51 protein-coding genes, 1 tRNA gene, 2 pseudogenes and 1 riboswitch (2 of these 55 cut by a window edge) are annotated in these 55,045 nt (G+C 64.7%); of the genes and pseudogenes, 27 read left to right on the top strand and 27 right to left on the bottom strand.

Translation table 11 applies throughout. From position 1 onward, the window contains the following. The 3 genes and pseudogenes from F604_RS0102050 to F604_RS0102040 form a co-directional block, all read right to left on the bottom strand. A protein-coding gene (locus F604_RS0102050) for a TRAP transporter substrate-binding protein (protein ID WP_019550216.1) crosses the window boundary here: on the bottom strand, positions 1-798 show its 5' portion. It extends 279 nt beyond the left edge of the window; the window shows 798 of its 1,077 coding nt (coding positions 1-798); it begins with the start codon at positions 796-798; the stop codon falls past the left edge of the window. 69 nt (positions 799-867) lie between these two features. Then, positions 868-1,038: a response regulator gene (locus F604_RS0102045; RefSeq protein WP_015717193.1), complete on the bottom strand. Its 171-nt coding sequence runs from the start codon at positions 1,036-1,038 to the stop codon at positions 868-870. A gap of 20 nt (positions 1,039-1,058) precedes the next feature. Continuing rightward, positions 1,059-1,865: pseudogene (locus tag F604_RS0102040) on the bottom strand (PAS domain-containing sensor histidine kinase); the annotation flags it as partial. Positions 1,866-1,978: 113 nt separating this feature from the next. On the opposite strand from F604_RS0102040, the gene F604_RS0102035 reads away from it, so the two are divergent. From F604_RS0102035 to F604_RS0102025, 3 genes are read left to right on the top strand one after another with little or no spacing between them, the layout of a single operon-like run. After that, positions 1,979-3,124, top strand: a complete 1,146-nt coding sequence (locus F604_RS0102035; RefSeq protein ID WP_026328918.1) for an acyl-CoA dehydrogenase family protein — start codon at positions 1,979-1,981, stop codon at positions 3,122-3,124. Positions 3,125-3,134: 10 nt separating this feature from the next. Then, complete coding sequence (locus F604_RS0102030) at positions 3,135-3,878, top strand: electron transfer flavoprotein subunit beta/FixA family protein (protein ID WP_019550214.1); 744 nt, start codon at positions 3,135-3,137, stop codon at positions 3,876-3,878. A gap of 9 nt (positions 3,879-3,887) precedes the next feature. Further along, positions 3,888-4,829: an electron transfer flavoprotein subunit alpha/FixB family protein gene (locus F604_RS0102025; RefSeq protein ID WP_019550213.1), complete on the top strand. Its 942-nt coding sequence runs from the start codon at positions 3,888-3,890 to the stop codon at positions 4,827-4,829. A gap of 62 nt (positions 4,830-4,891) precedes the next feature. Here the strand turns inward: F604_RS0102025 and F604_RS0102020 are convergent, their stop codons facing one another. Then, positions 4,892-5,314 carry a hypothetical protein gene (locus tag F604_RS0102020; protein WP_019550212.1) on the bottom strand — a complete coding sequence of 141 codons (423 nt, stop codon included), beginning with the start codon at positions 5,312-5,314 and terminating at the stop codon, positions 4,892-4,894. Positions 5,315-5,387: 73 nt separating this feature from the next. Here F604_RS0102020 and F604_RS0102015 point away from each other — a divergent pair, with 73 nt between their 5' ends. Further along, on the top strand, positions 5,388-6,953 hold the full coding sequence (locus tag F604_RS0102015; protein WP_015717199.1) for an acyl-CoA carboxylase subunit beta: 1,566 nt from the start codon (positions 5,388-5,390) through the stop codon (positions 6,951-6,953). A gap of 96 nt (positions 6,954-7,049) precedes the next feature. Next, complete coding sequence (locus tag F604_RS0102010; protein ID WP_015717200.1) at positions 7,050-7,721, top strand: type-5 uracil-DNA glycosylase; 672 nt, start codon at positions 7,050-7,052, stop codon at positions 7,719-7,721. Here the strand turns inward: F604_RS0102010 and polX are convergent. Continuing rightward, the gene (gene polX, locus F604_RS0102005) at positions 7,699-9,426 is read right to left on the bottom strand and encodes a DNA polymerase/3'-5' exonuclease PolX (protein ID WP_019550211.1); all 1,728 of its coding nucleotides are present in this window, start codon (positions 9,424-9,426) and stop codon (positions 7,699-7,701) included. The genes F604_RS0102010 and polX overlap by 23 nt on opposite strands. Before the next feature lie 32 nt (positions 9,427-9,458). Between polX and F604_RS0102000 the strand changes: the two genes are divergently transcribed. Beyond that, entirely contained in the window at positions 9,459-9,707 is a 249-nt protein-coding gene (locus F604_RS0102000; protein WP_019550210.1) for a hypothetical protein, read from the top strand. On the opposite strand, the gene F604_RS0101995 is transcribed toward F604_RS0102000, so the two are convergent. After that, positions 9,673-10,599, bottom strand: coding sequence for a pyruvate:ferredoxin (flavodoxin) oxidoreductase (locus F604_RS0101995; RefSeq protein ID WP_019550209.1), 927 nt, complete (start codon positions 10,597-10,599; stop codon positions 9,673-9,675). The genes F604_RS0102000 and F604_RS0101995 overlap by 35 nt on opposite strands. Before the next feature lie 82 nt (positions 10,600-10,681). On the opposite strand from F604_RS0101995, the gene F604_RS13005 reads away from it, so the two are divergent. After that, positions 10,682-10,819: a hypothetical protein gene (locus F604_RS13005; RefSeq protein ID WP_019550208.1), complete on the top strand. Its 138-nt coding sequence runs from the start codon at positions 10,682-10,684 to the stop codon at positions 10,817-10,819. 32 nt (positions 10,820-10,851) lie between these two features. After that, positions 10,852-12,078: an aminopeptidase gene (locus F604_RS0101985; protein ID WP_026328917.1), complete on the top strand. Its 1,227-nt coding sequence runs from the start codon at positions 10,852-10,854 to the stop codon at positions 12,076-12,078. 117 nt (positions 12,079-12,195) lie between these two features. Here F604_RS0101985 and F604_RS0101980 read toward each other — a convergent pair whose 3' ends face one another. Genes F604_RS0101980 through hslO form a run of 4 tightly spaced genes read right to left on the bottom strand, consistent with a single transcriptional unit; the run spans position 12,196 to position 16,506 of the window. Continuing rightward, positions 12,196-13,437, bottom strand: coding sequence for an O-acetylhomoserine aminocarboxypropyltransferase/cysteine synthase family protein (locus F604_RS0101980; RefSeq protein WP_019550206.1), 1,242 nt, complete (start codon positions 13,435-13,437; stop codon positions 12,196-12,198). Between the two features lie 43 nt (positions 13,438-13,480). Continuing rightward, positions 13,481-15,010: a cation:proton antiporter family protein gene (locus tag F604_RS0101975; RefSeq protein ID WP_019550205.1), complete on the bottom strand. Its 1,530-nt coding sequence runs from the start codon at positions 15,008-15,010 to the stop codon at positions 13,481-13,483. A gap of 59 nt (positions 15,011-15,069) precedes the next feature. Then, positions 15,070-15,471 (bottom strand): universal stress protein, encoded by a 402-nt coding sequence (locus tag F604_RS0101970; RefSeq protein WP_019550204.1) that lies wholly within the window; start codon positions 15,469-15,471, stop codon positions 15,070-15,072. Positions 15,472-15,483: 12 nt separating this feature from the next. Next, positions 15,484-16,506: an Hsp33 family molecular chaperone HslO gene (hslO, locus tag F604_RS0101965; RefSeq protein ID WP_019550203.1), complete on the bottom strand. Its 1,023-nt coding sequence runs from the start codon at positions 16,504-16,506 to the stop codon at positions 15,484-15,486. 36 nt (positions 16,507-16,542) lie between these two features. Between hslO and cysS the strand changes: the two genes are divergently transcribed. Further along, the gene (gene cysS, locus F604_RS0101960) at positions 16,543-17,988 is read left to right on the top strand and encodes a cysteine--tRNA ligase (RefSeq protein ID WP_019550202.1); all 1,446 of its coding nucleotides are present in this window, start codon (positions 16,543-16,545) and stop codon (positions 17,986-17,988) included. Between the two features lie 87 nt (positions 17,989-18,075). On the opposite strand, the gene F604_RS0101955 is transcribed toward cysS, so the two are convergent. The 5 genes and pseudogenes from F604_RS0101955 to F604_RS0101935 all read right to left on the bottom strand — a co-directional run bounded on the left by F604_RS0101955 (position 18,076) and on the right by F604_RS0101935 (position 27,365). Continuing rightward, positions 18,076-19,809, bottom strand: a complete 1,734-nt coding sequence (locus tag F604_RS0101955) for an acyl-CoA dehydrogenase family protein (protein WP_019550201.1) — start codon at positions 19,807-19,809, stop codon at positions 18,076-18,078. A 9-nt stretch (positions 19,810-19,818) separates the two neighbouring features. After that, positions 19,819-21,012, bottom strand: a complete 1,194-nt coding sequence (locus F604_RS0101950) for a thiolase family protein (RefSeq protein ID WP_019550200.1) — start codon at positions 21,010-21,012, stop codon at positions 19,819-19,821. Between the two features lie 12 nt (positions 21,013-21,024). Next, positions 21,025-23,316 (bottom strand): 3-hydroxyacyl-CoA dehydrogenase/enoyl-CoA hydratase family protein, encoded by a 2,292-nt coding sequence (locus F604_RS0101945; protein ID WP_019550199.1) that lies wholly within the window; start codon positions 23,314-23,316, stop codon positions 21,025-21,027. A 213-nt stretch (positions 23,317-23,529) separates the two neighbouring features. Continuing rightward, a pseudogene (gene mfd / locus F604_RS11770) lies at positions 23,530-26,465 on the bottom strand (transcription-repair coupling factor). 54 nt (positions 26,466-26,519) lie between these two features. Further along, positions 26,520-27,365: a DegV family protein gene (locus F604_RS0101935; RefSeq protein WP_019550197.1), complete on the bottom strand. Its 846-nt coding sequence runs from the start codon at positions 27,363-27,365 to the stop codon at positions 26,520-26,522. A 52-nt stretch (positions 27,366-27,417) separates the two neighbouring features. Here F604_RS0101935 and F604_RS0101930 point away from each other — a divergent pair, with 52 nt between their 5' ends. Genes F604_RS0101930 through F604_RS0101915 form a run of 4 tightly spaced genes read left to right on the top strand, consistent with a single transcriptional unit; the run spans position 27,418 to position 31,327 of the window. Beyond that, positions 27,418-27,999 (top strand): pyroglutamyl-peptidase I, encoded by a 582-nt coding sequence (locus tag F604_RS0101930; RefSeq protein WP_015717218.1) that lies wholly within the window; start codon positions 27,418-27,420, stop codon positions 27,997-27,999. Continuing rightward, on the top strand, positions 27,996-29,033 hold the full coding sequence (locus F604_RS0101925; protein ID WP_019550196.1) for a glycosyltransferase family 4 protein: 1,038 nt from the start codon (positions 27,996-27,998) through the stop codon (positions 29,031-29,033). Before F604_RS0101930 ends, F604_RS0101925 begins: the two co-directional genes overlap by 4 nt. Further along, positions 29,027-30,103 (top strand): glycosyltransferase family 4 protein, encoded by a 1,077-nt coding sequence (locus F604_RS0101920; protein ID WP_020700618.1) that lies wholly within the window; start codon positions 29,027-29,029, stop codon positions 30,101-30,103. Before F604_RS0101925 ends, F604_RS0101920 begins: the two co-directional genes overlap by 7 nt. A 12-nt stretch (positions 30,104-30,115) precedes the next feature. Further along, positions 30,116-31,327, top strand: coding sequence for a glycosyltransferase family 4 protein (locus F604_RS0101915; protein ID WP_019550194.1), 1,212 nt, complete (start codon positions 30,116-30,118; stop codon positions 31,325-31,327). Here the strand turns inward: F604_RS0101915 and F604_RS0101910 are convergent. Continuing rightward, positions 31,266-31,949, bottom strand: coding sequence for a glycosyltransferase family 2 protein (locus F604_RS0101910; protein WP_019550193.1), 684 nt, complete (start codon positions 31,947-31,949; stop codon positions 31,266-31,268). The two genes, F604_RS0101915 and F604_RS0101910, sit on opposite strands and share 62 nt — an antisense overlap. Positions 31,950-31,963: 14 nt before the next feature. Here F604_RS0101910 and F604_RS0101905 point away from each other — a divergent pair, with 14 nt between their 5' ends. Both F604_RS0101905 and F604_RS0101900 read left to right on the top strand, forming a co-directional pair. Then, positions 31,964-33,130, top strand: a complete 1,167-nt coding sequence (locus tag F604_RS0101905; protein ID WP_019550192.1) for an MFS transporter — start codon at positions 31,964-31,966, stop codon at positions 33,128-33,130. After that, positions 33,121-34,302 carry a polysaccharide deacetylase family protein gene (locus F604_RS0101900; RefSeq protein WP_019550191.1) on the top strand — a complete coding sequence of 394 codons (1,182 nt, stop codon included), beginning with the start codon at positions 33,121-33,123 and terminating at the stop codon, positions 34,300-34,302. Before F604_RS0101905 ends, F604_RS0101900 begins: the two co-directional genes overlap by 10 nt. Here the strand turns inward: F604_RS0101900 and mnmC2 are convergent. Beyond that, positions 34,211-34,864, bottom strand: a complete 654-nt coding sequence (mnmC2, locus tag F604_RS0101895; RefSeq protein WP_019550190.1) for a tRNA (5-methylaminomethyl-2-thiouridine)(34)-methyltransferase MnmC2 — start codon at positions 34,862-34,864, stop codon at positions 34,211-34,213. The genes F604_RS0101900 and mnmC2 overlap by 92 nt on opposite strands. An 18-nt stretch (positions 34,865-34,882) precedes the next feature. Between mnmC2 and F604_RS0101890 the strand changes: the two genes are divergently transcribed. From F604_RS0101890 to F604_RS0101860, 7 genes are read left to right on the top strand one after another with little or no spacing between them, the layout of a single operon-like run. After that, positions 34,883-35,626, top strand: coding sequence for a DUF554 domain-containing protein (locus tag F604_RS0101890; protein WP_026328915.1), 744 nt, complete (start codon positions 34,883-34,885; stop codon positions 35,624-35,626). 26 nt (positions 35,627-35,652) lie between these two features. Beyond that, complete coding sequence (gene gatC, locus F604_RS0101885) at positions 35,653-35,922, top strand: Asp-tRNA(Asn)/Glu-tRNA(Gln) amidotransferase subunit GatC (protein ID WP_211209614.1); 270 nt, start codon at positions 35,653-35,655, stop codon at positions 35,920-35,922. A 2-nt stretch (positions 35,923-35,924) separates the two neighbouring features. Further along, positions 35,925-37,193: a serine--tRNA ligase gene (serS, locus tag F604_RS0101880; RefSeq protein ID WP_019550187.1), complete on the top strand. Its 1,269-nt coding sequence runs from the start codon at positions 35,925-35,927 to the stop codon at positions 37,191-37,193. After that, complete coding sequence (menC, locus tag F604_RS0101875) at positions 37,184-38,293, top strand: o-succinylbenzoate synthase (RefSeq protein WP_019550186.1); 1,110 nt, start codon at positions 37,184-37,186, stop codon at positions 38,291-38,293. The genes serS and menC overlap by 10 nt, the downstream gene beginning before the upstream one ends. Next, the gene (locus F604_RS0101870; RefSeq protein ID WP_026328914.1) at positions 38,266-39,048 is read left to right on the top strand and encodes a GNAT family N-acetyltransferase; all 783 of its coding nucleotides are present in this window, start codon (positions 38,266-38,268) and stop codon (positions 39,046-39,048) included. Before menC ends, F604_RS0101870 begins: the two co-directional genes overlap by 28 nt. Further along, on the top strand, positions 39,029-40,138 hold the full coding sequence (locus F604_RS0101865) for an amidohydrolase family protein (protein WP_019550184.1): 1,110 nt from the start codon (positions 39,029-39,031) through the stop codon (positions 40,136-40,138). The genes F604_RS0101870 and F604_RS0101865 overlap by 20 nt, the downstream gene beginning before the upstream one ends. Beyond that, positions 40,138-41,514 (top strand): chloride channel protein, encoded by a 1,377-nt coding sequence (locus tag F604_RS0101860; protein ID WP_019550183.1) that lies wholly within the window; start codon positions 40,138-40,140, stop codon positions 41,512-41,514. Before F604_RS0101865 ends, F604_RS0101860 begins: the two co-directional genes overlap by 1 nt. On the opposite strand, the gene F604_RS0101855 is transcribed toward F604_RS0101860, so the two are convergent. Beyond that, on the bottom strand, positions 41,402-42,055 hold the full coding sequence (locus F604_RS0101855; protein WP_019550182.1) for a PIG-L deacetylase family protein: 654 nt from the start codon (positions 42,053-42,055) through the stop codon (positions 41,402-41,404). The two genes, F604_RS0101860 and F604_RS0101855, sit on opposite strands and share 113 nt — an antisense overlap. Before the next feature lie 68 nt (positions 42,056-42,123). Between F604_RS0101855 and aroH the strand changes: the two genes are divergently transcribed. Then, complete coding sequence (aroH, locus tag F604_RS0101850) at positions 42,124-42,492, top strand: chorismate mutase (protein WP_019550181.1); 369 nt, start codon at positions 42,124-42,126, stop codon at positions 42,490-42,492. Between the two features lie 49 nt (positions 42,493-42,541). Beyond that, the gene (locus F604_RS0101845) at positions 42,542-42,976 is read left to right on the top strand and encodes a hypothetical protein (RefSeq protein ID WP_019550180.1); all 435 of its coding nucleotides are present in this window, start codon (positions 42,542-42,544) and stop codon (positions 42,974-42,976) included. Between the two features lie 2 nt (positions 42,977-42,978). Here the strand turns inward: F604_RS0101845 and F604_RS0101840 are convergent, their stop codons facing one another. The 6 genes from F604_RS0101840 to F604_RS0101815 all read right to left on the bottom strand — a co-directional run bounded on the left by F604_RS0101840 (position 42,979) and on the right by F604_RS0101815 (position 48,355). Then, entirely contained in the window at positions 42,979-44,130 is a 1,152-nt protein-coding gene (locus F604_RS0101840; protein ID WP_019550179.1) for a WD40 repeat domain-containing protein, read from the bottom strand. Further along, positions 44,127-45,716 carry an aldehyde dehydrogenase family protein gene (locus F604_RS0101835; RefSeq protein WP_019550178.1) on the bottom strand — a complete coding sequence of 530 codons (1,590 nt, stop codon included), beginning with the start codon at positions 45,714-45,716 and terminating at the stop codon, positions 44,127-44,129. The genes F604_RS0101840 and F604_RS0101835 overlap by 4 nt, the downstream gene beginning before the upstream one ends. A gap of 19 nt (positions 45,717-45,735) precedes the next feature. Next, positions 45,736-46,221, bottom strand: coding sequence for a pantetheine-phosphate adenylyltransferase (gene coaD / locus F604_RS0101830; protein WP_019550177.1), 486 nt, complete (start codon positions 46,219-46,221; stop codon positions 45,736-45,738). Further along, complete coding sequence (locus F604_RS0101825; protein WP_019550176.1) at positions 46,222-46,737, bottom strand: RsmD family RNA methyltransferase; 516 nt, start codon at positions 46,735-46,737, stop codon at positions 46,222-46,224. A 10-nt stretch (positions 46,738-46,747) separates the two neighbouring features. After that, positions 46,748-48,238 (bottom strand): PhoU domain-containing protein, encoded by a 1,491-nt coding sequence (locus tag F604_RS0101820; protein ID WP_019550175.1) that lies wholly within the window; start codon positions 48,236-48,238, stop codon positions 46,748-46,750. A gap of 40 nt (positions 48,239-48,278) precedes the next feature. Further along, positions 48,279-48,355: transfer RNA gene (locus tag F604_RS0101815), tRNA-Pro, on the bottom strand. Between the two features lie 116 nt (positions 48,356-48,471). Then, a riboswitch (SAM riboswitch) is annotated at positions 48,472-48,608 on the top strand. 130 nt (positions 48,609-48,738) lie between these two features. Between F604_RS0101815 and F604_RS0101810 the strand changes: the two genes are divergently transcribed. Both F604_RS0101810 and metX read left to right on the top strand, forming a co-directional pair. Beyond that, positions 48,739-50,004: an O-acetylhomoserine aminocarboxypropyltransferase/cysteine synthase family protein gene (locus F604_RS0101810; protein ID WP_019550174.1), complete on the top strand. Its 1,266-nt coding sequence runs from the start codon at positions 48,739-48,741 to the stop codon at positions 50,002-50,004. Then, positions 50,001-51,143: a homoserine O-acetyltransferase MetX gene (metX, locus tag F604_RS0101805; RefSeq protein WP_019550173.1), complete on the top strand. Its 1,143-nt coding sequence runs from the start codon at positions 50,001-50,003 to the stop codon at positions 51,141-51,143. The genes F604_RS0101810 and metX overlap by 4 nt, the downstream gene beginning before the upstream one ends. A 9-nt stretch (positions 51,144-51,152) precedes the next feature. On the opposite strand, the gene mnmE is transcribed toward metX, so the two are convergent. Next, positions 51,153-52,451, bottom strand: a complete 1,299-nt coding sequence (mnmE, locus tag F604_RS0101800; protein WP_019550172.1) for a tRNA uridine-5-carboxymethylaminomethyl(34) synthesis GTPase MnmE — start codon at positions 52,449-52,451, stop codon at positions 51,153-51,155. Positions 52,452-52,454: 3 nt separating this feature from the next. Then, a complete protein-coding gene (gene hemL, locus F604_RS0101795; RefSeq protein ID WP_026328913.1) occupies positions 52,455-53,729 on the bottom strand; it encodes a glutamate-1-semialdehyde 2,1-aminomutase in 1,275 nt (424 codons plus the stop codon). A 96-nt stretch (positions 53,730-53,825) separates the two neighbouring features. Between hemL and F604_RS11765 the strand changes: the two genes are divergently transcribed. Next, positions 53,826-54,281, top strand: a complete 456-nt coding sequence (locus F604_RS11765; protein ID WP_051080479.1) for a thiol-disulfide oxidoreductase DCC family protein — start codon at positions 53,826-53,828, stop codon at positions 54,279-54,281. Positions 54,282-54,344: 63 nt separating this feature from the next. Here F604_RS11765 and F604_RS0101785 read toward each other — a convergent pair whose 3' ends face one another. Then, a protein-coding gene (locus F604_RS0101785) for an alpha-ketoacid dehydrogenase subunit beta (RefSeq protein WP_019550170.1) crosses the window boundary here: on the bottom strand, positions 54,345-55,045 show its 3' portion. The gene runs 295 nt beyond the window's last position; only the last 701 of its 996 coding nucleotides appear in the window; its start codon lies beyond the right edge, outside the window; it ends in the stop codon at positions 54,345-54,347.

The raw sequence follows: 55,045 nt of genomic DNA, 5'->3' as shown, positions 1-55,045 counted from the left end.
CGCCACCTGGAAAGCCTCCTGGAACTCCTTGGGAAGCCTCTGCCACTCTCTTTGGGAAACCAGGAAGGAAAGCTGGGCGCTGGGTTCCCAGAAGGAGGGGTAGTAGTAGAAGCGGGCCACCTTATAAAAGCCCAGCTTCTCGTCGTCGTAGGGGCCGGAGAACTCGGTGGCGTCGATGGTGCCCCGCTCCAGGGCCGGGTAGATATCCCCGGCGGCCAGGGTCTGGGGCACCACCCCAAGCCGCCCCATCACCAGGCCTCCGAGGCCGGGGATCCGCATCCTGAGCCCTTTTAGGTCAGCCAGGGTCCGGATCTCGCGGCGGAACCAGCCGCCCATTTGGGCCCCGGTGTTTCCCCCAGGGAACTGCATCACCCCGAAGTCGGCATAGACCGCGCGCAGGAGGTCCAAACCACCCCCATACCGCATCCAGGCGTTGTGCTGCCGGTAGGTCATGCCAAAGGGCACGCCGCCGTCAAAGGCCAGGGTGGGGTTCTTCCCCACATAGAAGGGGCCATAGGTGTGGCCCGCCTCCACCGCGCCCTGCTGGACTGCATCCAGCACCTGCCCCCCCGGTACGATCTCCCCCGCCTGGTAAACCCGGATCTGGAAGCGGTTGCCGGTGAGTTCCGCCACCCGCTTGGCCAAATCCTCGGCACCGCCATAGAGGGTATCCAGGCTCCGGGGATAGCTGGACACCAGCCGCCAGCGCACCTGCGGAGCGGCCTGGGCAAAGGCCCTGTAGGAAAGGCTTGCCGCCAAACCCACCCCTACCCCTTTGAGAAACTGCCTCCGCCTCATATCTTCCTCCTTTTCGCGTATAAGTATACACCAGCCCGCCCCAGGCTATTCAGGCCGTCCGAAGGCCCATTACCCTTCTTCCCGGGCCAACAGCCGGTCCACCTGGGCCAACAGGGTCTGGGTTTCAAAGGGCTTGCCCAGGAAGGCTTGGGCCCCCGCCTCGAGGGCCTCCCGCCGGCTTTTCTCGGAAACGCTGGCGGAAAGGGCCAGAATGGGCGTGGAAAGGCCCAAGGCCCGCATCCTCTGGATCACCTCGAGGCGGGGGAAGAAGCCAGGGGCAGGCGGATGTGGCTGATGCCCTCCGTCCAGTACACGTCTTTTCCCCGCACCGTGAGGTAGCCCTCCAGGTAATCCTTGCCCTCCTCCCCCTTCACCAGGGCCACGGTCACCCGGAAGAAACCGAAGCGCTCCGAAAGAGCCTGGGCCAGGGTTTCCAGCACGGCAGCGGGCTCCAGGGCCTTGACCACCTCCCGGGCCAAGGCGCTCACGTGGGATAGGGCCTCCGCGTGACGGGAAAGCTCCGCCAAAGCCCGGTTTCGCTCCGACAGGAGCTCTCCGTTTTTCAAAGCCAGGGCCGTGAGCTGGGCCAGAAGGGGCAGAAGAGGCCTCAGGGTCTGGGGAACTCCCTCCAGGCTCAACACCCCCTTGGGCGAAAAGTAAGCGCAGCTAGGACAGACCAGGAAGCGGGTCTCCCGAGTGGCCCGGGGGCGGACCGTGCAGCGGGCCTCGGGATCGGCCCAGCAGTACGAGGCCTCCTCCCCCACCACCGGCAAAAGCCATTCCTCTCCCCGCCGCACGGGACCTTCGGCGAAAAAGGCCTCCTGCACATGCCCTTTTGCGTATAGGGGGAGGGCGATGGCGGAAACCGTGTAGTGGCGGCCCCGGCCCGAGGCCACCTCCCCCACCAGCTCCCGGGTTTCCCGGTGGTAGAGGAAGAGGGCTGCCCGCTCCACTCCTTCGTCCGTGGCCACCTCGAGGAGGTTCCGGAGTATTTGCACAGGCTCCAGGTCTTTCAATAAGGCTCGCTGAAAACGTCCAAGGATCTCCAATTGGCCCGAGGTTCTCATCTGCCTTCAATGGTAGCATTGAGGCGGGGTTGCAAGGGGGTGGGCAAAATCTTAGACTGGGTCAAAGAGTGGGCCCTAGGCCCCACCCCTGGCAGGCCGCCAAGGAGGAGGTTATGCCCATAGACTTCAGCCTCACCGAGGAACAACGGCAGCTCCAGGCCCTGGCCCGGCGCTTCGCCAAGGAGGTCATCCTCCCCGTGGCCCAGGAATACGACGAGAAGGAAGAGGTGCCTTGGCCGGTCATAGAAAAGCTCCACGAGGTGGGCCTCCTGAACGCCATCATCCCCGAGGAGTACGGGGGGATGGGCCTCAAGATGCTGGACGAGGTCATCGTGGGGGAAGAACTGGCCTACGCCTGCATGGGCATCTATACCATCCCCATGGCCAGCGATTTGGGGATCACTCCCGTGCTTCTAGCCGGCAATGAGGAACAAAAGCGCCGCTTCCTCAAGCCCCTTACCGAGAAACCCGCCCTGGCCGCCTTCGCCCTCAGCGAGCCGGGAAACGGCTCGGATGCCGCCGCCCTCAAGACCCGGGCGGTGCGCCAGGGGGATTACTACATCCTTAACGGCACCAAGATGTGGATCTCCAACGGGGGCGAGGCCGAGTGGGTGGTGGTCTTCGCCACCTTGAACCCCGAGCTACGCCACAAGGGGGTGGTGGCCCTGGTGGTGGAAAAGGGCACCCCGGGCTTCAGCGCCGTGAAGATCCACGGGAAGATGGGGCAAAGGGCCTCGGGAACCTACGAGCTGGTGTTTGAGGAGGTCAAGGTACCCGTGCAAAACCGCCTGGGGGAGGAAGGAGAAGGGTTCAAGATCGCCATGAACACCCTCAACAAAACCCGCATCCCCGTGGCGGCGGGAAGCGTGGGGGTGGCGCGAAGGGCCCTGGACGAGGCCAAAAAGTACGCCAAGGAACGGGAAGCCTTCGGCCAGCCCATCGCGAGCTTCCAGGCCATCCAGTTCAAGCTGGCGGACATGATGATCGGCATAGAAACCGCCCGCATGTACACCTACTACGCCGCCTGGCTCGCCGATCAGGGCCTGCCCCATGCCCACGCCAGCGCCATCGCCAAGGCCTATGCCTCGGAAATCGCCTTTGAAGCCGCCAACCAGGCCATCCAGATCCACGGGGGCTACGGGTACGTGCGGGAGTTCCCGGTGGAGAAGCTCTTGAGGGACGTGAAGCTCAACCAGATCTACGAGGGCACCAACGAGATCCAAAGGCTCATCATCGCCAGGCATCTCCTGGCGGAATAGGAGGTAAGGGATGAAGTTCGTGGCGGTCATCAGGCAGGTACCGGACGGGGAAAGCAGGCTGAGGATCCAGGGGGATCGGGTGGATCTTTCCGGGGCCACCCTGATCCTGGACCAGATGGACGAGTACGGGGTGGAGGAAGCCCTTCGCCTAAAGGAGAAGCACGGGGGCGAGGCCATCGTGGTGGGCTTCGGCCCCGAGCGCACCGAGGAAGCCATCCGCACCGCCTTGGCCATGGGGATGGACCGGGGCATCCACGTGGTTTACGAGGGGTATGCCGATCCCGTGACCGTGGCCGAGGCCCTGGCCCCCATCCTGAAGGAGGAATCCCCTACCCTCATCCTCACGGGCGGGCAACAGGCGGACTGGGATAGCCAGGCCCTGGGCGGGGCTCTGGCGGAAGCCCTGGGCGTGCCGGTGGTGGCCTGGACCACGGCCCTCGAGCTGGAAGGGGAAACCGCCAGGGCCAAGCACGACCTGGACGAGGGCGCGGAGTGGGTACGGGTGCGGCTTCCTGCGGTCTTCACCACGCAACAAGGCCTGAACGAACCCCGCTACCCCACCCTGCCCGGCATCATGAAGGCCAAGAAGAAGGAGATCCGCAAGGTGCAGGTGAGCCTGAGCCCCAAGGTGGAACTCCTTTCCGAGGAAATCCAGGAAAAGGCCCGCCTGGGCAAGGTCCTGGACGGCAAGGACCCCGCCCAGGCCGCCGAGGAACTGGTGCGGCTTCTGCACGAGGAAGCCAAGGTGATCTAGGAGGCGGAGATGATCCTGGTGGTTCTGGACCACGACGGCAACAGGCTGAGGAAGGGGAGCCTCGAGGCCCTCACCCGGGCCCGGGCCCTGGCCGAGGCCCTGGGCACCCAGGTGGCTGGGGTCCTTTTGAGCGAGGGGCAGGCACCCGTGGAGGAGGCCCGAGGCCACGTGGCCACCCTGTTCGTGGCCGAGCTCGGCCCCTACACCCCCGAGAAGTGGGCCGCCGGGGTGCTGGCGGCCGCCAAGGACGGGGTCAAGGCCATCGTCGCCCCCTCCTCCCGGCAGAGCCGGACCTACCTGGGGCGGGTGGCCTACGCCCTGAAGGCCGGCCTCCTGGAGGACACCCTGGAGTCCTGGGCCGAGGGGGGGATGGTCTATGCCACCCGCTATGCCTACCTGAACCGGGTGACTCAGAAGGTGCGGGCCGCGCTTCCCGTGGTCCTCACGGTGAAGCCCAACACCACTCCCCTGGCGGAACCCCTGGAACAGGCGGGCCAGGTGGTGGCGCTTCCCATCCCTCCGGTTCCCACCGTGGAGGTGCTGGAGAGGGTGCAGGAGGAGAAAAAGGGCGTCTCCCTCACCGAGGCAAATGTGGTGGTCACGGGAGGCCGGGGCATGGGTGGCCCCGAGGCCTTCAAGCAGGTGGAGGAGCTTGCCGCCCTTCTGGGCGGGGCTGTGGGAGCCACCCGGGCGGTGGTGGATGCCGGCTGGCGTCCCTATAGCGAACAGGTGGGCCAGACGGGGAAGACCGTGCAACCTTCCCTGTACATTGCCCTGGGAGTTTCCGGGGCGGTCCAGCACCTGGCGGGGATGAACAAGAGCAAGTACATCGTGGCGGTAAACAAGGACCCCGAGGCCCCCATCTTCAAGCACGCCGACTACGGCATCGTGGGGGATGTGCACCAGGTGCTTCCCGCCTTGATCCAGGCGGTCAAGAAGCTTAAGGACTAGCTACGGCGGGTAGCAAAGGGCGGGCAGGGAAATCCCTGCCCGCCCGGAGCTTTAGTCCATCCCTACTCCTTCTTGGGCGGAGCTCCTTCGTTCTCCATACGGGAGGCCTCGTGGTTCTCCTGCCCCGATGATCCCTGCCCCTCGGCCCCTTCCTTGCCCCGGTTGCCGCGAAGAAGCTGCAACAGGAAGAAAAGGAGCACCGCCGCCACCACCACGCCCACCGCATAGGGCCAGGCGGGGGCGCTTGGGGCCTTTGGCACCTCGGGGAGGGAAAGAGGTGGGGACGGTACCTTAAAGACTTCCTCCTCCACCTTCCCCACGCGCTCTCCCAGGGCCTTAAGAACCTGCTCCTGAGCCTGAAGGCGGGTTTCCAAGGCGGTGACCTGGCCCTCGAGGGCCCGGAGGCGGGCATAGCCCTGGTAGCCAGCCCATACCACAAGAAGTGCCACCACCAGCAACAGGACCAGGCTTAACCAGCGCTTCATTCCACTCACCTCCTCTGCCGGGCCCCCTTACCGTGAAAGCAAACCCGGCTTCTTAGTATATCATGCGGCCAGTATGGCCGATAACGCCAAGCTTATCCTGGATGAGCTACTGGCTGAGTTGGAGGAAAGGCGGAAAAGAATCCTTCTCGGCGGGGGAGAGGAACGCATCCGCAAGCAGCACCAGCAGGGGAAACTCACCGCCCGGGAGCGAATAGACTACCTTTTGGACCCAGGAAGCTTCGTGGAACTCATGCCCTTCGCCGAGCACCTGGAAACCGGCCTCATGGAGGGGGTTGAGGCTCCGGCGGACGGGGTGGTGACCGGCTACGGCACCATCGGGGGCCGGCTGGTCTTCGTCTTCAGCCAGGACTTCACCGTCCTGGGCGGCTCCTTAGGCAAGATGCATGGGCGCAAGATCGCAAGCCTCATGGACCTGGCGGCCAAGGTGGGGGCTCCCATCATCGGCCTTAACGACTCCGCCGGGGCCCGCATCCAGGAGGGGGTGGATAGCCTCTCCGGGTACGGGGAGGTCTTCTACCGCAACGCCATCTACTCCGGGGTGGTGCCCCAGATCTCCGCCATCCTGGGGCCCTGCGCCGGAGGAGCGGTCTACAGCCCCGCCATGACCGACTTCATCCTCATGAGCCGGGGGACCAGCTACATGTTCATCACCGGCCCCGAGGTGATCAAGAGCGTGACCCGGGAGGAGGTGAGCTTTGAGGAGCTGGGCGGGGCGGACGTGCACATGGAGAAAAGCGGGGTGGCCCACCTCGAGGGCCAAAACGACCAGGAGGTCCTGGACCTCATCAAGAAGCTTCTCACGTACCTGCCCCAAAACAGCCGGGAAAAGCCCCCGGTGGTGGAACCCAAGGACGATCCCCTCCGCCCCACCCCGGAGATCCTGGACATCGTCCATCCCGATGCCAAAAGGCCTTACAACATGCACCAGGTGATCAGGACCCTCCTGGACGACGGGGAATTTTTGGAAATCCAGCCCGGCTTCGCCAGGAACATCATCGTGGGCTTGGGCCGGCTGGGCGGTTACCCCGTGGGGGTGGTGGCCAACAACCCCCGCTTCATGGCCGGGGCCTTGGACATCAATGCTTCCGACAAGGCCGCCCGTTTCATCCGCACCATGGATGCCTTCAACATCCCCATCCTCACCCTGGTGGATGTCACCGGGTTCCTGCCCGGGGTGGCCCAGGAGCATGGGGGCATCATCCGCCACGGGGCCAAGATGCTTTTCGCCTACGCCGAGGCCACGGTGCCCAAGATCACCCTCATCGCCCGCAAGGCCTACGGCGGGGCCTACCTGGCCATGAACTCCAAGGACATGGGGGCGGACGTGGTCCTGGCCTGGCCCACGGCGGCGGTGGCGGTGATGGGGGCCGAGGGGGCCGCCAACATCATCTACCGGCGGGAAATCCAGTCCTCCCCCAACCCCGAGGAAACCCGCCGCCGCAAGATCGAGGAGTACCGCCGGGCCTTTGACAACCCCTGGGTGGCCGCCGGCCGAGGTTACATTGACGATGTCATAGACCCCACCCACACCCGCCGCATCCTCTACCAGCACCTGAGGATGCTCTGGGACAAGAAAGAGGAACGCCCCTTCAAGAAGCACGACAACATACCCCTTTAGGGTGCATGGCCTAAAATGGGACTAGACCATGGTCTGGGTCTGGCTTGACCCGCCCAATAACCCCCGCCCTAGGGCGGGGGTTATGCTTATAAGCCGATGGATCTTTTCTCGTGGGATGCCTTTAAACAGGAACTCACCGCCTGCACCCGCTGCCCACGGCTGGTGGCCCACCGGGAAGAGGTGGGGCGGAAAAAGCGCCGCGCCTTTCAGGATTGGACCTACTGGGCCAGGCCCGTCCCCGGTTTCGGGGACCCCCAGGCACGCCTGGTTCTCTTCGGCCTGGCCCCCGGGGCCCATGGTTCCAACCGCACGGGCCGGCCCTTCACCGGGGATGCCTCCGGAGCCTTCCTCTACCCCCTCCTCTACCAGGCGGGCCTCTCCAGCAATCCGGAAAGCGAGCCCCACGACGACCTAAGGCTCTACGGAACCTACCTCACCGCCGCCGTGCGGTGCGCTCCCCCGGAGAACAAGCCCACCCGGGAAGAACTCCTGGCCTGTAGCGCCTGGACCCGGGTGGAGCTTGGGCTCCTTCGGGAGGCCAGGGTCTACCTGGCCTTGGGCCGCATCGCCCTCGAGGCCCTTCTGGACCACTTCGGCATGAAGAAGTCCGCCCATCCCTTTTTCCACGGGGCCCACTACCTCCTGCCGGATGGCCGCCACCTCCTGGCCAGCTACCACGTTTCCCGACAGAACACCCAGACGGGCAGGCTCACCCGGGAGATGTTCCTGGAAATCCTGCTAAAGGCTAAAGGCCTCGCCGGCCTTTAAGCCAGGCGGTAAGCTGCGGGTAGGAGAGCACGTTGAGCACGCGCTCGGGCCCTATCCAGGCCCTCTGCGCTGTGCCCACCGCAAGCTCCATGAAGCGCAGGTGCTCCACCTGGTGGGCATCGGTGGAAAGGCTGATCCATAGGCCCATCCCGTAGGCCATGCGGGCCAGATCATCCGGGAGGTCCATGCGGTCGTAATACCCATCGATCTCCACCGCCACGCCCCGTTCCATGGCCTTTTTAAACACCGCCTCCCAATCCACCTCAACGGGCGCCCGCCTCCCGATGAGCCGGGCCGTGGGGTGGGCCAGCACGTGCACGAAGGGGTTTTCCAGGGCGCGCAGGATCCTTTTGGTCTGCTCGGCCTTGGAAAGCTTAAAGCTTGAGTGGATGGAGATGAGCACCAGGTCCAGCTCCCGCAAAACCCAGTCCGGGTAGTCCAGGGAGCCATCGGGCCGGATGTCCACCTCGGCCCCCGCCAGCAGGTAGGGAGGACCATGGGTTTCGTTGAAGCGGCGGATGGCCTCTATCCGCTTCAGAGCCTCCTCTGGGGAAGGGCCTCCCGCCACCCGCACCGCCGGGGAGTGGTCGGTGACCCCCAGGTACTCATAACCGAGGGACTTGGCCGCCTGCCAGAGCTCCTCGAGGCTATTCTGCCCGTCGGAGTACGTGGAGTGGACCTGCAAGTCTCCCCTCACCTGGGAAAGCTCGAGAAGCCTGGGAAGCCTTCCCTCCAAGGCTGCCTCGATCTCCCCGTGATCCTCCCGCAAGGCAGGGGGAATGAAGGGTAGCCCCAGGGCCTCGTACACCCCTTCCTCCGTCTCCCCTGCCAGGCGCTGTCCGCCCCTAAAAACCCCGTACTCAGAAAGCTTCAAACCCTTTTCCTGGGCCAGGCTCCGAAGCCGGATGGAGTGCTCCTTGCTCCCCGTGAGGTACTGGAGCCCGGAGCCCCAACTCTCGGGCGGCACCACCCTCAGGTCCACCTGGAGGCCGTTTTTCAAAAACACCGTGGCCCGCTCCTTCCCCTTGGCGTACACCTCCTTCACCTGGGGAAGCTTCACGAACGCTCTCACCACCTCCTCGCTTCTTTCGCTGGCCACCAGGTAGTCCAGGTCCCCCACCGTGTCCTTGTACCGCCGGGCGGACCCGCAAAGCTCCGCCCTCTCCACCCCGGGCAGCTCCCGGATGGCAGCGAGGAGGTTCCTCGCCAAGGAAAGCACCGCCCCCAAGGGCCTTCGCTTGCCCGCCACCTGCACCAGGGCCAAGCCCTCCCGGATGCGCTCCGCCTTCTTCTGGCCAAAGCCCTTCAGGCGAAGGAGATCGCCCCTATCCAGGGCTTCCCTTAGTTTTTCCAGGGAGTCGATGCCTAGCTCGTCGTAGAGCTGCCGGGCGGTCTTGGGCCCCACCCCGGGCACCTCCATCACCGCCAAGACGCCCCTGGGCACGCGGGAAGCAAGCTCCCCGTGTTTTTTCACCTTCCCCGTGGCCAGAAACTCCAGGATCTTCTCCGCAAGGTCGGGGCCGATTCCAGGAAGTTCCAAAAGGGCCTCCTTCCCTCCCTTGGCCACCTCCTCAATGGGGGTATCCAGGTCGTACAGGGTGCGAGCCGCCTGGTAGTAGGCCCGGACCCTAAAGGGGTTGTCCCCCAAAAACTCGCTCATGAGCCCGATCTCCTCAAAGAGGCGGGCCAGCTCCTGGTTCCTCATGCCCTCACTATACGGGTATACTGGGCCTGCCCATGCCCCCACCGGACCGGTTCCGCAAGGCGGTGTTGGAGATGCTAAAACAGGAGGGCCGGCCCCTTCACTATACCGAGGTGGGCCGCCGCCTGAAGGAAGCAGGGCTCTGGGCCGAGGTGAAGGAGCCGGAAAAGATCGCCAAGATCCGGCTTTCCGCCTTGGCCCGCTGGTCCAGAAGCCCGGTGGTGGCCCTGGGAAAGGGGTTTTACGCCCTCAGGGAAGAAGGCGATGCGAGCCCAGAACCTTGAGGTAGTTGGCCCTTTCCAGGGCAGCGGGTTCCGCCACCTTAAGGTAGCTCATCACCCCCCGCATCTCCTCCACGCTTGCGTACTCCCTTTCCTCCATAAAGGCCTTGAGCTCCTCCAGCACGGTGCGGAAGTGCCCGGGCCCCTTTTCCAGGACGGCCGAGGTCATCATCACCACCTGGGGCAGGCGCAGGTAGTAGGGGTTGATGGCCTCCCGGTTTTGGAAGTAATGGTCGGGGTTTTGCGCGGTACCGCGGATCACCGGGGCCTCGGGGGTCAGGGCACGCCGCCGATAGGCCTCGAGGGCCCCGAAGGGAAAGAGGGCCTTAAGCTCCCGGTCGGAAAGGGGCACGATCTTCTGCACCTCGTGGGAGGTGCGGAAGCCATCCATGGCGTGGAGCACGGGGAGGCTGGCCATTAAGGCCACTATATGGGCCATGGCCGCCATATCCTGGGCCGCCTGGACGGAGTCTGACACCAGTATGGCCCAGCCGGTGGGCCTTACCGCATAGAGGTCCTGGTGGTCCCCGAAGATGGACAGGGCATGGGTGGCCAAAGCCCGGGCCGCCACATGGATGACCCCGGGCAGGGCTTGGCCGGCGATCTTGTACATGTCGGGGATCATGAGAAGAAGCCCCTGGCTGGCGGTGAAGGTGGTGGCGAGGACGCCTTCCTGCAAGGCCCCGTGCAGGGCCCCCGCCGCCCCGCCCTCGGACTGCATCTCCACCACCTTGGGTACAAGCCCCAATAGGTTGGGCTCCCCCTTGGCCGCCCACTCGTCGGAAAGCTCGGCCATGGGGCTTGAGGGCGTGATGGGGTAAATGGCCACCACCTCGCTCAGGCGGTAGGCCACCCGAGCCACCGCCTCGTTGCCGTCCACGGTGATGGGGCGCATAGGATTCACCTCTCCTCCACCATAGTGGGCCCGGTGGGTGAGAAATGTCCCCCCTTGGCGGTGCGGGGTGTAGGCTAAGGGCATGGCAGCGTGGCGCTACCCCTTGGCCTTGCTCCTGGTGGGGATAGCTTTCGCCTGGGAGGCTTACCGGCCACTTTTCCTTCTGCTGGCCGCCCTCGTCCTCCTCTTGGGCCGGCCCAAAACCTGCCCCCGGCCTTGACGAAAGTCCTTCCAGAGGGAAGACTTGAGGGCGTGGGCACGCTTCAGGAGAATCTAGAAAAGCTGGCCGCACTGGCCATCCGGGTGGGGCTCAACCTGCAACCGGGGCAGGAAATCATCGCCACCGCCCCCATCGAGGCCGTGGACTTCGTCCGCCTCCTGGCGGAAAAAGCCTACGGGCAGGGGGCAAGCCTCTTTACCGTGATCTACGGGGATAACCAGCTTTCCCGTAAGCGCCTCTCCCTGGCCCCAGAGGAGGGGCTGGACAGGGCTCCCGCTTGGCTTTACGAGGGCATGGCCAAGGCTTTTCGCGAAGGCGCTGCCCGGCTTGCGGTTTCCGGGAATGACCCCAAGGCCTTAGAAGGCCTTCCCCCGGAGCGCATCGGACGGGCCCAGCAGGCCCAGAGCCGAGCCTACAAGCCAGCCCTCGAGGCCATCACCGAGTTCGTCACCAACTGGACCATCGTCCCCTTCGCCCACCCCGGCTGGGCCAAGGCGGTCTTCCCCGGGCTTCCGGTGGAAGAGGCGGTGGACCGGCTTTGGCAAGCCATCTTCCAGGCTACCCGGGTGGATACCCCGGATCCCGTGGCCGCCTGGGAGGCCCATAACCGCAGCCTGCACCAGAAGGTGGCCTACCTCAACGAAAGGCGCTTTTCCGCCCTTCACTTCCAAGGCCCAGGGACCGACCTGGTGGTGGGCCTGGCGGAAGGCCACCTCTGGCAAGGAGGGGCCACGCCCACCAAGAAGGGACTGCTTTGCAACCCCAACCTGCCCACGGAGGAGGTCTTCACCGCCCCCCATCGGGAACGGGTGGAAGGGGTGGTTAGGGCAAGCCGCCCCCTGGCCCTTGCGGGCCAGCTGGTGGAGGGCATCTGGGCCCGGTTTGAGAAGGGGTATGCGGTGGAGGTGGGGGCAAAGAAGGGGGAGGAAGTCCTCCTTAAGGTCCTCTCCACCGACGAGGGAGCCCGCAGGCTGGGAGAGGTGGCCCTGGTACCCGCCGACAACCCCATCGCCCGAACGGGTTTGGTCTTCTACGACACCCTTTTTGACGAAAACGCCGCCAGCCACATCGCCTTTGGCCAGGCCTATGCGGAGAACCTGGAGGGCCGCCCTACGGGGGAGGAGTTCCGGAAGCGCGGGGCCAACGAAAGCCTGGTGCACATCGACTGGATGATCGGCTCTATGGAGATGCAGGTGGATGGGATTTTGCAGGATGGTACCCGCGTGCCCCTCATGCGCGAGGGGCTTTGGGTGATCTGAAAGCTGGGAGTTTCCTAGAGGATCCCGCCGTGGAAATCCCACTGGCGGGATCTAGGCTTCGGGTGGCGAGTTAGTGCACAGCTTCACGATACCACATACTTGTGCCTTTCTTCCCCCCTAGGCCCCTTCCAAGGCCTCCCGGAACCAAGCCACAAGATCCTCGGGATCCTCCAGCCCCACGGAAACCCGCACCAGCCCCGGGGTAACCCCCGCCTGAAGCCTCCCCTCCTCCGAAAGGCGGCTATGGGTGGTGGTCCAGGGATGCACCAGCAGGGTACGGGCATCCCCCAGGTTGGCGGCCTTGGGCAAGGGAATGGCCTTAAGGAAGCGGCTTGCCGCCTCCTCGCTTCCCAGGTCCAGGGTGAGCATGGGCCCGCCTGAGGCCAGGTACTTCCGGGCCATGGGGTAGGCCGGATCCTCGGGCAGGCCGGGGTAGCGAAGGGACTGGATCTTGGGATGGTCCACCAGGGCCTGGGCCAGGCGCAGGGCGGTTTCGCTCATGCGCCTAACCCTTAAGGCCACCGTTTCCAAGCCCTGGAACAGGAGGTAGGCGTTGAAGGGGGAAAGGGCCATACCCATAAGGGATAGCCCCAGGGTACGCACCCGCTCCGGATAACACCGAGGTCCCAAGGCTTCCCAGGGAACCTGGCCCCTGGCATCCTTCTCCAGGAACTGGGGATAGTTTTGCCAGATGCGGCTTTCCCTCACCACCACCGCCCCTCCCAGCACGGAACCGTGGCCGCTTGCCCATTTGGTGAGGCTTTCCACCACCACGTGGGCCCCCCACCTTAAGGGTTTGGCCAAGGCCCCAGCGGCCCCGAAGGTGTTGTCCACCACCAAGGCGATCCCCTTCTCCTCGGCCAAGGAGGCCAGGCCCTCGAGGTCCGGCACCACCAGGGCAGGGTTAGCCATGGTCTCCACGAAGATGGCCCGGGTCCTCTCCGTGAGGGCTTCCCGTACCCGGTCGGGCTCGGGCTCCACATAGCGCACCCTTATGCCCATGGGAGCCAGGACCTGCTGGAAAAGACCGATGGTCTGGCCGAAAAGCCCCTTGGCCGCCACCACCTCATCCCCCGGGCGCAGGAGGGAAAAAAGGGCGGCAAAGGTGGCCGCCTGGCCCGAGGCGAAGACCAAGGCCTCCATGCCCCCTTCCAGGGCCTTTAACCGCTCCTCCAGGGCCTTGCCGGTGGGGTCCTTCTGCCGGGCGTAGACGTAGCCCTCCCCACTGGCAAAGCGCTCTGCTCCTTCCTCCAGGGTCTTAAAGCCGTAGGCGGCCACCGCGTAGATGGGAAGACCCACCGCCCCGTGGGGGTCCTCCTCCGGAAGGCCTGAAAGCACAGCCAGGGTTTCGTACTTCATGCCCCTTAGTGTACCCCGCCCACAAGGGAAGGGACACCCTCAACTAGGCCCCGCCCTTTTCCAAAACCCGCTCGGCAAGGCGCTCCCCTGCTTCCAGGAGGGGGTGGAAAACCACGTCCACCCCCGCCCCCTTAAGGGGAGCGTCCTCCTCCTTGGCATAGCTCACCGCCCCCACCACGCCCCCAAACCCCTTGGCCCGCAAAGCCCGGGCGGCCCTAAGGCGGGCCTCGAGGTCCGGAAGCGCCAGAATCACCCCCTTTACCCCATTTAGCTCCAACCCCTCCCAAAGGGCTGGGTCCTCGGCATCCCCATAGAGCACCCGCCGGCCCTTGGCGGTGTGGTATTCCACCTTGGCGGGGTCGCTATCCAAGCCCAAGACTTTTTCCCCCTTCTCCTCCAAAAAGCGATAGGCCGCTGTCCCCGTCCGCCCCATGCCCACCACCAGCCACCTCGCCCCCAAGGCTCCCCGGGGCTCCTCGTCGGGGTGCAAGCCAGGCTTCTCCCACCTTTTAAGCCAAGACTTCCACCTTTCGTAAAGGAAGTGAGCCCTCTGGAGTAAAGGAGCTCCCAAAAGGAACGAGCCCCCCACGGCTAGGGCTACCGCCCCTACCCCCTGGGGCGTCATCTGCCCTAGCCCTTGGAGTACTCCCGCCACCACCAGGCCAAAATCCGAGTAGGTTCCCAACCCCACCCCCACCAAAAAGGCGCTACGGGCCCTGAACCCCTGCCGGACCAGGGGAAGGAAGAGAAAAACCGGCTTCAAGAGTAGAAGGAGCAGGAGAACCAACCCCGCAAGAACGCCGTCGGGGCCCACGGCCATTCCCGCCCAAATAAAAAAGGCCACCAAAAATATCTCCCTCAAGGCCCAAAGCCTTTCCGCCACCTCTCCCACCCCCGGGTAGCGGGACAACCCCAAGCCCATGAAAAGAGCCCCCAGGGCCTCTGGGGCCTGAAGAAACCGGGCCAGCTCCGCCCCCAAAAGGGCCAGCCCCACGCCCAAAAGGAGTTTGAGTTCCGCACTTTGTGCCAGGTGAAACAAGCGGGCCAGTAGCGGTCGCAACAAAGGAAGGGCCAAGACAGAGAAACCCAAAGGCCCGACCCCTTGGAACCCCACCAGGATAAGCAGGACTAGGGATACCACGTCCAGGAAGACCGAGATCCCCAAAGCCAGCTGCCCGTGCAAGGCGGCAAGCTCCCCCTTGTCCTGAAGCACCCGGGCTAGGAGCACGGTGCTGGGGTTGATAAGGGCCACAGCCAATACCAAGAGGGCCAAGGGGTTTTGCGCCAGCCCCAAGACGTAAAGGGCGGCCATGAAAACCGGAAGCAAAAGGAGCTGAAAAACGCCGGTAGCCCAAATCTCCCTGCGCACCAGGCGGTCTAGGCGCACGCCCAGGCCCACGGTGAAGAGCAAAAGGTAGACTCCCAGCTCCGCGAAGAAGCCTAAAAGCGGATCCCCGGCGAAGCCCACAAGCTTCAAAGCCGCCCCAATGCCCAGGTAACCCAAGAAGGCGGGCAGGCCTAGGCGCGCTACCAGCACACCAGCCAGATAGGCAAGAAGAATAATGCTTCCCATGGGGGCTACCTGTAAGGTTCAAACCCGTGCAGGCTTTAAGTCCCTAGTCCGCCCGGCCCTCAGCGCACCAAAAGCACAGGGCAGGGAGCTTCCGCCACCACCTTCTGGCTTTGGCTCCCCAGGAAGAGACTACCGATGGCCCCAAGGCCCCGGGTACCCATGACGATGAGGTCGGCCTTCTCCCCTATGGCCGCTTCCAGAATGGCCTCCGCTGGGCGCCCCTCGAGGAGAAGGGCGTCCTCCTTGGGAACCCCGGTGAGGGCCCGGGCCTCCTCGAGGACACTTTCCGCCAGCTCCAGGCGCCGCTTTAGCAAGGGCTCCCCCAGGTAGTCGGGGACAGGCTCATAGACATGAACCACCACCAGCCTGGCCCCATGGGCCTCGGCTTCCATCTTGGCTATCCTTGCCGCCCGCTTGGCATGGTCCGAACCGTCATAAGCCAGGAGGATGGTCTTGAACATGGCCTCAGCTTATCAGGCCTGGGCCCGTTTTTCCGAAGGAATTTCCACCTTACGTCCGCAACGGCAGGTATCCCCCTCGATCCGGAAAAGGGTGCCGTCCGCCTTGGGATACAGCCAAAGGGTGCCGCAGTCGGGGCAGCGCACCTCCGCCACCAGGGAGCGGATCTCCTCCGGGGAGAAGCGGTACACTTCCCCGCACCAGTGGCAGACCACCTCCGCTCCCCCGTCCTTCACGATCATGTCCTCCCGTTCCTCCGGGGTGAAGAAGACCAGGGCCTCGAGGGCCTTCTCCCGGTTGCAACGGCAGCGGAAGCGGGCGGGGATCTCGTTTAAAGGGTAGCCCAGGGCCTTGAGATCCGTCCATTCAAAACCCAAGCCAGCAAGAAGCCTCTCCACAGCGGCCTCCAAACCCTCCCGCAAGAGGGGCGTGATGCCGCTCAAACCCGCCAGGTTGGCCTCGAGGCGGGAAAGAACCTCCTCGGGAGTATCCGGCATCACCTGGATGGCCACACCCCCCGCCACCTCCACCTCCCCTTCCCCCTTGACCCGCACCCCTAAGAGGACGGCGGAGGGAATCTGCTCCGACTGCCAAAGGTAGTGGGCGAGGTCCTCGGCAATCTCCCCGGAAACCAGGGGCACCGTGCTGGTGTAAACCTCCCCATTCGGAAGGCTCCGGTCCACCCGCAACACCCCGGCCCCGAGGAGCTCCCCCACGTTGAGCTTCCCATCCTCCCGCAAGGGCACCTCCGCCCTCGGGTTTCGCACGTACCCCCGGACGTTTCCAGCCGCATCCGCCTCGGCCACGAGCCCGCCCAAGGGCCCCGTGCCCTCGATGCGCAGGGTTATCCGCTCCTTGGGCGTCTTTAGGAGGAGCTGCGCCAGCAGCAAGGCCCCGGTCATGGCCCGGCCTAAAGCGGCGGTGGCCGTGGGGGAAAGCCCGTGGCGGCGCCGGGCTTCCTCCACCACATCCCCTGTGTCTGCGGCCACCACCCTAAGCTGGCCACCCCCTGCCAAACCCCTCAGGATCCTGCCCATACCCCGCCATTATGCCATGGGCCTATAATCCCCCATATGGGTCTGCGCATCTACGACACCTTGCAAAGGAGCAAAGTGGATTTCACCCCCGCCACCCCGGGGCACGTGGGGATCTATGTCTGCGGCCCCACCGTATACTCCGACCCCCACCTGGGCCATGCCCGGGGACCCATTGTTTACGACGTGCTCCGCCGCTACCTGCTCCACCAAGGCTACCGGGTGCGCTTCGTCTCCAACATCACCGACGTGGGCCACCTTACCGACGACGCCGACCAGGGGGAGGATAAGATTGAGCGCCGGGCCAAGCTGGAAAGGCTCGAACCCATGGAGGTGGCGGAGAAGTACACCTGGAGCTACTTTGACGCCATCACCGCCCTAAACGTGCTCCGACCTTCCATCGCCCCTAGGGCCAGCGGTCATATCCCGGAGCAGATCGAGCTCACGGAAAGGCTCTTAAAGCTGGGTTTCGCCTACGAGCGAAAGGGTAGCGTCTACTTCCGGGTGCGGGCCTTTCCTGGGTACGGAAAGCTTTCGGGAAAACGCCTGGAGGAGCTTAGAGCCGGGGCCAGGGTGGAGGTGCGGGAGGAGAAGGAGGACCCCCTAGACTTCGCCCTTTGGAAAGCCGCCGAGCCCGGCCACATCATGCGCTGGAAAAGCCCCTGGGGGGAGGGGTACCCGGGCTGGCACATCGAGTGCACCGCTATGAGCCTCAAGTACCTGGGAGAAGGGTTTGACATCCACGCCGGGGGCATAGACCTCCAGTTTCCCCACCACGAGTGCGAGATCGCCCAGGCAGAGGCCGCGGGCTACCGCTTCGCCCGCCACTGGATGCACCACAACCATGTGCTTCTGGAAGGGGAAAAGATGGCCAAGAGCACGGGGAACCTGGTCCTCCTCCACGACCTCCTTAAGGCCCACGAGCCCATGGCCCTGCGCTTTTACCTCCTCCAAACCCACTACCGAAGCCCCATGGACTTCACCTGGGAGGGCCTCGAGGCAGCCAAGCGAGGCTATGCCCGCCTCCTCCAGGCCTACCGCGAGGTGCGAACCCGCCTGAATGCGGCTTACCCTGGCACCACCCCGGAGCTGGAAAGGGCCTTGGATGCCCTGGAAAAGGATTTCCTGGAGGCCATAGAGGACGACCTCAGCACCCCAGAGGCCCTGGCCGCCTTCTTCACCTTCCTCCCCGAGCTCAACAAGCTTCTCCCTGAGGCCAAGAGGGACACCCTAAGGCGAACCGCCCAGGTCTTCCACACTCTGGGGGAAGGCATCCTGGGCCTCTTCCCCGAAAGGGTGCTGGAGGAAAAGGTGTCCGGGCCCCTTTTGGAGGGGTTAGTCGCCCTTCTTCTGGAACTTAGGGAAGAAGCCCGGCGGGCCAAGGATTACGCCAAAAGCGACCTGATCCGGGAAAGGCTCAAATCCCTGGGCATCATCGTGGAGGACACCAAGGAAGGCCCCAAGTGGCGGATTGGCCTGGAGTAGCCTAACCAAAGCAGGTCCACGGGGTAGCGGAGGCAACCCAATAACAACCCCTGCCGGGGCCTGGCCCCGGCAGGGAAACGCCCAGGTTCAGTGGGGGATCGGGTAGCCCTCCGCCTCGAGGACCGCCCCCGCCACCTCCCGCCTCAAGGCCACCAGGTCCACGGGCTCATGCTTGGTGAGCCTCCGGGCTGCGGAGTACACCACCCGGGCCTCATCCCCTTCCACCAAGCGGGGCAGGACGGAAAGAGCCCAGGCCTGGGCCCGGTCCAGAGCTTGGAGCAGGTAGAGCCGGGCCATGGCAGGCGCAACCCCCCCAAGCCTCCTGGCCCTCAGGAGGGCGCTTTCGGCGGCGTAAGCATCGATCAGGATATCCGCCACCGCCCCAAGGACCTCCTGCTCCTCCTCCACCTTCTGCCCGTACTTCTGGGCCGCAAGGCCCGCCACCATGAGGGCGAGCTTCTTGAGCGCCGCCACCTGGTGGGCCTCGAGGTCCTCGGGCTCCTCAAAGCTCGGCTCCAGAAGCTCCTTCTGAAGCTTCATGGCCGCCTGGAAGAGGGGTAGCTGCCCCTTCAGGGCCCTTCTCAGGAGCATCCCGGGGATGAGGAGGCGGTTGATCTCGTTGGTGCCCTCAAAGATGCGGTTGATGCGAGCATCCCGGTAGGCCCTCTCGATGGGGTACTCCTGGGAGTAGCCGTAGCCCCCGTGGATCTGCACCCCTTCGTCCACCACGTAGTCCAGCACCTCGGAGCCCAGCACCTTGATGATGCTGGCCTCCACCGCATACTCCTCGATCCCCGCCATCACCGCTTCAGGCCCCTTCTTGCCCTGAAGGGCCTCGTCGATCAGGCCCACGGTGCGGTAGACGGCGCTTTCGGCGGCGTAGATGCGGCTCGCCATCTCCCCCAGCTTGTGCTGGATCAGGCCGAAGCTCCCGATGGGCCGGCCGAACTGGTGGCGCTCCTTGGCGTACTTGGCGGAAAGCTCCAGGGCCCGCTTGGCCCCGCCCACCGCCCCCGCCCCCAGCTTGTACCGGCCCACGTTGAGGACGTTGAAGGCGATCTTGTGCCCCTTGCCGATCTCCCCCAGGACGTTTTCCACGGGGACCTTCACATCCTCGAGGATCACCTGGCGGGTGCTGGAGGCCTTGATGCCCATCTTCTTCTCCTCGGGACCGAAGGAAAGCCCGGGAGTATCCCGCTCCACCAAGAAGGCGGTGAAGTGCTCCCCGTCCACCTTGGCGAAGACGGTGAAGAGGTTGGCAAAGCCCGCGTTGGAGATCCACTGCTTGACCCCGTTCAGGATGTAGTGCTTGCCGTCCGCCGAAAGGGTGGCCCGGGTCTTGGCCGCCAGGGCATCCGAGCCCGAGCCCGGCTCCGTGAGGCAGTAGGCGGCGATCCACTCCCCGCTGGCCAGCTTGGGAAGGTACTTGCGCTTCTGCTCCTCGGTGCCGAAGTAGACCAGGGGCAGGGTGCCGATGGAGGTGTGGGCCCCGTAGGTGACGGAAAACCCCCCGGTGCCCGCGAGCTCCTCAGCCACCACGGTGGAGACCACCTTAGGCAGGTCCAGCCCCCCGTACTCCTCGGGGATCTCAATGGCGAGAAGCCCGAGCTCCCCTGCCTTCCGCATGAGGGGCACGTTGAGCTCGAGCTCCCCGTGCTCCATCCGCTCCAAAAGGGGTAGCACCTCCCGTTCCGCGAAGGTGCGGGTGGTGCGGGCAATTTCCTTGACGCTCTCGTCAAAGTCCTCCGGGGTATAGATCGCTTCCGGGCTCTCCAGGATCCAGCCGCCGCCCTTCTGCCAAAGCTTTTTCTCCTCCGTCATGGCTCCCTCCTACGCTGGATACACCTCAAAAACCCCAGCGGCACCCATGCCGCCTCCAATGCACATGGTGACCAAACCATACCCTCCGCCCCGCTTGCCCAGCTCGGCGATGAGCTGGGCGGTGAGCTTGGCCCCCGTGGCCCCCAAAGGGTGTCCCAGGGCGATGGCCCCGCCGTTCACATTGGTCCTCTCCTCGGGCATTTCCAGGGTGCGCATCACCGCCAGTACCTGGGCGGCGAAGGCCTCGTTGAACTCGATGAGGCTGATCTGGTCCAGGCTCAGGCCTGCCCGCTTCAGGGCCTTGGGCACCGCCTTGATGGGGCCTATGCCCATGACATCCGGCTCCACCCCGGCCACGGCGAAGCTGATGAAGCGGGCCAAGGGTTTCAGGCCCAGGGCCTCCGCCTTCTCCCGGCTCATGACCACCACCGCCGCCGCCCCATCGGAGTAGGGGCTTGCGTTCCCCGCCGTCACGGTGCCGCCCTTTTTGAAAGCAGGCCGGAGCTTGGCCAAGGCCTCCAGGGAGGTCTCGGGCCTCACGGTCTCGTCCCGTTCAAACAGGGTTTCCTCCACCACCTTCTTGGTTCCCTGGTAGCGCACCTTGGGTACGCGGATGGGCACTACCTCGGTAAACCGACCCTCGGCCCAGGCCTGGGCCGCCCTCTGGTGGCTTCTCAGGGCCCAGCGGTCCTGGTCCTCCCGGCTGATGCCAAAGCGCTCCGCCACCCTCTCGGCGGTGAAGCCCATGCCGATATAGGTGGAGTACCCTTCCGGAGTCCACTCCGTGGGGGTGAGGTCGGGGTGGAGGCGGGTGTGGTAGCCCGACATGGGCACCTGGCTCATCATCTCCACCCCACCCGCCAGCACCGCATCCGCCATGCCGGTCATCACCGCCTGGGCAGCCATGGCGATGGTCTGGAGGCCGCTGGAGCAAAAGCGGTTGATGGTGGCTCCCGCCACTTCCACGGGAAAGCCCGCCCTTAAAAGGGCCAGGCGGGCGATGTTCAGCCCCTGGGCTGCCTCGGGCATGGCGCAACCCCAGAGGACATCCTCGAGCTCCTTCGGCTCCAGGCCCACCCGCTCCACCGCCTGCCGCATCACCTGGGCCGAGAGGTCCACGGGATGCAAGGTGGCCAAGGCTCCATCCTTCTTGCCCCGGGCCACGGGGCTCCGCACTGCGCTAACGATTACCGCTTCCCGCATGGTTCCACCTCTTTAGTTCCTAAGGGGCTTGCCCGTCTTCAAGGTGTAGGCGATCCGCTCCTGGGTCTTACGGGTGCCGAGGAGCTTCAAGAAGGCCTCGCGCTCCAGGTCCAGAAGGTCCCACTCGGAAACCTCCCGCACCGGGCCTTCCCCGCCGGAAAGGACGTAGGCGATCTCCAGGCCGATCCTCATGTCGTGATCCGTGATCTCCCCCGCCTCGCGGAAAGACCAGACAGCGTAGCGAAGGTTGCCCAAGGCCTCGCTTCCCAGGACCCGTATCCTCGGAGGCAGGGGCGGGCGGTAATCGGGGGCGAGTTCCAAAACCCGCCGCTTGGCGTCGGCGATGAGGAAGTCCCGGTTCATGCTGATCCGGTCCCGCTCCCTTAAGAAGCCCATCTTGCGGGCCTCGAGGGCACTGGTGGAGGTCTTGGCCAAGGCGATGAGGTTGAAGGCCCTCTTCACCCCCTCAAAGGGATCCGCCTCCTCGTAGGGCTCGAGCTCCTGAGTGAAGCGGAAAAGCATCTCCTTGGTGCCCCCCCCAGCGGGCAAAAGCCCCACGCCAGCCTCCACCAAGCCCATATAAAGCTCGGCGTGGGCCTGAACGCTATCGGCATGGAGGGCAAACTCCGCCCCACCTCCCAGGGTCAGGCCGAAGGGAGCCACCACCACCGGGAAGGGGCTATAGCGCAAGGACATGGAAGCCTTCTGGAACTGCCGCACCGCCAAGGCGAGCTCATCCCACTCGCCCTCCTGGGCCAAGGAGAGGATCAAGGCCAGGTTGGCCCCGGCGGAGAAGGCCCTTGGGTCCTCGTTGCCGATCACCAGGCCCAAGTACCCCTTTTCCTCCATGTACTCCAGGCTCTTCTGGAGCATGCGGATCACACCCTCCCCGATGGCGTTCATCTTGGTGCGGAACTCCAGAAGGGCCACCCCGTCCCCCAGGTCCAATAGCGCGGCCTCCTTGCCTTCCAGGAGGACCTTCCCCTCGGACTTAAGGGCCTTAAGGGAGACCACCCCTTCCCTCTTGGGCAGGGGATGGTAGGTGCCGTCAAAGCCCAGGTAGGTGCCGTTACGGTAAAAGCCCCCCTGGGCCTTCTTAAGAAGCTCGGGTTCCGAAAGGCCATGCTCAGCGAGAAGCTTCCTTAGGCCCTCGAGGCCCAGGGCATCCATGTTCTTAAAGGGCCCCTCCTCCCAGCCAAACCCCCACTCCAGGGCCTGGTCCACGGAAACCAGGTCGTAGGCGATCTCGGGAGCCTTCTCCAAGGTGTAGTGGGCGGTGCGGGCGAAAAGCTCCCTGAGGAAAGCCCCGTACTTGCCGGGAAGCTCCACCACCTTCGGAAGCCTTTCCGCCAGGGGCAGGTCCCGAAGGGCCTTAAGCTCCGGGAGGTCCACCTTGGCCCGGGGCACGTACTCCAGGGTGCGGTAATCCAGGGTGTAGATCTCCCCGTTTACCCGTTTGTAAAACCCCGCACCCGCCTTCTCCCCAAGCCGGCCTTCCGCCACCAGGCGCAGAACCCACTCCGGCAGGGCGAAGTCCTCCCCCGTGGCCTGGGAAAGCTCCTCCGTGACCAGCTTGAGCACATCCAACCCCGTGAGGTCGGCGGTGCGGAAGGTGGCGGAGTTGGGGCGGCCCAGTAGGGGCCCCGTGAGGGCATCCACCTCGTCGATGCTGAGGCCGTGCTTTTCCATAAGGCGCACCGCCTGCACCATGCCGTAAACCCCAAGCCGGTTGGCGATGAAGCCCGGGGAGTCCTTGGCCAGGACCGTGCCCTTGCCCAGGATGCGCTCGCCGAAGCGCCGGATTTCCCTTAAGACCTCTGGGTCGGTTTCAGGGGTGGGGATCAGCTCCAAGAGGTGCAGGTAGCGGGGCGGGTTGAAGAAGTGGGTGCCCAAAAAGCGGCGGCGAAAGGCCTCCGATCGGCCTTCCAAAAGCACCCGCATGGGGATTCCGCTGGTGTTGGAGCTGATGATGGCCGTGGGTTTTAGGATGGCCTCGAGTCGCTCGTAAAGGGCCCGCTTGGGCTCGGGCTTCTCGATGATGGCCTCCACCACCCAGTCGCAGTCCGCCAGCTTCCCCAGGTCGTCCTCAGTGTTGCCGATTTCCACATAGCGGGCCAGATCGGGGTCCATGAAGGCTGCGGGCTTGGCCTTCAAGGCCCTCTCCAGGCCCCTTTTGGCCAGCTCGTTCCGGTCTCTCTCGCCCGGGATGTCCAAAAGGACCACCGGGATCCCGGCGCTTACCACCAAAGCGGCAATCCCGCTCCCCATGGTTCCCGCGCCCACCACGCCTACCTTCTTGATCATGGCCACCTCCTTATACTGAGTCAAAGTTTACGGCAGCAAAGAGGGCTTGTCAAACCGGACGTTTGACACTCAAGCCTTCAACCCCCTCTAAAACAATCGGTTCCGCGTGGGTGCCAGGCTTAGCCTAAGCCTAAGCGGGGAACGAGTCCAGTACACCCTGACCCAGGCAGAACTGGTACTAAGGCTCAAGCTTTTCAACCTGATCCCAAACCCCTAGGCATCGGCAAACAAGTACAGGGCCTGGAGCAAAGCCTCGGGGTAGTCCCGGGGCTTTAAGCCCTTTTTCTCCAGGCGAAAGCCCGGGGGATACTGGGTAAGCTCGACCCGGAAGGGAAGTTGCCTCAAAGCCTTGGCGTCATAGTCCAGGGGCCAGCGGGGAAAGATGACCTGGAGGTGGGCAAGGTCCTCCGTGATGGAGACCACCCCCTTCCGCTCCGCCACCAGGCGGAGCCGGGCAAGGGCCAGGAAGTTTTCCGCCTCCTCGGGAAGGGGGCCATACCGGTCCTTGAGCTCCCTGGCGATGCGGGAAACCTCCGCCAGGCTCCGGGCCTCGGCCAGACGGCCGTAGTAGCGGCTACGGGCCTCGAGGCTCGGCACGTACTCCGCAGGAAGCCGGGCGGAAACTCCCAGGTCCAGGGTAACGTGCCTTCTCTCCTCCTTGGCCTCGCCCTTGAGCTTGCGAATGGCCTCCTCCAGAAGCTCGCTGTAGACCTCGAGGGATAGGGCCCGGATATGCCCGTGTTGCTCAGGGCCCAGGAGATTCCCCACGCCGCGGATTTCCATGTCCTTCTCCGCCAGGAGATGGCCGCTTCCCAGGTCGGAAAGATCAGCGATGGCGTTGAGGCGCTTTTCCGCCGCCTCGGTGAGCCGGGGAGGATGGAAGAGATAGGCGTAGGCCTCCTGCTCCCGCCGCCCCACCCGGCCCCGGAGCTGGTACAAGGTGGCGAGGCCCAGACGGTCAGCCCGCTCGATGAGGATGGTGTTGGCCTCGCCCACGTCCAGGCCCGACTCGATGATGGTGGTGGCCAGAAGGACATCGTAAGCTCCCTCGGCGAAGAGGAGCATGGTCTCCTCCACCAGGCCTTCGGGCATCTGGCCGTGGACCACCCCGATGCGGGCTTCGGGCACCAGGTTTTCCAGGTAGCGCCTCCTCGCCTCGATGGAGGCCACCCGGTCGTGCACATAAAACACCTTGCCTCCCCTTTCCAGCTCAAAAAGGATGGCCTCCCGAACCAGAAGGGGGTCAAAGGGAGCCAGGAAGGTGCGAATGGGCTTCCGGCCTGGCGGTGGGGTTTTGATGCTGGATAGGTCCTTCAGGCCCACCAGGGCGGAATAAAGGGTACGGGGGATGGGCGTGGCCGAGAGGTAAAGGGTATCCACTTCGGCCTTCAGCTCGCGGATCCGCTCCTTCTGCGCCACCCCGAAGCGGTGCTCCTCGTCCACAATCAAAAGCCCGAGATCCTTAAAACGCACGTCGGGCTGGAGAAGGCGGTGGGTGCCGATGACGATGTCCAGGGTGCCCTTTTCCAAGCCCTCCAGGATGGACTTCTCCTCCTTCTCGGGGGTAAAGCGGGAAAGCACCCCGATGCGCACGGGAAGCCCGGCAAACCGCTCCCGGAAGGTCTTGCCATGCTGCTCCGCCAAAAGGGTGGTGGGCACCAAAAAGGCCACCTGGGCCCCGTGCCCCACCACCCGGTGGGCAGCCCGGAGGGCAATCTCCGTCTTGCCAAAGCCCACGTCCCCGGAGATGAGCCGGTCCATGGGGAAAGGAGCCTCGAGGTCCCGCAGGACCTCCTCCAGGGCCTGTTTTTGGTCCGGGGTGAGCTCGTGGGGGAAGCCCCTCTCGATAAGGGGATCCCACTCCGGCAAGGGAGGAAAGGCCCGGCCCGGGGTAGCCTTCCGCTTGGCCTGAAGGATGAGAAGCCGTGCCGCCAGCTCCTCCACATCCTTCCTGGCCTTCTCCTTAAGCCGCTGCCACTCCCCTTTGCCCAGGGAAGAAAGTTCCGGAGGGTCATCTGTGGTGCCGGGATGGCGCCTGAGAAGGGGCAGCTGCTCCACCGGAAGGTAAAGCTTCCCCTCCCCCTTGTAGCGGAGGACCAGGTAGTCCCGCCTAACCCCCAGCACCTCCCGGGTTTCCAAGCCCAGGTACTGGCCCACGCCGTGGTCGGGGTGGATGAGGAAATCCCCAGGGGAGAGAGCCCCGGGGTCGGTAAGCCCCTCCCCCACCCGCAACCTGGCCCGCACCGCACCGGTGGCAAAGACCAAGGCCTCGGTGAGGAAAACCTCCTCCCCCACTCCGCCCCTCCCTCGAAGGCTCCCCTGAAAAGGGAAAGCTGGCCTCTGGGACCCGGAAACCGCTCGGGTACCTGGGGACGGAAGGGGGCAAGCCGCCTTTTCAGGTAGTCCAGGGTGCGCTCGTGGGCCACGAAGAGGCTAACCCGCCTCCCCTCCCCGAGCCAGCGGGCAAGGTCCTTTTCCAGGGATTTAAGGCTTCCCCTGTACGGGGGAAGGGGTCTCATCCCCAGGTCCAAGGGAGGAAGCTCCACCCCGCTCCCCAGGGCCACCACCTGACGCCCCCTTAAAAGGGACCAGACCTCCTTGGGGGCCAGGGCTGGGGTGTCCAGGTACACGGGGCCAGGAAAGTGGAGGAGTTTTCTGGAGGTAAAGGCTTCGGCCTTGCCCGGCTTGGGTAGAAGGATGTGCCGCTTGCGTTCCTCTCCCTCCACCAAAAGCCTCTCTAGCTCTTCCCCAAAGAACTCCAGCCGCACCCCGCCAAGCTCCAGCACCTCCCCCAGCACCCGGTAATCCTCATCCCGGGCGTACCCCATGCGCAGGAGGCGGTCCAGGAGCTCCCTTCGAGGATAGCTTCGGCCCACCTCCAAAACGAGCCGCCAGGCGGAGGGGTCCTCAGGAAAGGGAGCAAGGGCCTCCTCGTAACTCATCACGAAGAGGGCCCGCTCCTCCCAGGCCTCGAGGCCAGGGTTCACGTAAACCGGCACGCCAAAGGCTAGGAGGTCCCGGTAGCGCCTCAAGCGCTCCTCTGGGACCAGAAGGAGGGCCGGGGGCTTCTCCCGGGCAAAAATCAAGGCCGCCACCACCTGGGGCAGGGCCAGGCGGTGCCCGTAATACCGTTCCAGGGCGATCTCCATGGGCAAGAAGCATCCACCCCCTCTGACCCGGGAGCCGGAGGGGGCACCCTTGGCCTATTCTATCGAGTAAGCATGGATGGCTATGGCCCCAAGACCCACGTTGGCGGCGATGGTGGCTCCGCTTCGCGTGATGCGCCCCCTTTCCAGGCGCAAAGCGCCCTCCAAGCTCTTCTTTAAGCCTTCAATCCACTCGCTTTTGGCATCGGTGTGGGCAATGGTGATGCGGGCCGGTTTTCCTTGAAGCTCCTCGAGGACCAACCGGGCCAGGACCTCGGGCACCGCCCCTTCTCGGGCCACCTTCAGGAAGCGGATATGTCCCTTCTCAATGCGCAGGATGGGGCGAAGACCCAAAAGGTTCCCGATCACCTCCCCAAAGCGAGGCAGCCGCCCGTTTCGGGCCAGATGGGAAAGGTCGGCCACGCTGAAGTAAAGACTCGAGCGGCGAAGCCTCTCCATCTCTCGCACGATGGCCTCCTCCTCCGCTCCCTTCCTCAGCATCTCCACCGCCCTCAGCACCATGGCCCCAAGCCCAGCGGATACCATGCCCGAGTCCACCACCCGGATGCGGGTGGGAGCCACCTTCAAAGCTGCTTCCCGGGCCCTGTCCACGGTTTTGGAGAGCTCCCCGGAAACATGCAGGGAAAGAACGCGGTCATAAATCTGGAGGTAGCGCTCGTAAACCTCGGCAAAGTCCTCCACCCCTGGAGGCTCGGTCACGGGCTCGGCCCCTGCCCGTATGGCCTGATAGAGGGCATCCGGGGTAAGCTCCCGCCAGTCCTTGTACCTCCTGCCCCCCAGGTGGACGTAGATGGGCACCAGGCCCACCGCCTCCTCTTCTAGGAACCGCGGGGACAGGTCCGCTGCGGCATCCGTCACCAGACCCAGTTCCACGTACCCCATCTTATACCGGGTAAAAGAAGACCTCAGCTATAATGGCGACGGAGTTTAGCTCATGATCCTGGTCACCGGTTTCGAACCCTTTGGCGGTCTTAAACACAATCCCTCGGCCACCCTTCTAGAGCGATTACCCCAAGGGGTGGGTGACCATCCCCTCCACAAGGCCATCCTTCCCGTGGACTCCGCTGCACTTCCGGGGGTCCTGAGGAAGCTTCACGCACTGAAGCCTAAGGTGGTTCTCCATCTAGGCCTGGCGGAAGGAAGACCCCTCCTCAGCCTGGAGCGTCTGGCGATAAACCTCTTGGACTTCGAGCGCCCCGACAACCGGGGCATCCGATGGGAGGATACGCCGGTGGTACCTGGGGGACCCCTAGCCCTCGAGGCCCGCTTTCCCTTAAAAGAATCCCTCCGCCGACTTCGGGAAGCCGGGATACCCGCCAAACAAAGCCTCTCCGCAGGAAGCTATCTCTGTAACCAAGCCTTCTATTTGTCGCTTTTCCACCTGCCCCCCGAAGTTCCCGTAGGCTTCGTCCACCTTCCCCCTGATGAAACCCTTGCCCTGGAACGGGGTGGGGCCTACCTTCCCCTGGCGGAACAGGTAAGGGCAGTCACGCTTCTTCTGGACACCCTATTATGAGGATTCTCTTTCTTACCGACGCCAAGACCGTGGGGGGAAGCGAGATCTACCTCAAGGAGATGCTTCCCCGGCTTCGCCAGCTCGGCCTCGAGGCCGAGGCCGCCTTGCCCCTGGCAGAGGGCAACGCATGGATCCGCCAGGCTTTAGAAGCAAGGGGGGTACCTGTGCACGCCTACCGATCCTTCGAGGACCTCCCTTTGGGATATGACCGCGTGGTAGCCTCTGCCTGGTACCCCCAAAGCTACAAGAAGTTCTTCGCGAGATATACCCGCTTAACCCTCCTGATCCACGATCAGATCGAGATCTTTTATCCGCTCGGTCTCCGTTACGCATACCGATTGGGCTACCGCCTTCTCCAAGTTCCCAACCTAACCCGGGCCGAGGCCGTGATCACCGTCTCCCGCTGGGCAGCCCGGTGGTTGAAAGAAGTTCACGGGATTAGGAACGTCTATGCCGTTCCCAACGGGGTGGATACGGAACACTTCCGCCCCCCAGGACCCGGGGAAAAGGAAGCGCTCAGGAAACGCTATGGCCTCCAGAGGTTTTCCGTAATCGTACCCGCGCGAATGAGCCTGGAAAAGAACCATCTCGCTGTACTTCTCACCGCCAAGCTGTTACCTGAGGCCGATTTTTTGCTCGTGGGTACGGGAGAGCTAATGGGGCTTTGGCAAAAAACTGCCTGGTTCCTTAATCTAAAGAACGTGCACTTCCTCGGACGACGCACGGACATGCCAGAGCTGTACCGAGCGGTGGACGCCATGCTCCTCCCCACCCTAGGGGAGAACCAAAGCCTGGCCACCCTCGAGGCCATGGCTTCCGCTCTGCCCACGGTAAGCACACCTATCCCTGCACAACAAGAGCTGATCGTCAGCGGGCAAACAGGCCTGCTCACACCCCCGTGGCCCTCAGCTCTAGCCCGGGCCCTGCAAAATCTGCCCCTCCACCTTGGAAAGCAAGCGCGAGCCCACGTTCTTGCTCATCACACCCTGGAAAAAAGTGCGCACACCTTGGCCTCCGTTTTAGCGATATGCTGAGAGCTGCGTTCATAACCGATGCTCCTAGGATAGCTGGTAGCGAAATATGGCTTCTCGAAACGCTGCCAAAACTCCCGCAGCAAAGGATCAGCCCAGCCGTTTTTCTTCCTTCCTCGTCGGGGTTGGCTAGGCTTAAGGAACTTCTGGAAGCAAGGGGAGTCCCCACTCACACATACCCAAGCCATAACGCTCTCGTTCACCTCACTGAGAACTATGATGTCCGCATCCTCCAGGCGTGGTACCCAAAGACATATCTCCTTTTAAAGAAGCTTCCCTCTCCTAAGGCCGTGTTCCTACACGACCAGCTGGAATACCACTACCCGTTCGGAATTAAACGGCTATACCAACTCATCTACGGTGCCACCAAAGCATCTAAGCTTAAGGACGCCGATGCGGTGTTGGTAGGTACCCACTGGGCTGCCCATTATCTCCGCCGCCACTTTGGCCTAGAAACCCAAGTGGTGGCCGTGGGCGTAGACCCCGACCGTTTCCGCCCCCCCTCTCCAGAAGAGCGGCAAGCCCTTCGGTCCCTTTACCAATTCTCCCGCTTCACCCTTCTGACACCTGCCAGATTCACCCTGGAAAAGAATCACCTAGCCGTCCTTCTAACCGCGCGCCTCACGCCGGATGCCGATTTCGTCTTGGTGGGAGAAGGTTCCTGGTCCAAGGGCCTACGCTCCCTGGCCCGGGTTTTGAATTTGTCCAACGTAAGATTCCTGGGAAGAAGGGAAGACATCGCAGAGCTCTACCGAGCAGCGGACGCAGTGCTTTTCCCTACGCTTGCGGATAATCCAGGGCTGGTCATCTTGGAAGGTATGGCGTCCGGCTTACCCGTTATCACCAGTCCCTTCCCTCCTCAACAGGAAGTTATTTCACCCAGGGAAGGGTTGCTTGTGCCTCCCCATCCCAGGAACCTGAGCCAGGCTGTCCGCTGGCTGATGCAAAATCCCCAAAAAGCGCGTGAGCTGGGCGAAAAAGGCCGCCAGCGTATCCTTTCCGAAAGGAGCGTGGACGTTGGAGCGCTTATGTTGGCAGATGTGCTCCGCGCCCTATCCAAGGTCCCGTTGTAAAATCGTGGGCGCATGCGCCTCTACCGCGTAGGCCTCTTCACCGATGTCTACTTCCCCAACCCCAACGGGGTAACCACCAGCGTTTACCTCCTCCTTAGGGAGCTTAGGCGCATGGGGCACGAGGCCTGGGTGGTGGCACCCCACCATCCCGAGGCCCCTGAGCGCGAAGAAGGCGTGGTCCGGGTTCCTTCCGTGCCCTATCCCTTTTACGAGGGACAGCAGATTGCCCTGCCCTCCGCCCGCCACCTCCCCACGGAGTTTGAGGTCATTCATACCCACACCCCCCTAACCCTGGGCGTGTGGGGCCTCAGGATCGCGCGCAATAAAGAGCTCCCCCACGTATCCACCTTCCACACCCATTACGAAAAGTACGCCCACTACGTGCCAGGTCTCGCCGTCTTAGACAAATACACAGGAATCATTCCCAGGCTTGCCAAGGCTTTTTACAACCGGGTGGAGGTGGTCATCGCCCCCACCGAACCGGTAAAGCGGCTGGCAGAGGGCTACGGCATCCAAAGGCCCATACGGGTTATTCCCACGGGTATTGACAACCGTATCCTGGAAGAAGCACCCCTTCCCTCCCCCTCCCCCTGGCCCGAGGGAAAAAGGCGCCTCATCACCGTGGGCCGGCTGGGTAAGGAAAAGGCCTTTGACGTGGTCCTCAAGGCGGTGGCCGAGATGGCCCGGGAAGAGGATGTCTTCTTGGTTCACATAGGCGAGGGGCCGGAACTGGAAAACCTGAAGCGCTTGGCAGCCCACCTGGGCATACAGGACCGGGTGCGCTTCTTGGGCACGGTGCCCTACCGGTATATCGGTGGGTACTACCGGATGGCGGAGGTCTTTCTTTTTGCCAGCGAGACAGAAACCCAGGGGCTGGTGATCTGGGAGGCCCAGGCCATGGGGGTGCCGGTGGTGGCCGTGGGGGCAGAAGGGGTACTGGAGGGGGTAGTGGACGGCCAGACCGGGTACCTGGTGGCTCCAAAGGACTTCCAAGCCCTGGCAGCCAGGGCCTTGGAACTTCTGAAAGACGAGGAGAAGCGCCGACGCTTCAGCCTCGAGGCCCGAGCCTGGGCCATGGAACGCTCTGCGGAGCGGATCGCCGAAAAAATCGTGGCCGTATACGACGAAGCCAACGAGATCGTGCGGGTGGAACCCCGGAGGCTCATCTTTCCCTTCCCCCGTCTTCCCCGAAGTAGCCTCGAGGATCGCCCAAGAGATTTCTAACTTGCCGTACAAGAAACCTCCCCCAACCGCCCTTGAGCCTCCTCGGGGAGGTGAGGACCAAGGCCCTCGATGCGTAGCGCACTACTCCCACCTTTTTCAGCCTCCAACCCAACAACACATCCTCCTTGGCCTCCACCTCCGGGAAGCCCCCCACGCGAAGGGCGGCATCCCTCAGAACCATCATGTTGGCCCCGGCCACGTTGGGCCTTCCCATCCAGGCCATTAGGTGGAGAAACACCCGGTAACCCCATTCGGACACAAAGGCCGCCAGGGGCGGGACCCCGTAAAACCGCAGGGGTCCGTAAACCGCCACCGCCCCCTCCGCCCGTTCAGCCAGGTACTGAAGCCAGGTGGGCAAAGGTAGGGAATCGGCATCGGTCATGGCCACCCACTCCCCACGGGCGGCCAGAAGCCCCGCCTGGCGGGCGTAGGCTACCCCCTTCCGGGGGCAATACACCACCCGCACACCAAATCCCTCCGCCACCTCCCGGGTGCGGTCGGTGGAGGCATTGTCCACCACGATCACCTCAAAAGGCGGCAGCGTCTGCGCCAAAACCGCCTGCAAGGCTTTGGGCAAGAGTTCCTCTTCGTTGCGGGCGGGGATCACCACGCTGATGCGCACAGGTATACTTTAGCGTGTTTCGCTATCTGCCATGGGCCAGGGAAGGGCTTTTCGTATTCCTTCGCCTGGTCCTTGCCGTTGGCCTTATGGAGGGGGTGCGTAGCGGCTTCTTTGCCGGCCTTCTCCCCTTTTACGCTCCCGAGCACCTGGGGCTCGGCCCAGCGGCCTTCACTCTGGCCTTTACCTTTCACCAACTCTCGGAAAACCTCTCCAAAACCTTTGGCGGCCTCCTGGCGGAAAGGGTGGGGTTCGGGAAAACGGTAAGCCTGGCTGCCTTTGCCGGCTTCCTTACCCTCCTCCTCACCCCCATGGCCCACGCCGCTTGGCTCCTATGGGTCCTGGCCGTACTTTGGGGGCTTAGCATGTCCACCCTATACCCTGGACTCATGACCCTGGCCAGCCGCATCGCCGTGCCCGGGCGGGAGGCACGTGCCCTATCCTTTACCCTGACCCTGGTTATGCCCTGGGTGGGCATCGGCCTGGTGGGGGTGGGGCAGGTGGCCCAGAAAGAGCCGGAAGCCGCCCTCACTCTGCTCATGGTGGCCCAAGGCGTGGTCCTCCTCCTTGCCCTAAGCCTCTTCCCCTTCCGCATCCCCATTCCCAAAGCCGTGCGGGAACCATACCCCTATAAGCGGCTTCTATTCTTTCTGCCCGCCGCCTTTGGCCAGACCTTCGCCCCCGCCTTGGTTTCCCTCTTCATCCTTCGCCTTGCCAAGGAAGAACTGGCCCTAGAACCCATCGCCCTGGGGGGGCTTCTTTTGCTGGGGGGGGCCCTGGCCCTGGGCCTCCTCCCCTTGACCGGCAGACAGGTGGACCGCAAGGGCTACCGGTTCGCCCTGGTGGGCGGGCTTTTCCTCCTGGGGGTGGTAATGGTGTGGTTAGCCTTCACCCCAAGTTTCATGGAGCTAATCCTCCTTGTCCTCCTGGCCGGGGTGGGCTATAGCCTGTTTCTTCCCGGCTGGAATGGCTTTCTGGCCAAAAACCTGCCCCAGGAAAACCGGGCTGCCATCTGGGGCGGGCTGATGACCGTGGAGGGGCTAGGGATAGCCCTGGGACCAGCGGTGGGGGGATTGCTCTGGGAGGCCTTCGGGCTACGGGCCCCGCTCCTCACCGGAAGCGCCGTCTTCTTCCTGCTAAGCCTTTTCTATGCCGTTCTTTTCTGGAGGATGCGGTGGAACTGATTCTGGCCTTGATCCTTCTACTCTATGGGCTTTCCGACCTCCTCTTTCGCTTTCTGGGCCTCGGAGCCTATGCCCACGCCTCGAGGCGCACCCCCAAGGTGGCCCTGACCTTCGACGACGGCCCCTCGGAGAGGACGGAAGCCCTCTTGGAGCTTTTGCGCCAGCACGGGGTCACGGCCACCTTCTTCCTGACCGGGGAACGGGCCAAGGCCCGGCCGGACCTGGTGGAGGCCATCAAGCGCGAAGGCCACCAGGTGGAGGACCACGGGGAGTGGCACCAGGCCTGGAGGCTTTTCCTGCCCTGGGTGGAGTGGGAGCACATGCGCCGGAACCCCGGGCGCTACTACCGGCCTCCCCATGGACTCCACACCCCTTTTACCCGCCTCTTTGCCCGCCTCCTGGGCAAACGCATCGCCCTGTGGGACCTGGAAAGCAAGGACTGGCTGGACCTTCCTCCTGAGGCCCTGGCGGAAAGGCTTCTTTACTACCTGCGCCCAGGGTCCATCATCCTCCTCCACGACGGGCCGGAGCGCACCCTCAGGCTCCTGGAGCGGGCGCTTCCCGAGATGCTACGGCTGGGATACCAACCCGTCACCCTGGACGGCCTCGCCCCCTTACCCCTCACCCCGAGGCTCGCCCTTATCCGGGGGCTCCAGGGATTTGAGGAACGGTACAACGCCAAGCACCGGGTGGCCCGGGCGGGATACGGTCCCTTCGACCTCTTCCGGGTGGAGAAGAAGCCTTTTCCCGGACCCGATCTACCCGGGCTACCCCGGGGCACCCCCGCCTTGGAGCTCCATCTGGAAAGCCAGCGGAGCATGGAACTCTCCCCCCTCGAGGCCATCCGATACGTGCGAGAAAGCCTCAAGAAGGTGGCGGAACGGGTGGCTCAAGACCCCGAGGTGCGCTTGGTCTACGGCTACAGCTACCTGGCCCAGGGAGCCAGGCTCTTTGGCTTCCACACCCATCCCCTTCCCCCTTGGCCCCGTCTCGCGGCCACCTTGAGCAGCGCCTGGTTCCTTTGGCTGTACCGGGGGGAGCTGCCCAAACCCGACCGCTCCTGGGCCGAGCTGACCTACCTCAGCCGGGAGGAGGTTTTAAGGCGATTCCCACCGTCCACTCCCGCTTCCCCACCCCAGGCACCCGGTGAAGGGCAAACCCCGCCTCCTTGAGGGCCCGGCGGAAAACCCCTTGGGCGGAGTACGTGGCAAGCCTTCCCCCACGCCGCAAAGCCCGGTGAAGCCCCTTTAGAACAGGCAAGGACCAAGGCCCCGGATTCACCCGGGGGCTGAAGGGATCCAGGTAAACCGCCGTGGCCCAGTCCTGGGGAAGCTCCAAAGCCTCCACCTCCCCAAAGAGGATGCGAAGCTCGCCCCAAGGCCCAAGGAAGCAGGCATTAGGCCAGCCCTTAAGGATTTCCGCAAACACCTCTTCCGCCCTGGGAAGAGGGAGGCGCACCCGCGCGAGCACCTCCCGGGGCAGCGGCTCCCGTTCCACGGCCAAATAGCGGAGGTACACCCCCCGGCCCAGGGTGCTTTCCAGGGTCACGCGGAAGTTCACCAAAAGCCCTAGGCCCACCTCGAGGACCCTGGGAGCGGGATGGAGATGGGTGAGGGTCTTCTCCAGGTAAAGCCGCCTGGCCTGGAGCAAGGCTCCCTGCCGGGGATGGTAGGCCTCCCCGTACCGTGGGTGGAAGAGGGTGGGGGTTCCATCCTGGGTGAGGATGGGCTCCACTCCCGTAGAATAGCCCCCATGGAGCTCAGCCTTCTGGACAAGCTCTCGGGAACCCTGGCCAACGCCGCCACCGTGACCCTGGGCACAGGGCTTGGCCTTATGCTTCGGGGCCGGCTCCCCGAACGCATGGCCCGCATCATGGTCCAGGGGGTGGGGCTCACCACCCTTTTTATCGGATTCTCCATGGCCAGCGCCCTGGGAAAAGCCAGGGGTGGGGCCATAGACGGGGTGGTCCTGGGACTCATCGCCCTGGTGCTGGGAGGGCTTCTTGGGGAGTGGTGGCGGATTGAGGAAGCCCTCGAGGGAATAGGGGAGAAGATCAAGCGGGCGGTAAGGGGCGGGGGAAGCTTCACTGAGGGCTTCGTGGCCGCAAGCCTTCTCTTTTGCGTGGGCCCCATGACCCTTCTCGGCTCCATCCAAAACGGCCTGACCGGGGATCCCAGTATCCTTATTCTTAAGGCCACCCTGGACGGCCTTTCCGCCATCGCCCTCACCAGCTCTTTCGGCGTAGGCGTTGGGTTTAGCGTGCTGGTCATCCTCGGCTACCAAGGGGGTATCGCCCTTCTGGCCGGTACCCTGAGCCAGGTTCTCCCCGACCCCGCCCAGGATCCCCGGGTCCTCTTAGTGACCGGGGTAGGAGGGCTTATGGTCCTGGGGGTGGGGATCAACCTCCTGGGCCTCACCAAGGTGCGGGTGGGCTCCTTTCTTCCCGCCCTCCTCCTAGCCCCCTTGGTCTGGGCTTTGGCCAACCGGCTTTCGTAGGGCTTCCCGAGGGTAAAATGCGGGGCATGGAGCTATCCCCGGAGCTTCTGCGCAAGCTGGAAAGCCTTGCCAAAATCCGGCTTTCCCCCGAGGAGGAAGCCTTGCTGCTAACGGACCTCAAGCGGATCCTGGAGTTCGTGGACGCCCTTCCCCAGGTGGGGGAAGCCTGGGAGGAGGACGCCCAAGGCCACCTCAGGGAGGATGAGCCCCTTCCTTCCCTTTCCCAGGAAGAGGCCCTAAAAATAGCCCCCGAGGCTGAAGAGGGGTTTTTCCAGGTGCCCAAGGTGCTGGAGTAGCCATGGTGGACCTCAAGCATCTCCGCCGCAACCCCGAGGTCTATCGGGAAGCCATCCGCCTAAAGGGGGTGGCCCTGGATCTGGATGCCCTTCTGGCCCTGGACGCCGAGGTACAGGGCTTAAAGACCCGGCTCCAGGAGCTACAGACCGAGCGCAACCGCATCGCCAAGGAGGTCCCCAAGGCACCCCCTGAGGCGAGGCCCGACCTGGTGGCCCGGGGCAAGGCCCTGGCGGAGGAGGCCAAGAGGGTGGAGGAAGCCCTGCGGGAGAAGGAAGCCCAGCTCTGGGAACTTCTCCTTAAGGTGCCCCTTCCCCCCTGGCCAGGGGCTCCAGTAGGACCTGACGACTCCGCCAACGTGGAGATCAAGCGGGTGGGAACCCCACCAGAGTTTTCCTTCCCTCCCCTGGACCACGTGAGCCTCCTGGAGAAAAACGGTTGGTGGGAACCCAGGATCAGCCAGGTTTCGGGAAGCCGCACCTATGCCTTGAGGGGGGACTTGGCCCTCTATGAGCTGGCCCTGATCCGCTTTGCCATGGACTTCATGGTGCGAAAGGGCTACACTCCCTTGACCCTTCCCTCCTACGCCAGGGAGAAGGCCTTTATCGGCACCGGGCACTTCCCGGCCGCCAGGGATCAGGTCTGGCCCATCGCCGGCACGGACCTCTACCTCACGGGCACCGCCGAGGTGGTCTTAAACGCCCTTCATAGCGGGGAGATTTTGCAGCAGGAAGAGCTTCCCAAGCGGTACGCCGGCTACGCTCCCGCCTTCCGCTCGGAAGCGGGCAGCTTCGGCAAGGACGTGCGGGGCCTCATGCGGGTGCACCAGTTCCACAAGGTGGAGCAGTACGTGCTCACCGAGGCAAGCCTCGAGGCCTCGGACCAAGCCTTCCAGGAGCTTTTGCAAAACGCCGAGGAGATCCTCGGCCTCCTGGAGCTTCCCTACCGCCTGCTGGAGGTCTCCACAGGGGACATGGGCCCGGGGAAGTGGCGGCAGGTGGACCTGGAGGTCTGGGTCCCCTCGGAGGGGCGGTACCGGGAAACCCACTCCTGCTCGGCCCTTCTGGACTGGCAGGCCCGGAGGGCGGACCTCCGCTATCGGGACAAGGGAGGCAGGGTGCAGTACGCCTACACCCTGAACAACACGGCCTTGGCCACCCCCAGGATCCTGGTGATGCTTTTGGAAAACCATCAGCTTCCCGATGGACGGGTGAGGGTACCCGAGGCCCTTATCCCCTACCTGGGCAAGGAGGTGCTGGAGCCATGCGTCTAGAAGCTGCAGAGCTTAGGATCCTGGAGCTACCCCTGAAGTTCCGGTTTGAGACCAGCTTCGGGGTGCAGACCAAGCGAACCATCCTCCTCCTGAGGCTTTTCGGAGAGGGCCTCGAGGGTCTAGGGGAAGGGGTGATGGAGAAGCTTCCCCTCTACCGGGAGGAGACCGTGGCCAGCGCCCGCTACCTCCTGGAGGAGGTCTTCCTGCCCCAGGTTCTGGGAAAGGACTTTCCCAACCCTGAGGCCCTAAGCCAGGCCCTCGCCCCTTTCCGGGGAAACCCCATGGCCAAGGCGGTCCTGGAGATGGCCTTCTGGGACCTCTTTGCCAAGGGTTTGGGAAAACCCCTTTGGCAGGTCCTGGGCGGGGTACGGCAGGCGGTGGAGGTAGGCGTCTCCCTGGGCATCCAGCCCACAGTGGCGGACACCCTGAAGGCTGTGGAAAAGCACCTTTCCGAGGGGTACCGGCGCATCAAGCTCAAGATCAAGCCGGGCTGGGACTACGAGGTGCTGAAAGCCGTGCGCCAGGCCTTCCCGGAAGCCACCCTAACCGCCGACGCCAACAGCGCCTACCGCCTCTCCGACTTTCCCCGGCTGAAACGGCTGGACGAGCTCTTCCTGGATTACATCGAGCAACCCCTGGGCTACGATGACCTCCTGGACCACGCCCGGCTTCAACGGGAGATCGCCACCCCCATCTGCCTGGACGAAAGCCTCACCTCCGCGGAAAAGGCGAGAAAGGCCATGGAGCTCATGTCAGGAAAGGTGTTCAACATCAAGCCGGCCCGGCTTGGGGGCCATGGGGAAAGCCTCAAGGTCCACGCCCTGGCCCAAAGCGCTGGGATTCCCCTTTGGATGGGAGGAATGCTGGAGGCTGGGGTGGGCCGGGCCCACAACCTCCACCTGGCCACCCTGCCCGCCTTCACCAAGCCCGGGGACGTGAGCTCGGCCAGCCGCTACTGGGAGGAGGACATCGTGGAGGAGGCCCTCGAGGCGGAGGAGGGCCTTATGCCCGTGCCCGAGGGTCCAGGTATCGGCGTGCACCTGAAGCTTCCCTTGGTGGAGCGGATCACCCTATGGCAGAGGTACATGTCCGCGAGCTAAAGGGCCCTGAGGAGATGGAGGCCGTGGTGGAGCTCCAGCGGGAGGTCTGGGGCCGTGCGGAAAGCGATCTGGTGCCAAGGGGCCTTCTCATTGCGGTTCAGGATGAAGGGGGCCTGGTGGCGGGAGCCTTCGTGGAAGGGCGGATGGTGGGCTTCGTCTTTGGCTTCCCCACCCAAGACCCCACCCTGCAGCACTCCCACATGCTGGGGGTTCTGGAAGCCTACCGGGGCACGGGGGCCGCGCTTTGGCTAAAGCGCTTCCAGCGGGACTGGTGCCTGGCCCGGGGGATAAAGAAGGTGGTCTGGACCTTCGACCCCTTACGGGGGGTAAACGCCAACTTCAACCTGAGGAAGCTTGGGGCCACCGCCAAAACCTACCTTCCCGACCACTACGGCCCCATGACGGGCATCAACGCCGGGGCCCCCTCGGACCGGCTTCTGGCGGAGTGGGAGCTCCTTTCGGAAAGGGTCTACGCCCGCATCTACACCCCGCCGCCTGAACCCCTGCTGGAGGGGTTGCCCCAGACCAACCGGGTGGAGGCGGAAAAGCCCGTGGAGGCCTTCTTGGACCTCGAGGGCCCCCGTCTCCTTTTCCAAATCCCCGAGGACTGGGGAAGGATCCTGCGGGAAGACCCAGCCCTGGCGCTGGCGTGGCGGGAACATAGCCGCCTGGTCCTAGGCCACTACTTCGCCCAGGGCTACCGGGCCGTGGACTTCGCCCGAAACCCCAACCGCTATGTTCTGGCTAAGGACTGAGCTCTGGACCGCCGAGGTGGTCTACACGGGTTTCGGCACCCCCATGCTCCGGGGGGCCATAGCGGTCCAGGGACCCACCGTGGTGGGCCAGGGAAGCCTGGAGGAGCTTCGGGCGCGCTTCCCCCAGGCGGAAGTGGTCCCCAAGGGAAAGGCCCTCTTCCCACCCCCCGTGAACGCCCACACCCACCTGGATCTTTCCCTACACCCCCTTTACCGGGGTCCCTTTTCCGGCTTCATCCCCCATGTGGTGGCCCATAGGGAAAAGCGGGGCCTCGAGGCGGCAAAGCAGGGCCTGGAGGAACTCCTGCGCTCCGGGGCAGGGGCCTTCGCCGACGTGGTGTTCAAGGATGAGGTCATGGAGTTCCTGCTTCGGGAAAGCCCCCTGCCGGGGGTGGCCTTCTACGAGGTCTTCGCCCCGGATCCCGAGGACGCCGAGGAAGTGTTCCAGCAGGTCCAGGCTAAGGTCAAGGCCTGGCGGCGCCTGGAAGGACGGGTGAGGGTGGGGCTTTCCCCCCATGCCCCCTACTCGGTGAGCGCACCGCTGTTGCGGCGGCTCGCCCAGTACGCCAGGGCCGAGGGCCTTCCCCTCATGATCCACGCAGGGGAAAGCCAGGAAGAAGCAGCCTTCCTGCAAAAAGGAGAGGGGTTTTTAACCCAGATCCACGGACGCTTCAGCCGAACCCCCTTTGAACCCCCGGGCCTAACCCCTATCCGCTACCTTCAGGCCCTTGGCGCCTTGGGCCCCAACACCCTTTTGGTCCACGGGGTGCAGGTGGACGAGGAAGAGGTGAGGATGCTAGCGGATTCCGGCACCAAGGTCATCCTCTGCCCCCGGTCCAACGCTTACCTGCAGGTGGGGGAGGCTCCCATCCACCTCTACGCCCGCCATGGGGTGGAGCTGGCCCTGGGCACGGACTCCCGGGCCAGCAGCCCAGACCTGGACGTGAAAAACGAGGCCCTTTTCCTCTGGGAGAAGGTGGATCCCCGGGTTCTCATTCGGGCCCTGACCCGGGGAGGGTACCGGGCCCTGAGCCTTCCCACCCCCCGCCTGACCCGGGGAAGCCCCGCCAGTCTGGTACACTCCCTCTGATGCGCCCCTTGGGCCGCGGCCCCCAGCTCGGCTTCCCCTCCCTCTGGGACCAGGAGGTCCGGCATACGGGACCTCTCATCCTCTATAGCGCCTTCACCGGAGCCTTGGCCGGGCTCCTCCTGGCCTTTCTGAACGCCTTGCTTAGAGCCTTGACCGAGGCCTTGGGCCTTTTCTTCGGGTACCTGGCCCCCGAACCCCCCGGGGAAGGAGGCCTGGCCCAGGTCTTCACCGGACCATCCCTCTGGCCCCTTGCCTTCCTCCTGCCCCTCCTCTTCGCCCTCACCAGCTTCCTGGGAACCGGCCAGGGGCTTGCCGCCTTTCTTCTCCAGGCCCGGGAGGACCGGCCAAGCCCCCCCTCCTCCCACCTGCGGGCCGTGTTGGGAGGGATACTCCAGCTTTCCCTCTACTCCCCCATGGGGCGCGAGGGTCCCTTTGGGGTGCTGGGGCTTTGGCTGGGCCGGGGGCTGGACCGGCGCTTTCCTCGACTGGGTGGGGGGCTGGCCTTTGCCGGGCTTGCCGCCGGGCTTGGAGCCAGCCTCCATGCCCCGGTGGCCGGGGCCCTGCTGGCCACGGAAATCCTCTACCGGAGTCTCCTCCTCGAGGCCCGGGCCCTTACCCCAGCCTTGATCGGGGCCTTGGCGGGTTTTGCCGTCTACGGGGCCTTCTACGGCTACACTCCCCTTCTACCCTTCCAGGCCCAGGTGGATATGGGTGCCCTCCCCGCCGGCGCCCTGGTAGGGCTGGTGGCCGCTGCCCTGGCCACCCTTTGGGTGGAAGGTTCGCGCTTTCTGGAAGGCCGCATCCGCCCTCTTCCCTACCCCTGGCGCCATGCCCTCCTGGGCCTGGCCTTGGCCCTGGCCCTCCTCATTCTGCCCGAAGCCTTGGGGAGTGGCCTGGGCTGGGTAGCCGTGGCCACCACTCCCCTTCTGCCCCCCCTAGCCGTGCTGTCCCTCCTTTTCGCCAAGCTCCTCCTTCTCCTCCTGGCCAGCGGGATAAGGGCCTACGGGGGCCCCTACACCCCTGCCCTGGTCCTGGGAGGGCTCTTGGGAGCTTTCCTGGCCCATCTGCCGGGCCCGCTGGCCCTTCCTCCTGAAACCCTGGCCCTGGCCGGGGGTGTGGCGGTGCTGGCGGGGGTAGCCCGCGCTCCCTTCGCGGCCACCGTTCTGGCAGCGGAGTGGGGCGGGTACGCCACCTTGCCCCTGGTCCTTCCCGCAGTGCTCTTAGCCTACGTGCTCACCCCTGCCTACAATCCTGCGGAAGGCGTTAGGGAAGAGCAGGCCACGCCGGAGGGGAGTCCGTCTGAAACGCCTCCGCAAAGGGAACCCCCGTCTCCCGACCCCGAAGCCGCCGCTGAGCCCGAAAATCCTCGAGGGTAACCGGCCAGCCATAGAACTCCTGGTAGAAGCGGAACACCGCCTCCGCCACCTCCTGGGTGGTGGAAATGTCCACGTACACATAGGGCCGGCTAATATCCCGCCTCGGGTAGTGGTAAAGGCGCACCGGCTTCCGGTGCGCCTCCCCCACGAGTTTGGGTATGCGGCAAAACTTTAAGGCGGAAAGGACCGCCTGATGGGTGGCCCGGTGGTCAGGGTGGACGTCCAGGGGATCCCAGGTGATCACGGCATCCGGCCGAAACTCGGCCATCAACCGAGCCAAGGCCAGGGCTTCCTCCCTGCCCCCGGTGAGAAAGGTATCGCGAAAGGGTAGAAAACGGTACTCGGCCCCGATCAACCGGGCCACATGGGCCCCGTGCCCCTCCCGTATCTCGGCCACCCCGTCCTCTTCCAGCTCCCCGAACTGGCTCGCCAACTCCCCCTTGGTCATCCAGACCAAAAGCACCCGGTCCCCCCGCCGGGCGTGGAGGGCCAGGGTGCCTGAAGCCCCGATCTCGTCATCGGGATGGGCGAACACCGCCATCAGATTCACAACTCCCAGTCTACCCGTCTTGTGCCAACGGCCTAAACCCCTTAGCATGGAGCCCAACTATGGTCCGGGGCATCAGGGGTGCCATCACCGTGGAGGAGGATACGCCGGAGGCCATCCATCAAGCCACGCGGGAGCTTCTCCTTAAGATGCTGGAGGCAAACGGCATCCAAAGCCACGAGGAGCTGGCAGCCATCATCTTCACGGTTACGGAGGACCTACATTCGGCCTTTCCCGCCGAGGCCGCCCGCCAGATAGGCATGCACCGGGTTCCCCTGCTGTCCGCCCGGGAGGTGCCGGTGCCGGGAAGCCTGCCCCGGGTGATCCGGGTCCTGGCTCTTTGGAACACCGACACCCCCCAGGACCGGGTGCGCCACGTGTACCTAAGGGAGGCGGTGCGGCTTAGGCCCGATCTGGAAAGCGCCCAATGAGCCTTGACACCCTGGCCCCTTGGGCGTACCCTAAAAAGGGAGGTGCAGGATGAAAAAGGCATATCTGGCTTGGGGGATAGCGGCGCTTCTCAGCCTAGGAGTGGCCCAGCAGGCGGGGGGCCTCACCCTGGAAAGGGTGGAGGCCCTGCGGCAGGAAGCCCGGAAGGCCTACCCCGTAGGATTCGTGGACCTCGCGCCCTGGAAGCGGGCCTTGGAGGCCGCGGAGGCCCTGGCGAAGCAAAACCCCAACGACCTCCGGGCCCTCCGTCTTTTGGCCGAGATCTACACCGAGACCCAGTGGGCCATCCGCGCCTGGGAGGCCTGGATGAACTATCGGGAAAAGGGGGGCACCTGGGACGAGGCCGCCAGGCAGGCGGCGGCCAAGGTGGCCCGGACCCTGGCCTTCTACGCCAACCAGCGCGGGGACCGGGCCGAGGCCGAGCGCTGGGCAGCCCAGGCCCAGGCGGTGGAGACGGGCCAGTAGGCCTAGGGCAGACGGAAGAGGAGGACCCGACCTTCCCCCCCACTTGTGGCCAAGGTGGGGGTTTGGGGGTGGAAATCCAGCCCGTACACCGGACCGGTATGCCCCACGTAAACCCGCTCCAAAAGGCCCGCCTCGAGGTCGTAGAGGCGCACCTCCCGGTCCTGCCCTCCGGAGGCTAGGTAACGGCCGTCCGGACTGAAGGCCAGGCTCAAGGTCAGGTCCTTGTGGGCGTAGAGGAGCCGGGGTTCAGGCCCGCCCGGGGCCAGGAGGTCCAAAAGCCTCACCCCCCCGTCCGCCGAAGCCACGGCGAGGTAGCGGCCGTCGGGGCGGAAGGCCAGGGCGTAGACCGGCCCTCCCGGGACCCGGATCTCCCCCCGCTTCCCTGGGAGGGTGAGGTCCCACACCTCCACCCGGCCCACGGAAAGCCCCAAGCCGAGAACCCTCCCCCCGGGGCTTTGGGCTGCGGAGAAGAGGTAAGGGCTTAAGGAGCGAGTGGCCAGGACCTTTCCCGTGGCAGGGTCAAACAGGGTGAGGTTTCCGCGGAGCTGGAGGCCGAAGAGGCGGCCCCTTGAGTCAAAGCCCACCTTGAGGAAAGCCGGCCCCTTGCCCAAAGCCCGGAGGAAACGGCCCTGGGCATCGTAAAGGCGCAGCGTCCCATCCCCCGAGGCCGAGGCGAGGTAGCGGCCGTCGGGGCTGAAGGCCAGGTCGCGCACGTAGGAGGCGTGCCCCTTGAGGTCCAGGGGGGGGCGACCCGGGGGGAGGAAGCGGACCTGCCCGGCCTCATCCCCCAGGGCCAAGACCCCCTGGGGACCGTAGGCCAAGGCGTAGACCAAGCCCTTTCCTCCCTTAAGGGCTTCCCCCTGGGGGTCATAGCGCAGGAGTTCGGCGGTGAAGGCCCCCAGGCCCCCTTCCCCCACCTCCACCCGGGCCTCGTAGGCCAGGTAGGTCCCCCCAGGCTCCTCGAGGCGCAGGCGGAGAAGGTGGCGGCCCGGGGCGGCCTGGACCTCGAGGGGGCAGGTCCCCAAGAGGCTACTGTCCCAGAAGACCTGGGCGGGCCTGGCCTCTCCCCGGAAGCGGCAGTCCAGCTGAAAGGCCGGGGCGAGGGTCTGGGCCAGGGCCGGGAGGAGGAGGGGCAAGAGGCCAAGCGCCCTCATCCCAACACCTCCCCCCAGGGGGTGGGCGCCTTGGGGCGCACATAGCCCGTGTCCATCTGGGCAAGCTGCAAGAGGCCGGAGTACTCCTCGTTCACCGCATGCCAGTAGGTGTACTCCTCTATGACCCAAATCCCGGATTCCCGGGCCCCGTTGCCGCTGGCCTTTACCCCACCGAAGGGCAGGTGGGCCTCGGCGCCCACGGTGGTGTTGTTGATGCTGGTCATGCCCGCCCGGATGCCCACCTTGAAGAGGTAGGCCCAGTGGCGGTGGTTGGTGTAAATGGCGCTGGATAGGCCGTAGGGTGTAGCGTTGGCCACCTCGATGGCCTCCTCGATGCCGTCCACCTTAACCAGGTTGATGGTGGGGCCGAAGATCTCCTCGGCGAACTGGCGCATGTCGGGCCTGGCCTCCCAGACCGTGGGCCAGCCGTAAAGACCCGCCTCGGGGTCGCCCTGGAAGCGGGGGTAGGGGTTTTGCCGGGTGATCCGCCCCTTGCCAAAGAGCAAGGTAGCCCCATCCTCCTGCCCCCAGGTGTAGTGTTCCAGCCAGCGCTGGAACAGGCGCTCGTTGATGAAGGGGCCGTAGGTGACCTCGAGGTGGAGAAGAGGGTTTCCCACCACCGTGGCCTCGGTCCTTTCCAGGAAGCGCTTCTTGAACTCCTCGTAGATGGGGGCATCCACCAGGATGTTCCCCGCCGAGGTGCACCGCTGCCCCCCGGTGGCAAAGGCGCTCCACCAGGCCCCTTCCACCGCCAAATCCAGATCGGCATCCCGCATCACCACCAGGGGGTTCTTTCCCCCAAGCTCCAAGGTGGGCCGGATCAGGTTCCGCCCCGCCACCTCCCCGATCCAGCGCCCCACCTTGGTGCTGCCGGTGAAGGCGAACTTGTTGAGGACACCCTCGTCCATGAGTTCCACCAGCCACTGGCCCGTGGAGTCCTTGCCCCCGCCGAAGACCACGTTGATAACCCCAGGGGGCAGGCCAGCTTCCTCAAAGAGCTTGACGAAGATGTAGGAGAGGGTGGGGGAGTCGTCGGAAGGCTTCCACACCACGGTATTCCCGGTGAGCACCGCCGGAATCAGCTTCCAGCTGGGCACGGCGATGGGGAAGTTCCCGGCAGTGATCATCCCCACCACCCCCAAAGGCCTGCGGAAGGTGAAGAGCTCCTTGTCCCGCATCTCGCTGGGGACCGTCTGGCCGTAAAGCCTCCGGCCCTCGGAGGCAAAGAATATGGCGGTGTCTATGGCCTCCTGGACATCTCCCCCCGCCTCCTTGAAGGTCTTCCCCACCTCCCTGACCATCAGCCGGGTCAGGGTGGGCTTCTCCCGTTCCAGGATCTTGGCCAGGTTAAAGAGCACCTGCCCCCGCACAGGCGCAGGGGTCTGGCTCCACTCCTTGAAGGCCTCCCGCGCCTTTAGGGCGGCTTTCCTCAGGGTTTCCTTGGTGCCCTCGGGAAAACGGGCCACCAGGTCCTCGAGGTCCGAGGGATTCCGCCTCTCCAGAACCCTCCCTTCAAAGACCTCCTCCCCCCCGATGAGGTGACCGAACTCCAGGGTGTTCCCGTACTTGCTGGAAAAAGCCCTCATGACAACCTCCAAGGGGATTTTACCCCTGGCCGAACTTGGCCTTGAGGGCCCTTAGGGTGGCCGGGGGCACCAGCCTGGACACATCCCCCCCGTAGCGGGCGATCTCCTTGACCATGGTGCTGGACACAAAGGAGTACCGGGTGGCGGCCAGGATGAAGAGGGTTTCCAAGCCCGGCAAAAGCTGGCGGTTCAGGTGGGCCATCTGGAGCTCGTACTCGTAGTCGGAAACCGCCCTCAGGCCCTTGACGATGGCCTGGGCCCCCACCTGCCTCACGAAATCCACCAGAAGGCCGGAAAAGGTGCGGGCCTCCACGTTGGGCAGGTGGGCGGTGGCCTCCCGCACGATGTTGAGCCGCTCCTCGGCGGTAAAGAGGTACTGCCCCCGCTTGTTGGGGTTTTCCAGCACCGCCACCGTAACCCGGTCAAAGAGGCGGCTTGCCCGCTGGATCACGTCCAAATGGCCGTTGGTAAGGGGATCAAAGCTTCCGGGATAGACCACGTGCATCTAAGCCTCCACCAGGGTGAGGGCGTTTTCCCCGTAAACCCGCCGCTCCCCGAAGGGCAGGTGCAGGTCCTTAGGGTGCTGCAGGATGTAAAGGCCCCCCTTCTCCACCAGGCCGCTTTCCAGGAGGGCCTGGAAGGCCTGGACCAGGTCCAGGGGATAGGGCGGGGCCATGAAGGCCACCGTGTAGCGTTCGCCCCGGGCCTTGGCCTCCGGCAGGAAGACCTCCACGGGAAGGGGAACGATCCGGGCCCGAAGCCCCGTGCGGCGGAGGTTTTCCTTAAGGAGGGCCACCGCTTCCTGGTCCTTCTCCACCAGGGTGGCCTCAAAGCCCTCGCTGGCCGCCTCGAGGCCCACCGCCCCGCTCCCCGCATAGAGGTCCAGGAACCGACCCCGCTTGGGGTAGCGCAGGCGCAGGTAGTCAAAAAGAGCCTTCCGCAGGCGCACGGGGGAGGGCCTGGCCGAAGCCGGCACCTTCAAGGGCACCCCCTTGGCCTTGCCGCCCAGGATCCTCACCACGCTTCCTAGCTTAAAGCTCCAGGACCAGGCGGCAAAGCCTGTCCACCCCGCTGGAAACCTCTTCCAGGGTGATGAGGAGGTCCAGGTGGGCCAAGGTGGTGGCCCGGCTTTCCGCGCGGCCACTCTCCAAACGGCTCAGGTGGGCCCGGCGCAGGCGATCCAGAAAGGCCGCCACCTCCCTTTCCTCGGACAAAACCCCCTCCGCCAGGGCCTTATCCCCCGTGGCCAAGGCGGCCGCCATGCGCTCGAGGCGGCCCAGCACCAACCTTCCCGCCTCCAAAAGGTCCTCCTTGCCTTCCGGGCTAAAGGTCAGGCCCTGGGCCCAAAGCTTCTCCGCCTGGCGCACCACCCTTCGCACCAGATCCCCCAGGTGCTCAAGCTCGCTTGCGGCCACGAAAAACCGCACCGCCCGTTCCTCCTGGGTGCGGGTGGAAAGCTCGGCGGTATAGAGGACCACCTCCCGGGTAAGCCGGTCCACCTTGTCCTCTAAAGCCTCCAGCTCCGCCTCGCCCCCTTCCTCCTGGGCCAGGACGCGCACCGCCCGCGCCAGCATGTTCCGCACGGCATCCGCCACCCGGCCAAGCTCCCGCTGCACCAGGGCGTAGGCCAGGCTAGGGGTTTCCAAAGCCTCCAGGGAAAGGTACTTGGGGCTAACGGTGCGGCGGGGAAAGAGACCTTCGGTAAGGCGCAGGTAACGCCCCTGGAGGGGAAGAAAGGCTATGGCGTAGGCTAGGTGGCTTAAGAGGTGGAGCCCCACCACCCCCACGCTCCCAAGCGGCCCAAGCAGAACCAAAAAAGGCAGGGAAAAGAGAAAGCGATGCCCCAAAAGGACCACCCCCAAGGCCCATCCCTCCCGCCTGCCCCCCAAGGCCGCCAGAAAAAGGGCCCCCGAAACCCCCACCCCCGCCCCCAGGGTCAAGGCCATGCTCCCCTCCTGTCCCAAAAAGGGCATAAGGGCAAGGGCCAAGGCCGCTACCCCGTTGGCGGTTCCCAGGAAAAAGGCCAGGACGATCCCCACCAGGTACAGGGCCCATGGACCTGGATTAAGCAGGCTCAAAAGGGGCGCAAAAGCCTTGGCCCCCTGGCCCATCTCCAAAAAGCCCAGGAAAAGAAGGCCCAAGCCCAAAAGAACCAACCCGCCGCTTCGGCTTCCCCGGAAGAGGAAAAGAGGGAGGCCCAAAGCCAGCAGGACCTCGGCCACCTCCCTTTGCGCCAGGGCCACCACCCCCACCCAGGCGCCGGCCCCAGCGGTGGCAGCCAGGGAAAGGAGGGCGGCCTGCCCCAGGGAGAAGATCCCCCCTTCCAAAAGCCCCAGGGCCAGGAGGGAAAGGCCGGTGCCGCTACCCGAAAGAAGCCCCAGGAGAAGACCGGAAAGCAGAAGGCTCCCCGGCCTGGAAAAGGCCCGGGCCAACAGGTACCTCTTTCCCTTGACCGAGGAAAGCCCTTCCCCGATCAGGTGCAACCCCAAAAGCAAAAGGGCAAGGCCCGCCAGAAAGCCCACGGGAGGAGTATACGAAAAGCCGGCCCGAGGGCCGGCCTTCTGGTCGGGGAGACTGGATTTGAACCAGCGACCCCCTCGTCCCGAACGAGGTGCGCTACCGGGCTGCGCTACTCCCCGTAGCGGAATTCAGTATAGAGGAGGAGGGCCAAAAGGTCAAAGGGTGTTGACGGCCAAGCCCCAAACCCCTACACTGACCCTTAACCGCGCCGGGGCGCGGCGAAAACCAGCCCGTTCTCTTATCCAGAGCGGTGGAGGGTACGGCCCTGTGAAACCGCGGCAACCTCCCATCCCTTCCGTTTCATGGCCGGATGCGGGTGGGGCTGGTGCCAAGGCCGGCCCGGGTGGGGGAAACGCCCGGGGACGATAAGAGAGGGGGGTAAGCGCCACGCCCAACCCCTTCTAGGCGAGAGAACGGTGCCCTTGCACTTCCCGCCAGAAGGGGCCTTCTTATTGGCCCCTTCCCAAGCGCCCCAGGCGGGTTCTTGGAAAGGAGGCCAAGGATGCGCTTTGAAACCTTGCAGCTCCATGCCGGCTACGAGCCCGAGCCCACCACCTTAAGCCGCCAGGTGCCCATCTACCCCACCACCAGCTACCTTTTCCAGAGTCCCGAGCACGCCGCCAACCTCTTCGCCTTGAAGGAGTTCGGGAACATCTATAGCCGCATCATGAACCCCACGGTGGAGGTGCTGGAACGGCGTCTGGCGGCCCTCGAGGGGGGCAAGGCTGCGCTGGCCACCTCTTCGGGCCACGCCGCCCAGTTCCTGGCCCTCACCACCCTGGCCCAGGCGGGGGACAACATCGTTTCCACTCCGAACCTGTACGGGGGCACCTTCAACCAGTTCAAGGTAACCCTGAAGCGGCTTGGAATAGAGGTGCGCTTCACCTCCAGGGAAGAGCGCCCCGAGGAGTTCTTAGCCCTCACCGACGGGAAAACCCGGGCCTGGTGGGTGGAGTCCATCGGCAACCCCGCCCTGAACATCCCGGACCTCGAGGCCCTGGCCCAAGCCGCCCGGGAAGTGGGGGTAGCCCTTTTCGTGGACAACACCTTCGGCATGGGGGGCTACCTCCTTAGGCCCCTGGAATGGGGAGCGGCGGTGGTAACCCATTCCCTCACCAAGTGGGTGGGAGGGCACGGGGCGGTGATCGCCGGGGGCATAGTGGACGGGGGGAACTTCCCCTGGGACAACGGCCGCTACCCCCTCCTCACCGAGCCCCAGCCCGGGTACCACGGCCTCAGGTTGGTGGAGGCCTTTGGGGACCTGGCCTTCATCGTGAAGGCCCGGGTGGATGGGCTTCGGGACCAGGGACAGGCCCTGGGGCCCTTTGAGGCCTGGGTGGTGCTTCTCGGCATGGAAACCCTTTCCCTACGGGCGGAGCGCCACGTGGAAAACACCCTCCACCTGGCCCACTGGCTTGCGGAGCAACCCCAGGTGGCCTGGGTGAACTACCCGGGCCTCCCCCAGCATCCCCACCACGCCCGCGCCCAGAAGTACTTCCGGGGGAAACCGGGAGCTGTCCTCACCTTTGGCCTGAAGGGAGGGTACGAGGCCGCCAAGCGCTTCATCTCCCGCCTTAAGCTCATCTCCCACCTGGCCAACGTGGGGGATACCCGTACCCTGGCCATCCACCCCGCCTCCACCACCCACTCCCAGCTCTCCCCGGAGGAGCAGGCCCTGGCGGGGGTTTTGCCGGAGATGGTGCGCTTGAGCGTGGGCCTCGAGCATGTGGACGACTTGAAAGCGGAGCTTAGGGAGGCCCTGGCATGAGCGAGATCGCCCTGGAAACCTGGGGGGAGCACGAGGCCCTCCTCCTCAAGCCTCCCCGCTCCCCCCTTTCCATCCCCCCTCCCAGGCCCCGCACCGCCGTGCTCTTCCCCAGGCGGGAAGGGTTTTACACCGAGCTTGGGGGCTTCCTGCCCGAGGTGCGCCTCCGGTTTGAAACCTACGGCCGGCTTTCCCGGCTTAGGGACAACGCGGTCTTGGTCTTCCACGCCCTCACGGGAAGCGCCCACCTGGCAGGCACCTACGACGAGGCCACCTTCCAAAGCCTCTCCCCCCTGGAGAAGGCCTTCGGCCCCCAAGGGTGGTGGGATTCCCTGGTGGGCCCCGGGCGGATCCTGGACCCTGCTCTCTACTACGTGATCTCCGCCAACCACCTGGGAAGCTGCTATGGCTCCACCGGACCTCTCACCCTAGACCCCCGCACGGGAAGGCCCTACGCCAAGGAGTTTCCTCCCCTTACCATCCGCGACCTGGCCCGGGCCCAGGCAAGGCTTTTGGACCACCTGGGGGTGGAGAAGGCCATCGTGATCGGGGGAAGCTTGGGCGGCATGGTGGCCCTGGAGTTCGCCCTCATGTACCCGGAAAGGGTGAAGAAACTGGTGGTCCTGGCCGCTCCCGCAAGGCATGGCCCCTGGGCCCGGGCCTTCAACCATCTAAGCCGCCAGGCCATCCTCCTAGACCCTGAGTACCATGCCGGTCATCCTGCCCCCAAGGGCATGGCCCTGGCCCGGGGCATCGCCATGATGAGCTACCGGGCACCCAAGGGCTTTGAAACCCGCTGGGGCCAGGAGCCCGAAAAGGGGGAAACCTACCTGGACTACCAGGGGGAGAAGTTCCTTAAGCGCTTCCATGCGGAAAGCTACCTGGTTCTCTCCCGGGCTATGGATACCCACGATGTGGGCCGGGGAAGGGGTGGGGTGGAGGAAACCCTGAAGCGGCTAAAAAACCTGCCCTCCCTCTTCGTGGGCATAGACACCGACCTCCTCTACCCCGCCGAGGAGGTGCGGCAGGTGGCCCGCTTAAGCGGAGGAAGGTACCGGGAGATCCGTAGCCCCCACGGCCACGACGCCTTCCTGATCGAAACCGACCAGGTGGAGGCCATCCTGGATTCCTTCCTGCCCTGAGGGGCCCGGCTACTTCCCCACGCAGAAATTCTGGAAAACCCGGGCCACCACCTCCTCGGAAACCTCCTTCCTGCCCCTCAAGGAAGCCAGGGCCTTGAGGGCCTCCTCGAGGGCCAATCCCATAAGGTCCTCCGGGAGGTTTTTCGCCTCCAAAAGCCTCTCCCTGGCCTGATGAAGGGCCTCGATCTGCCGCTCGCTCAGGAGGTACTCCCCTCCCCCCCTGCCCAAAAACGCCTCCCGGATGGCCTCCTTAAGCTGGCCTAATCCCTCCCCCGTCACGCTGGACACCGGGATAAACTCCGCATCCTCCCAAAGGGGAGGTAGGTCCGCCTTGGTGGCCACCTTCAAGGTCCTTGGGGGTAAGGGAGGAAGGGAAGGCCTGGGAGCCGAGCGGTCGGCCACGTAGAGCACGAGATCGGCTTCCTCAGCAATTCTTAAAGCTCTTTCCACCCCTGCCCGCTCCAGGGGATCCAAGGTGTCCCGAATGCCCGCTGTGTCCACCGCCACCAGGGGGATGCCGAAGAGCTCCAAAGGCGCTTCCAGGTAGTCCCGGGTGGTGCCGGGGATGGGGGAAACCAAGGCCCGCTCGTAGCCCAGAAGGGCGTTTAGAAGCGAGCTTTTGCCCGCATTGGGAGCTCCGATCAAGGCCAGGCGGGCCCCCCGTTGGGCCAGGCGGGAGGACCTTGCCTGGGCAAGGAGGGCCTCCACCTCCTCCAGCACCTCCCCAATCCCTCGTCTAGCCTCGAGGGGCTCCACCCCCTCCTCGGGATAGTCCAGAAGGGCCTGGATGTGGGCAAGAAGGGAAAGAAGCCTATCCTCCAAGGCGGCGATTTTCCGGGAGAAGCTCCCCTCGAGGCTCCTCAAAGCCTGGCGGCGGGCCAGGTCCCCTTCCGCCTCCACCAGGGCCAAGACCGCCTCCGCCTGCGCCAGGTCCAGCTTCCCGTTCATGTAGGCCCGGAAGGTGAACTCCCCAGGACCAGCCAGCCGGGCTCCCGCCTTCACCAGGGCCTCCAGGACCCTCCTCAGCACCGCCATCGAACCATGGGTGTGGAACTCGCAGGCATCCTCCCCCGTGTAGGACCTGGGGGCTCGGAAGACCAAAAGCAGGGCTTGGTCCAACACCTCCCCGGTTTCCGGGTCCACCACCTCCCCCAGGGTAAAGCGCCCCCCTTTCAGCTTCCTGGGGTCCTTTCCCCGCCACACCCGGCTTGCCACCTCCAGGGCTCCCTCCCCGGAAAGCCGCACCACCCCGATGGCCCCCTTGCCCAAGGGAGTGGCGATGGCGCAGATGGGGTCCTTCAGGGTCATGGGCTAGAGGGCTTTCTCCAGGGCCTCGAGGGTAAGGGCCACATCCTCCTCCTTATGCGCCACGGACAGAAAGGCCGCCTCAAAGTTGGAGGGCGGCCAGTACACCCCCCGGTCCAACAGGCCGTGGAAGAAGCGCTTGAAGAGCTCCGTATCCGTGCGCCTGGCCTCCTGGAAGGTGGCCACGGGCCCTTCGGTGAAGAAAACCGTGATCATGGAGCCCAGGCGGTTTACCGTGTGGGGAAGACCCTTTTGGGAAAGCACCTCCTTGAGCCCTGCCTCCAGCCTGGCCCCCAGGGTTTCCAGGTACCCGTAGTAGCCGGGATTCCTCTCCAGGATCTCCAGGGTAGCCAGGCCCGCGGCCATGGCCAGGGGATTCCCCGAAAGGGTTCCCGCCTGGTAGACGGGTCCCAAGGGGGCCACCTCTTCCATGATCTCCCGCCTGCCCCCGTAGGCGGCGGCGGGAAGGCCGCCTCCCAGGATTTTGCCCAGGGTGATGAGATCGGGCTTAAGCCCAAGCCGCTCCGTGGCCCCACCGAAGGCCAGGCGAAAGCCCGTCATCACCTCGTCGGCGATGAGGAGGATTCCGTACTCCCGGGCCTGGTGCAAGGCCTTGAGGAACTCCTCCGTGGGGATAAGGACCCCGGCGTTGCCCACCACCGGCTCAAAGATGATGGCGGCGATCTCCTCACCCCGTGCCCTAAGAAGCTCCCTAAGCCCCTCGGGATCGTTGTACTCCAGGACCAGGGTAAGGCTGGCGTACTCCTCGGGCACCCCGGCGCTGCTGGGCACGCCCAAGGTGAGGGCTCCACTTCCCGCCTCCACCAAAAGGCCATCCGCATGCCCGTGGTAGTTGCCCCGGAACTTGACGACATACTTTCTCCCTGTATATCCCCTGGCCAGGCGCAAGGCGCTCATGGTGGCCTCGGTCCCCGAGTTCACGAAACGCACCAGCTCCACCTGGGGAAAGGCCCGCTTCACCGCCTTGGCCAGCTCGGCCTCGAGGGGATGGGGAGCCCCGAAGGTCAGGCCCTGCTCCGCCACCTCCTTCACCCTCCTGACCACCTCCGGGTGGGCGTGGCCCAGAATCAAGGGCCCCCAGCTCAGCACGTAGTCCACGTACCGGTTCCCATCGGCGTCCCACACGTAGGCTCCCTCCCCCCGCACCAGGAAGGGAGGGGTACCCCCCACCGCCTTGAAGGCCCTAACAGGGCTGGAAACCCCGCCCGGGATGTGGGCTTGCGCCTCGGAAAAAAGCCGCTCGGAAATGGGCCTCTCCATACCCTTCACTTTACGCCAGTGGAAAGCCGTGGCCAAACCCCCCGGCCATGTAACCAAAGGATGCCCAGCCCCTGAACCTACGTGGTAAGGTTCCTTATGAGCATGCGGGGCAAAGATGGCCTTTTCGGGGTCGAAAAGGCCCATACTCCTAGGCTCCTCGTCTACATAGACGGCAGCTGCCCTCTCTGCACCAGAGCAGGGCACTTAATCCTGCGCCTGGACCTTCTTGGCCTCTGCCAGGTTACCTCGTACCGCAAAGACTCAGGCTTCGAAGGCTTCGGCCTCACATCCCAAGCCCTAGATCGAGAAATCCACGTGGTATGGCAAGCAGGGGAGAAACATGAGGTTGCCCGAGGCTTCGACGCCCTCGTCTTGCTGGCCAAATTCCTTCCTCCCCTCTGGCCTTTCCTGCCTGCGCTTGCCCTCCTCAAGTTAACCGGCCTCGGGCCTAAGGTGTACCGCTGGCTTGCGGAAAACCGAACACTTATCCCAGACATAGGATGTAAGGGTGGAGCGTGCACCCCAAAGGACACGCGGTTTCCCCTCGAATAAGGGCACTACCCCCCTGGCTCGTCGACTCCCCAGCCGCGCCCAAGCCTCTTGAACTGGACCGCCCTAGTAGGTGAGCACCCGCCTTAAGGCCGCCAGCACCCGGCGAGCGTTGGGGCGATAGTGGTGCTCGATGGCGCTGAAGGGAGGATAGGGGGCATCGTAACCCGCCACCCGCACCACAGGAGCCTGGAGGTGGTCGATAGCCCCCTCGGCGATCCGGGCGGCGATCTCGGCCCCAAACCCCCCGGTGCGCATGGCCTCGTAGACCACGATGGCCCGGCCCGTCTCCTTTACGGCGCCAAGGAGCGTGTCCTCATCCAGGGGGACCAGGGTCTCCAGGTCCACCACCATGACCTCCACCCCTTCTTTGGCGGCCACCTCCGCCGCCTCCAGCATCACCTCCACCATGCCCCCGTAGCCGATCAGGGTGGCGGCCTTTCCTTCCCGCAGAATGCGGGCCTTTCCCAGGGGCAGGGTGTAGTAGCCCTCGGGCACCGCGGCCCGGGCTCCCCGGTAAAGCTTGATGGCCTCCAGGAAGAAGACGGGGTCCTCGTCCTCTATGGCGGCGAGGAGGAGGCCTTTGGCCCTTTCAGGGCTCGAGGGAATCACCACCTTAACCCCAGGGGCATGCGCCAGAAGGGCTTCAGGGGAGTCCGCATGCTGTTCGGGAGTGTGCACCCCTCCCCCATAAGGAGCCCGCACCACCACAGGGAGACCCACCCGCCCCCGGGAACGATGGCGCCAGCGGCCCAGGTGGGAAAGGA

Source organism: Thermus scotoductus DSM 8553 (assembly GCF_000381045.1).
GTDB lineage: Bacteria > Deinococcota > Deinococci > Deinococcales > Thermaceae > Thermus > Thermus scotoductus.
The sequence above is the reverse complement of the archived record's forward strand: the minus strand, read 5'-3'. Positions and strand labels throughout refer to the sequence as shown.

Excerpts from the sequence above, each read along its gene's own strand:
- F604_RS0102045 (WP_015717193.1), bottom strand. The coding sequence starts at position 1,038 with ATGCGGGCCTTGGGCCTTTCCACGCCCATTCTGGCCCTTTCCGCCAGC.
- F604_RS0102035 (WP_026328918.1), top strand. The coding sequence starts at position 1,979 with ATGCCCATAGACTTCAGCCTCACCGAGGAACAACGGCAGCTCCAGGCC.
- F604_RS0102030 (WP_019550214.1), top strand. The coding sequence starts at position 3,135 with ATGAAGTTCGTGGCGGTCATCAGGCAGGTACCGGACGGGGAAAGCAGG.
- F604_RS0102025 (WP_019550213.1), top strand. The coding sequence starts at position 3,888 with ATGATCCTGGTGGTTCTGGACCACGACGGCAACAGGCTGAGGAAGGGG.
- F604_RS0102020 (WP_019550212.1), bottom strand. The coding sequence starts at position 5,314 with ATGAAGCGCTGGTTAAGCCTGGTCCTGTTGCTGGTGGTGGCACTTCTT.
- F604_RS0102015 (WP_015717199.1), top strand. The coding sequence starts at position 5,388 with ATGGCCGATAACGCCAAGCTTATCCTGGATGAGCTACTGGCTGAGTTG.
- F604_RS0102010 (WP_015717200.1), top strand. The coding sequence starts at position 7,050 with ATGGATCTTTTCTCGTGGGATGCCTTTAAACAGGAACTCACCGCCTGC.
- polX (WP_019550211.1), bottom strand. The coding sequence starts at position 9,426 with ATGAGGAACCAGGAGCTGGCCCGCCTCTTTGAGGAGATCGGGCTCATG.
- F604_RS0102000 (WP_019550210.1), top strand. The coding sequence starts at position 9,459 with ATGCCCCCACCGGACCGGTTCCGCAAGGCGGTGTTGGAGATGCTAAAA.
- F604_RS0101995 (WP_019550209.1), bottom strand. The coding sequence starts at position 10,599 with ATGCGCCCCATCACCGTGGACGGCAACGAGGCGGTGGCTCGGGTGGCC.
- F604_RS13005 (WP_019550208.1), top strand. The coding sequence starts at position 10,682 with ATGGCAGCGTGGCGCTACCCCTTGGCCTTGCTCCTGGTGGGGATAGCT.
- F604_RS0101980 (WP_019550206.1), bottom strand. The coding sequence starts at position 13,437 with ATGAAGTACGAAACCCTGGCTGTGCTTTCAGGCCTTCCGGAGGAGGAC.
- F604_RS0101975 (WP_019550205.1), bottom strand. The coding sequence starts at position 15,010 with ATGGGAAGCATTATTCTTCTTGCCTATCTGGCTGGTGTGCTGGTAGCG.
- F604_RS0101970 (WP_019550204.1), bottom strand. The coding sequence starts at position 15,471 with ATGTTCAAGACCATCCTCCTGGCTTATGACGGTTCGGACCATGCCAAG.
- hslO (WP_019550203.1), bottom strand. The coding sequence starts at position 16,506 with ATGGGCAGGATCCTGAGGGGTTTGGCAGGGGGTGGCCAGCTTAGGGTG.
- cysS (WP_019550202.1), top strand. The coding sequence starts at position 16,543 with ATGGGTCTGCGCATCTACGACACCTTGCAAAGGAGCAAAGTGGATTTC.
- F604_RS0101955 (WP_019550201.1), bottom strand. The coding sequence starts at position 19,809 with ATGACGGAGGAGAAAAAGCTTTGGCAGAAGGGCGGCGGCTGGATCCTG.
- F604_RS0101950 (WP_019550200.1), bottom strand. The coding sequence starts at position 21,012 with ATGCGGGAAGCGGTAATCGTTAGCGCAGTGCGGAGCCCCGTGGCCCGG.
- F604_RS0101945 (WP_019550199.1), bottom strand. The coding sequence starts at position 23,316 with ATGATCAAGAAGGTAGGCGTGGTGGGCGCGGGAACCATGGGGAGCGGG.
- F604_RS0101935 (WP_019550197.1), bottom strand. The coding sequence starts at position 27,365 with ATGGGGTACGTGGAACTGGGTCTGGTGACGGATGCCGCAGCGGACCTG.
- F604_RS0101930 (WP_015717218.1), top strand. The coding sequence starts at position 27,418 with ATGATCCTGGTCACCGGTTTCGAACCCTTTGGCGGTCTTAAACACAAT.
- F604_RS0101925 (WP_019550196.1), top strand. The coding sequence starts at position 27,996 with ATGAGGATTCTCTTTCTTACCGACGCCAAGACCGTGGGGGGAAGCGAG.
- F604_RS0101920 (WP_020700618.1), top strand. The coding sequence starts at position 29,027 with ATGCTGAGAGCTGCGTTCATAACCGATGCTCCTAGGATAGCTGGTAGC.
- F604_RS0101915 (WP_019550194.1), top strand. The coding sequence starts at position 30,116 with ATGCGCCTCTACCGCGTAGGCCTCTTCACCGATGTCTACTTCCCCAAC.
- F604_RS0101890 (WP_026328915.1), top strand. The coding sequence starts at position 34,883 with ATGGAGCTCAGCCTTCTGGACAAGCTCTCGGGAACCCTGGCCAACGCC.
- gatC (WP_211209614.1), top strand. The coding sequence starts at position 35,653 with ATGGAGCTATCCCCGGAGCTTCTGCGCAAGCTGGAAAGCCTTGCCAAA.
- serS (WP_019550187.1), top strand. The coding sequence starts at position 35,925 with ATGGTGGACCTCAAGCATCTCCGCCGCAACCCCGAGGTCTATCGGGAA.
- menC (WP_019550186.1), top strand. The coding sequence starts at position 37,184 with ATGCGTCTAGAAGCTGCAGAGCTTAGGATCCTGGAGCTACCCCTGAAG.
- F604_RS0101870 (WP_026328914.1), top strand. The coding sequence starts at position 38,266 with ATGGCAGAGGTACATGTCCGCGAGCTAAAGGGCCCTGAGGAGATGGAG.
- F604_RS0101865 (WP_019550184.1), top strand. The coding sequence starts at position 39,029 with ATGTTCTGGCTAAGGACTGAGCTCTGGACCGCCGAGGTGGTCTACACG.
- F604_RS0101860 (WP_019550183.1), top strand. The coding sequence starts at position 40,138 with ATGCGCCCCTTGGGCCGCGGCCCCCAGCTCGGCTTCCCCTCCCTCTGG.
- F604_RS0101855 (WP_019550182.1), bottom strand. The coding sequence starts at position 42,055 with ATGGCGGTGTTCGCCCATCCCGATGACGAGATCGGGGCTTCAGGCACC.
- aroH (WP_019550181.1), top strand. The coding sequence starts at position 42,124 with ATGGTCCGGGGCATCAGGGGTGCCATCACCGTGGAGGAGGATACGCCG.
- F604_RS0101845 (WP_019550180.1), top strand. The coding sequence starts at position 42,542 with ATGAAAAAGGCATATCTGGCTTGGGGGATAGCGGCGCTTCTCAGCCTA.
- F604_RS0101840 (WP_019550179.1), bottom strand. The coding sequence starts at position 44,130 with ATGAGGGCGCTTGGCCTCTTGCCCCTCCTCCTCCCGGCCCTGGCCCAG.
- F604_RS0101835 (WP_019550178.1), bottom strand. The coding sequence starts at position 45,716 with ATGAGGGCTTTTTCCAGCAAGTACGGGAACACCCTGGAGTTCGGTCAC.
- coaD (WP_019550177.1), bottom strand. The coding sequence starts at position 46,221 with ATGCACGTGGTCTATCCCGGAAGCTTTGATCCCCTTACCAACGGCCAT.
- F604_RS0101810 (WP_019550174.1), top strand. The coding sequence starts at position 48,739 with ATGCGCTTTGAAACCTTGCAGCTCCATGCCGGCTACGAGCCCGAGCCC.
- metX (WP_019550173.1), top strand. The coding sequence starts at position 50,001 with ATGAGCGAGATCGCCCTGGAAACCTGGGGGGAGCACGAGGCCCTCCTC.
- mnmE (WP_019550172.1), bottom strand. The coding sequence starts at position 52,451 with ATGACCCTGAAGGACCCCATCTGCGCCATCGCCACTCCCTTGGGCAAG.
- hemL (WP_026328913.1), bottom strand. The coding sequence starts at position 53,729 with ATGGAGAGGCCCATTTCCGAGCGGCTTTTTTCCGAGGCGCAAGCCCAC.
- F604_RS11765 (WP_051080479.1), top strand. The coding sequence starts at position 53,826 with ATGAGCATGCGGGGCAAAGATGGCCTTTTCGGGGTCGAAAAGGCCCAT.